This window comes from Terriglobia bacterium (assembly GCA_020072815.1).
Lineage (GTDB): Bacteria > Acidobacteriota > Terriglobia > Terriglobales > Acidobacteriaceae > Angelobacter.
The window spans coordinates 230,237-286,859 of the sequence record JAIQGE010000012.1 but is presented as its reverse complement, the minus strand read 5'-3'; the positions used below and the strand labels follow the sequence as shown (position 1 = coordinate 286,859).

Sequence of the window (56,623 nt, the reverse complement as noted above, 5' to 3'; positions counted from 1 at the left end):
GCTGGAAGGGTCATAAGAGGTGAGTGAACAGGGTGCTATTTCGGCTGGAGTTCGAGCGATTTGGTCAGAGGATAAGTGAATTTGTAGATCTGCGAATTGATCTCTTTGCGGAGGTCTTCCCAGATGGTGTCCGGCATTTCCAGAAAAACGCGGGCAACTTCGGGATCAAACTGGGTGCCGGCGTAGCGCTCCACTTCGTCGCGGGCCACGCTGATGCCCTGGGCGGCACGATACGGGCGGTCAGAGGTGATGGCGTCCAAGGTATCGGCCACGGAGAAGATGCGCGCCCCTACCGGGATTTCATTGCTGTGCAAGCCGCGCGGATAGCCGGTTCCGTCATAACGCTCCTGGTGCGCGTAGACGATTTCCGCAGCCTCGGAGAGAAAGGGGATCTTTTTCAGCATCTGGTAGCCACGGAAGCAATGCTCCCGCATGATTCTGGTTTCTTCCTGAGTCAGGGCGCCGGGTTTGCGCAAAATGGCGTCAGGAATGGCCATTTTTCCAATGTCATGGAGGAAAGCGCCGCGGGCGATGACCCGTATTTTCTCTCCCGACAGCCCCATGGCGCGGGCGATGGCGATGGTGAAGGCGGTGACTCGCTTGGAGTGGCCTTCAGTCTCAGCGTCTTTCAGGTCGAGCGCATCGCCCAGGGCTTCCAGCGTGATGTCGTACGAGCGCTCCAGGTCGGTCATGGCCTGGCGAAGTTGCTCGGTCCGGGCCGCCACCAGAGACTCCAGGTTGGACTGGTAGGCGCGGTTATCCAGCTTCAGGCGGCGGTGCTCCAGGGCCCGGGCCACAATGTTGAGGAGCTGTTCGCGCTCAAACGGCTTCAGCAGGTAGTCGTAAGCGCCGTTGCGGATGGTGGCCAAAGCGATGGAAATATCATGCTGGGCGGTGACCATGATCACCGGCATGTCCGGATACTTTTCTTTGGAGCGGTCCAGCAGGGCGATGCCGTCCATTTCGGCCATCATCAGGTCAGACAGCATCAGCTCAAATTCGCCCGTGCTGTTCAGAATGGCCAAGGCTTCCATGCCCGAGCAGGCCTGCCTGGTTTTGTAACCAGCGGCGCTCAGCATAGACGAGATGATCTCCCGAATGGGCTCTTCGTCGTCCACGACCAGGATTCGCTCTGCATCCATTGGGTAAATCTAACCTTTTTGGGAGGATTTTTAATGTATCCCAGGTTAACCGGAAATACAATGACCAAAGGGTATAAACCCCGATGCCGATAGTAATCTATGATATATAAGTTTCCACTCGATTAAGATAGCCGTTTGAACCGATAAACCATGGATTTGGCGCTGCAATCAGCCATCTTGGCCGAAGCCTCCACCCTGCTGATCTTGCTGGCAGGGGCGATCCTGCTTTATCGCATTTTTCGCGAGAAGTACCTGCTGCCCTGGATTGCCGGCTGGTCGGTCTATGGCATTTGCAAACTGTTCATCGCGCTGAACGCGACGCAAGGAGTTTCCCGGTTTTGGCCGGCGGCGGCAACCGTTTCCTTTCTGGTGGCGGTATTCCTTTTGGCGGCAGCCGTATTCATGTACGTCTCCGAACGGCGGCTGCTATGGCCGGCAGGCGTCATTCTCTCCGGGGCGTTGGTTCTCTCGGTGGTGCGCTCCCTGTGGCTGCCCCAGTCCGGTGTTCTGAGCAGCGCGGTGTACCTGAGCTGGCGAGCGGTCCTGCTGGTGGCCACCGTGCAGATGGTGCGGGCTGCCTGGGGCCGGATAGCGCCAGGACGCTGGCTGCTGGCGGTCATGTTCTTTTTCCTCCATCTTCCCTTGCGGCATAACCCGAATGCCTTCATGCCCCACGACACAATTGTGGACCTGCTGCTGGGCGTGGGCATGCTCATCCTGGTGCTGGACGACTCGCGAGTGCAGATCGAGCGGCTGGACGTGCTCAATAAGCTGACCAACCAAATCTCTGACTCTGCCGATTTTGATCCCGCGGTGGGCACCGCCTTGGAAGAATTGAAGCGGATCTCCCGGGCCCGCGCCGCCTGGTTCCGCGTGCTGGAAGGCGACAAACTGGTGATCGCCGAGCATCGCGGGCTCTCCCGGGCCTTTGTCGCCCAGGCCAAAAGTATTGAAGCCAGCCGCAGCGTCAGCGGCTTTGCTTTGCGTGAGAGCGAAATCTACGTAATGCGCGCGGCAGAAGCGCTTCCGGAAGTCGGCCAGGTGCTCAAGCGCGACGGCATGCACCACATGGTGCTGGTTCCGGTGGAAGGCAAGCACGCGCGTATCGGGATCCTGGTGCTGGGCATGCCGCACTTTCGCGCTTACACCCAAGGCGAAAAGAATTTTCTCAAGGCAGTGGCCAAGCAACTGGGGCTGGGAGCGGAAAATCGCCAATTGGTGGAACAGGTCATCCGGTCGCGCAACGAGTGGGCGCAGACCTTTGACTCCATTCCGGACTGCATTTTGGTCCACGATCCGGAATACCGCATCCTGCGGGCGAACCAGGCCCTGCTTACCCGCCTGGGCCGCGGCCGCGATGAGGTGCTGGAACAACTGTGCGAAGCGGTGATGCCCGGCGCCGGCATCAACTGGCAAGGATGTCCCTACTGCGCCCACGCCGAATGCTCCGGCGAGGAAGACCCCAGCCTGGGCGGCTATTCCGTGGTGTCCACTTCGCCCTACGCCGGAGAAGACGTCTCCCGCGGTGGCACCGTGCACGTGATCAAGGACATCACCGAAGCCCGGGCCGCGGATGAGCGCTATGCATCCTTGTTCAACCACATGCATGAAGGCGTGTTCGCGTCCACTCCGGACGGCAAACTCCTGGACTGCAATGAGGCCTTTGTGCACATGCTGGGATACTCCAGCAAAGAGGAAATCCTCAGGCTGAATGTGGTGGAGTCCATCTACATGAACGTGGAGGACCGCGCAAAATTCCTGCGGGAGATCAGCCAGCACGGCTACGTGAGAAATTTTGAAAATCGTTTGCGGCGCAAGGATGGCAAGGAAATCCACGCCATCGAAAGCAGCTTTGCCACGCGCGACGCCAGCGGCAAAGTGGAACGCTACCAGGGCGTGCTGATGGATGTAACGGAAATGAAGCGCGCTGAGGACGAAATCCGGCGGCGTAATCGCGAACTCTACGTCCTCAACACCATTGCCGTCACCTTCAACCAGTCGTTTGAATTGGACGAGATCCTGCAGCTGATCATGCTGCAGATCGTGGAGTTGCTGGGGACCGACACTTCTTCTGTTTACCTATTTGACGAAGAAACCTCTTCCATGATGAAGAAAGCGGCGTACGGCTACCGCAGCACGTTCATGGACGCCCGAGCGTCTCTCCCGCTGCCCGCTGACTTCGTGGCGGCCCTGCGCGCCAACCACACCGAAATGATTGATCACGACCACCTGCCGCAGTTGCCGGAGATTTTGCATAAGATCGTGGAAGCCGAAGGCCTGAAGTCCTGGATGTGGGTGGTGCTGTGGCGCAAAGAAAAAATGCTTGGCGTGCTGGCCACCAGCAGCCGCACCTTCCGCCAGTTCAACAACTCAGAAGTCAGCGTGATGGTTGCCGTGGGCCGGCAACTAGCCACCACCATTGAAAAGATCCAGCTCTATCAGGAAACCAAGCAGGCGTATGAAGACCTGCGGCGCACGCAGGAACAGCTGCTGCAAAGCGAAAAGATGTCGGCCGTGGGACAGTTGATCTCCGGCGTGGCCCACGAACTGAACAACCCGCTGACGGCCATCCTGGGTTACGCGCAATTGCTGGAGAGTGAAACCCTGGATCCACGGGTACAGGATTTTGTTCTCAAGTTGCACAAGCAGGCGCAGCGGACGCAAAAGATTGTGCAGAACCTGCTGTCGTTTGCGCGGCAGCACAAACCCAAACGCGTCCACGTGGATCTGCGCAGCGTGGCGGAAGATACCATCGCCCTGCGCGACTATGACCTGAAGGTCAACAACATTGAAGTACACCGCGAATTTGATCCGCTCCTGCCCTCGGTGGTGGCGGACCCGCACCAGTTGGAGCAGGTGTACTTGAACATCATCAACAACGCGGCCGACGCCATGATGGAATCTCCCCAGGGCGGCAGGCTGGCCATCAAGATCTTCGCCGAGAACGGGCACGTGGTGAGCGAATTCCACGATTCCGGCCACGGCATCCGCGATCCCAAGCACGTGTTTGATCCTTTCTACACCACCAAAGGCGTGGGCAAGGGCACGGGCCTGGGACTGAGCATCTGCTACGGCATCGTGAAGGAGCACGGCGGAGAAATCTCCGCCCAGAACCATCCCGATGGCGGCGCGCTGGTGCAAGTCCGGCTCCCCGTGGCCGTAGGCGAAAAGCCGGTCACCGAACGCGACCGCATTGTGGCCCGCCGTGAATCCCGCCTGGAAGGCTGCGTGCTGCTGGTGGATGACGAAGAGGCGGTGCTCGACCTGGAAGCCGAAGTGCTCAGCGCCGCGGGCTTGATGGTGGTCACCGCGACCACGGGCAAAGAGGCGGCCGAGAAACTTCGCCGCCAGGAGTTTGACGCCGTCTTCCTGGACAGCAAGATCCCCGGCGAGTGGTCCAGCGAGCGCGTTTTCCGGTTGATCGAAAAGGACCTGCCGGCCCTGGTACCCAAGACCGTGCTGGTGCTTTCCAACGTCTCTGACGCCGGCGTGCGGGCCTTTGTGGACGCCACCCAGATCTTCTGTCTGGTGAAGCCATTTGAAGTCGCCGACTTGCTGGCCGTGGCGCGGCGCGTGATGCGTCGGCAAAAACTGGCGGCGACGCGATAGGCCACGCGCGCCGTATCACCGCATCCGCGCTCTCGTCTTCCTCACAATCAACTTCGCCACCGGGCGCGTCCCCATCAAACTTAGGCCGAGCGATCTGATCCACTTGGGCGCGGAAAGGCCGCGGCGCAGCCACGCTGCATTGCGAAACGCCGGCGTAAAACGCCGGGCGTAAGCGGCGCTGTATTGCGCGCGGGCCTGAGCCAGCGAACATTTTCCCTGCAGGAAAGGAACCAGCGACTCCGCCGCCAGAGTGCCGCTGTGCAAAGCCAGTGAGATGCCGTCGCCGGCGAAGGGATCAATGAATCCGGCGGCGTCGCCCGCGCAGATCATGCCATTGGTTTCGGTGACTGGCGTGCGGAAGTACAGCGGCGAGGTGGTAATCGCGGCGAACAGCGGCTCCCAATTCCGGCTGCGGGCCAGAAGCTCCGGATGCGCGGCAAGAACCCGGTCCAGCGTGGTTGCCGCGTCCGCGCGGACCATGGCGCAGGCATTCACCGAGTCCGGACCCAAAGGCGTTACGCCGCAGTAGCCTCCGGGGAAGAAGTAGAGATCAACGGAAGTTGGCGCCGAGGATTCGCGATAATGCGCCTTCAGGCCGAGCCATTTCGCCTGGCCGCCCGCATCATACTTCGTCAGTTGCGACCAGCGCCCACTGGCGTTGACCACGGCGCGCGCGGTGAAAGTTGTTTCCGAAGTGGCCACGTGAAACAGATCATCGGCGACAGCCGGCATTTGTACGTCGCGCACCGCCACGCCTTCTTCCGCCTGCACGCCGGCCCGCCGTGCCGCCTGCAAAAGGGCCGCGTCCAAATCATAGCGGGGAATGCTCAGCGCCGCGGGCGCAACCGGCAGGCGGACCGTTTTGCCGTCAAGGAAGATACGCGAAGATCCGATTTCCAGGCGTGAACCAAACAGGCTCTCCTGCAGCAAAGACTCCAGCAGTCGCAACGATTCCGCTGACACAAATTCTCCACAAACTTTGTGGCGAGGAAAGCGGTCTTTATCCAGAAGCAACACGCGGGCCCCCGCGCGGGCCGCGGTGATGGCGCACGCAGAGCCGGCCGGGCCTGCGCCGGCAACGATCAGATCGTACGGGGCCGCGGCTACTTCCATGCAATCACTCCCATGCGAAAAAGGAATGAAGTCTTGATTTCGATTTTTGCCGCGCCGGCGGGCTGCAGGATGCCGCGGATTTCGTCCACCGTGTAAGCGCGGCGCACGGAGACCGGCGCGTCGTGCCGGGTGAGGCGGCTGCGATAGATGGGCCGTCCGGCAACGGCCAGAGCAAAGTGCAGCGCGTTGCGGACCAGGTCATCCAGCAGGAAAGCATGTCGAGCCACGCGAAGACCTTCCGCTGCGAATAAAAGCAACTCTTCCGGCTCCAGGTGATGAGCAAAGAGAGAAGAGCCAACCACGTCAAAGCTTGCGTCGCGGAAGGGAAGGGCCAGAGCGTTGCCGCAGACGCTGGGCAATGTTGCGCCAAGGTGGCCGGCTGCGCGGTCCAGGACCACAGGACGAAGTGAAATGCCGAATCTCGCCAGCGACTTCTGCACTTCACTCGCCATATCACCTGTCGCGCCGCCAACGTCCAGCCAGCTTAGCTCTTTGATACCGCGTGCCGCGGCGACTGCTGCCAGCATTCGACTCATTGCCCGCACTCCGCCCAGGCGGCGGTTGATGGTGCACAGATCGGCCAGGTTGGCGGCGATTTCACGCGGCGTGCCGGCGTCGCTGTCCAGGAGTTCGGCCACCACCACGCGTTTCATCGTTAGACCTTTTTCTGGCCAGACTTTTTTCCGGCTAGGTTTATTTCCTGGTTAAACCTGCGCCAGTTCCTCTTCCAGCAGCTGTTTGTTGTAAAGCTCAGTGTAGTAGCCGTTACGCGCCAGCAGCTCTTCATGCGTGCCCAGTTCCACGATGCGTCCCTCATGCAGCACGGCGATGCGGTCCGCGTTGCGCACGGTGGAGACGCGGTGCGAGATAAAGATGGTGGTGCGGTCCTGCATGACTTCGCGCAGGTGATTCAGGATTTTTTCTTCCGTGTAGGTGTCCACGCTGGCCAGCGCGTCGTCCAGCACCAGAATGCGCGGGTCGCGAATGATGGCGCGGGCGATGGCCGTGCGCTGCTTCTGCCCGCCGGAAAGAGTGATGCCGCGTTCGCCCACCATGGTCTGGTACTGGTCAGGGAAGGCTTCAATGTCGGTGGCGATGCTGGCGGCTTCGGCGGCGGCGCGGACCTGCTCGTCGGTGGCGCTCTCCACGCCGAAGGCGATGTTCTCGCGCACTGTGTCACTGAAGAGAAACGTCTCCTGCGGAACAAAACCGATGTTGCGGCGGACCACTTCCAGCGGGTATTCGCGCAGCGGACGGCCATCGAGCAGAAGTTGTCCAGAAGCGGCGGGAGTATAGGCCTCCCCGCCTTTTGCATCGTTGGCCACGTCGAATATTCGCGGGATCAGGCTGACCAGCGTGGTCTTGCCTGCGCCCGTGGGTCCGACGATCGCCAGGCTGCTGCCCGCGGGAACTTCAAGGTTGATGTCCTTCAACACCTGCGTGCCGTTGTAACTGAAATTGAGATGGCGAAATTCCAGCGCGCCGCGGATGGACTTGCCGTGCTTCAAGTCGTCGGCAACGGCCGCGTCATTGATGTCCGGCTGGGCCACCAGGATTTCATTGATGCGTCCCATGGACGCCAGGCCCCGCTGAAAAATATTGATGACCCAGCCCAGAGCGATCACCGGCCAGGTGAGCATGACAATGTAAGTGAGAAAAGCCACGAAGCCGCCGAGCGTAATGTGCTGTTGCAGGACTTCACGCGGACCCAGCCACAGCACCAGGGCGATGGCCAGTCCCAACAGCAGCTCCAGCGCCGGCCACAGCATGCCCATCAGCCGCGCCAGCGGCAGGCTGCGCGCCACATATTCCAGGTTGGAGCGTTCAAACAGCGCGATCTCGGCGTCTTCCTGGGCGTACGCGCGGATGAGGCGCGCTCCGGAAAAGTTTTCCTGGGCGCGCGCGGAGATTTCAGAAAACTGCGCCTGGATTCGCTCAAAGCGCTCGTGGATGCGCCGCCCAAAATACTGGATGATCACGCTGGCCAGCGGCAAAGGCAGGAAGGCGTAAATCGTTAGCTTAGGGCTGGTCCTCCACATGAAAGCCAGCGCGGCCAGGGTGAACACGAGGGTGTTGGCGGTGTACATGATGGCCGGTCCCAGCAGCATGCGCACGGCGTTCAGGTCGTTGGTGGCACGGGCCATGATGTCGCCGGTGCGGTTCTTCTGGAAGTAGGCGTAAGGGAGCCGCTCCAGGTGGGCAAACATGTCATTGCGAAGGTCGTATTCAATCTCGCGCGAGACGCCGATCATCAGCCAGCGAGTGAGGAACTGGAACACGCCCTTGCTCAGCGCGATAGCCAGCAGGAGCAAGGAATAGATGAGAAACTTCTGGCGCGTGGCGGTGTGGTTCAGGTCGTCAATGGCGCGGCGCAGGACCTGCGGAAACAGCACCCAGATGCCGTTGTTGAACAGAACGGTCATCGCTCCCCAGAACAGAGTAAGGCGATACTTTTTCAGGTACGGGAAAAGCGGCTGGAGATTCTTGAACATGAAGACTATTGGATGATTTTAGCAGGGACGAAGGAGCGGAGGGCCCAAAGCGGAGTCGGCGAAAGGAATGAGTGGGAGGTGGTCGTCGAGGTTGCTACAATGGCCTGCGCATGCCGACAGTGCTCCGATCAGGTCCGTATCGCTTCTACTTCTATAGCCACGAACCCAACGAGCCGCCTCACGTGCATGTTGACCGGGACGACCTTTCCGCGAAATTCTGGCTGAATCCGGTTGCTTTGGCCAGCAATTTTGGTTTTAATGCAAGAGAGCTTGGTCTGCTGCAGAAGATTGTAGAGACTAATCGGGAACAGTTGTTGGAGGCTTGGCATGGGTATTTTGGCACTGGGCGCGGATGAGCGCGTCGCCGAAGTGGCATTTAGCGGCGACGCCCTAAGCGTTACGCTGAAAGACGGGCGGACCATTACCGTGCCTCTGACTTGGTATCCGCGCCTGCTCCAGGCCACCGCGGAACAAAGAGACAACTGGAAAGTTTCTGGCGGTGGCTACGGCATCCACTGGCCGGACCTCGACGAAGACTTGAGCACCGAAGGCTTGCTGCGCGGAGCGCCCGCTCCGCGTCCGAAGACGAACTGACTTTCTTCCAATCTCCTTTTTTCTTCATCGTGACTGACCTTCAGGACACTTGACAAGCGTGCGCAGCGTTGAACTAGTTCGCGCTGGATATAGCGAATAAAAGACGGTAAAATGCCCAAAGACGGTAGTTAGTACTTGGTTATTGGTATTTGGCTTTTGAGCCCCAGGCCGCCCAGGTGGCTGGAAAAATGGTCTTTGACAACCGAAAACCGTGTCTTTCGGGAAGGAATCCGATTGGGGTAATTATCCCCTATCATCAAGTATCTGGCGAATGATAGACTTTTCTCAGATTGGGCCGGATCAGCGCCAAACTGACCCGGCCCACAGCCAGTTATTCCACTTGGAGGAACAATGGCCGACAACGATAAAGATCAAGCGCCAACGCCGACAACGCCCGCACCCGTTGAACGCGGCGGTGGGCGCGATGAGGATATTCAACCAAACAAACATCGCAGCGAAGACACAAGTCCTAACGTGGTCAGAAAAACCGATGAAAATAAGGATAAAGAAAAACGCTAAGTCTCGCTGCGATTCCTAGAGCAAGCAACGTGGCTGAGGCAATCAGCCATCTTTCTGCCCGTAGCAAAAACTCAGCTTTTTCTCCGGCGATGTCTGATTGATTTTGTCTAATGTCATGCATAGACCGGACATGAAAGATACGCAGATCATCCGCGTCTTTCAACGCTGATTCGCGGAACCAGTCCTTATCGCTTGGATCGCGCCAGTCGGGCCGCGTCTTTATGACGCGGTAGGCAGATATCACCGCAAAAATCGAAGCGATTATGGCGGGCATTACGACAACCCCCCAAACTTCGGCCTTAATTTGGGTAAACAGGAAAGCCGCAATGCCTGTTGACCATCCGATAACCACCGCTGCCTTGGCTTCTATCTGACTGTTGCGTTCTTTGATGTCAATGAGAAGCGTTGACCCAAATGAGTAGAGTTCTGCGATGACATCATGGTTCGTAATGGGCTTGAGCAATTCTTTAACATCACCCGTGGACAGATCATTCGGTAACCTTGGCTTCCTTTCCGCCGCGACAGCAGACATTTGATTTAACCCTCCTTGTATTTTGATTCTTCGGCTGACAGGGCATCTTTGAGTTGCCGCATCGCTGTTTGATCGAAATGACCTCCAAAAATGGGCAGGCGAGCAAGAACGGAGAATGACTTGCGTTCTGACCGATGTGGCTCGACTTCAGTGCGTCTTAACATCTTGAATGTCTCATAGGCCATGAGATCCGCGCACTGCAAAGGAATAAACTCCCGCCAACTGGAAAACGTAATGCTGTGCAAACGCGTCCCATGCTGCCAACCGCGTTTTGTTTTCATAAAGTGGAACACATCCGCGCCTTTCGACGCGAACCTGGATGAATCCACGATGATTTTGACTTTCTCTGTGGCCGGGAGACGGACGGTTTTTTCTCCAATGATCTCTAGACAATGCTGGAGACACAGTGGATATGCTTCGTCATCTGTTCTTATCCTAAATTCAGCCCGAAAGGCGGGCTGCACAACTCCAGAATATATGCCGTACATTTCCTGTTCTACGATGAATCGAAGTAATCTTTTCATCAGCCCAGTTCGCCGTTTAGCTGTCCATCCACTGAATTCCCCGAATCCACTATTGCAGTCGGCTGCATGAAATCGCTTGATCCGATTTTCTCGCAAAGTTGCTTTCCATCTTTTCTCTAACCGTCGCCAGTCATCCTCATACGAGAAGAAGCCAGCGACGACGAAAATCTCTTTGTCATAGCTTTCATCTAGAAATGCCGTGAGCACAAGAAAATGCCCTTTCGCCTCCGTGCGAAGTGTGCGAGACATTTCGATTGCGGAGATTCCGGATTGACTTTCGCACACCACGGCGGTAACCTCACTTCTGAGGTTCGCCTCGAAGAAGATTTATGCGAAATCACCCTAAGCCTTCCGCCAAGAATGACAAGGGTGACACGCGCAAAAAAGAAGATCGCCCTTTTACGTGGTCTGAATTTGAGGGGCTTGTGCGGCGTGCTGTTCACCCGCCAGCTCACAAACCCGGCCCAAGATCGCCCCAAAAATAAGGTTCCCAGATTCGCGGCGGTTGTACCTGAAAGAATATTCGTTCAAGTAGCTCTGAAGATAATTCTTGCCGACAGAGTGGTACACGCCGCGCAACCCGTTCTTAACCAAACTCCAGAACCCATCAATTGTCTGAGTGTGAATCTGTCCCCTCGACCCGGCCACATAGACCTTGGCAGTGTGCTTCACACGGAAATGCTGATACCCGCGAACATTGATTCCCTTGTATGACGGGTAATCATCTGTGAATACGGTGCTGCCCGGAAGTACGAACTCTTTGATGAACCCGTGCAAAGTGGGCTTGGTGGTATCGGCTTTAACCCGTGCAATGACGCGGCCACTCTTGCGGTGGACAACTCCAACAACCGGGGTCTTAGGCTTTGCGGTAGCACCAAGGCGAACACTTTTCCCGCCGACATACATTTCGTCAACTTCCACCGTTGAACCCTCCAGTCTGATATCCTCCGACATCAGGGTTCGGATTTGACGAAAGATACGCCATGCGGTTTTGTAGGTCACTCCGGTTTCGCGCTGAATCTGCTTTGCGGAGATTCCGCAGCGGGTGGAACCCATGAGGTACATGGCGTAGAACCAAGTTTTCAAAGAGGTGCTGGACTTTTCAAAGATCGTTCCGGCCATCGGAGAGATCATGCTTCCGCAGTAGTCACAGGCGTAAGCTGGACGGCCTGTAACGCGGTGATGCTTGCGTTCAACTCCGCACTTCTCACAATGCGCCAAGCCGCCGGGATAGCGTTGCTCTTTCAGATATTCAAGGCAAGCGTTGTCATCGGGGAATCTCTCTTGAAATTGCTGGATGGTAAACCGGAGTTCTTTTGGGATTGTTTGTCTGCGGTTCATAACAAGAACATTGTGCCATATATTCTACTTGATGTCAAGGGATAATTACCGAGGGTAGGGTACTTTGGGGGTCGCGAAGATCGCTGCCCCCCGGTTCAATCGCGCACAGGCAAGAGTGCCTGTGCCACACGAGCCATGGGGACTCACGACGGCGTCTTCAGTATCAAGTATCCTCCCGCCAGTCCAAAAATAATATCCGGAGACCAGGCGGCCACCAGCGGCGGCAACTGGCTGACGTTGCCCATGGCCTCGAACAGTCCGGACGTCACGTAATACGCCACGGCGATGATCAGCGCCACGGCGATCCCGGTGAGCGCGCCGCGGCGTCCGGCGGAAAGGGCAAAGGGCACGGCCAGCACGGCCATGACCAGGGTAATCAGGGGGAAGGCGATCTTCTTTTGTAACTGCACGCGCAGCCGCACCACGTCAAAGCCGCTTTGCTGCAGGTCGCGGATGTAGTTGCGCAGTTCGTCGTAATTCATCTCCTGCGACTGGCGCACTTCCTTCTTGAAGTAGCTGGGCGGTTCGGTCAGCTCGGGAAAAGTGCTCACGTCGAATTGCTGCAGTTCCTCATGGGGATCGCCGCCGGGAGGGTACGTCCAGGAACGCACCCAGCCTTTTTCGAACACCCATTGCTGCTGCATGTCTGACCACTGGGCGCGCGCGGCGTATATGCGTTTGGCGATCTGGAAGGTGCGGGGGTCCAGTTGAAACGACGAAATGCTGCCGAACTGGTTGCGGTCAGCGTCGTAGAACTCGTAGTAATAAATTTTGCGATTGGGGTCGGCCACGCCGTTCTTGTGTTTGTTTTCGCCAAAGATCCATTTGCGGTCCGGACGCAGATACGTCTGCGCCGGCTTGCCTTTGATCTGGTTCTTGAGGGTTTCCACGCGCTTGTTGGCGTAGGGCAGATAGAACTGATCGAGCAGAAACAGCCCGCCGGCCAGCGCCAGGGCGATGAACAGGATCGGCACCACGGTGCGGTAGATGCTGATGCCCGTGGCCTTCATGGCAGTAATTTCATTCGACTTCTGCATCAGTCCGAACGTGACCAGCACCGCCAGCAGCACGCTCAGCGGCGTGACCAGATAGAGCAGGGAAGGAATCACGTTAAGCAGGTACTCGCCGACCATGGACATGGGAACTTTGTTGCGGACAATGTCAGTGAGCAGTTCAAAGAACGTAAAGATAAGCGTAAGCACCAGGAAGCTGGAGAGGATCAGCAGCAGATGGCCGGTGAAGGTGCGCAGGACGTAGTCATCCAGAATGAGGGGGAAGCGCGGGTTGAACTGCGGGCGGCGCGAGCCGTTAGCGCGGCTTTCGCCGCGGCCCTGGCTGCGGGCCTGGGTCCAGTTCTTGAACCAATTGACCACCGCCTGTCCCATGCCGAGTTCGATGGGCATTTTGTCGGTCCGCCACAGCAGCAGCGCGCCCACAATGCCGAAGACCACGTTGGCCATCCATACGCCCACGGCGGGCGGGACGCGGCCGCTTTTGGCCAGCGACAGGCCGGAGATAAACAGGAAGTAGTAAACAAAAACCAGGACGATGCTCAGAACAAAGCCGGCGCCTTTGCCGCCTTTGCGCGCGGAAAGGCCCAGAGGGATGCCGATCAGCACCAGGACGAGGCACGCAGTGGGCAGGGCGAAGCGGCGGTTGAATTCGATCCAATACCCGCGGGCCACATCTTTGTTCGCCAGGGAAGCTTGCCGCATCAGCTCCGGCGTCTTCATCTGCTGTGCGGGAATGGTTTCCTGCGCGGGCTTGGGCTTTTCCAGAAAAGGCAGCTCGCGGTCCATCTCCTGCAGCAGGTAGGTTTGCACGCTGTTGGGCTTGTTCATCTCCTGCTCTTCAGCGTTGTGCAAGTGCGGGCGGATGCTGTCTTTTTCGCCGCGTCCCACGGTGGCTTCTTTTGCCGTGGTGATTTTCGGGGCGCCGGGCGTGCTGATGTCGGCCAGGAAAACGTTCTTCCACACTGCGGCCCCGTTGGCGGAACTTACGTCTTCCACGTAGAGCACATAGTTTTTGAATTCTTCGTAGAAGACGCGCGGCTGCACTTCAAAAGAGATCTGGGAAGAGATCATGCTCTTCTCCAGTCGGGCCAGCGCGGATGCCGAACGGGGTTCAATCACCACCGTATTGAGCAGGGCCAGCAGCCAGGCAGCGACGCCGAAGATGGAGACGATCTTCAAAAACGTGCGGACGCTGACGCCGGAGGCGCGCATGGCGGTGACTTCACTGTCGGCGGCCATGCGGCTCAACCCGATCAGCACGCCCACCAGCACGCCGATAGGGATGGTGATCTTGAGCGCGCCGGGCAGAAGGAGGAAAACCAGTTCGGCCACGCTGGGGACGGGTGCGCTGTTGCGGACCACCCACTCCAGAAGCCGGCTTACGTCGCGCATGAACACGACGAACGTAAACACTGACGTACCGATCAATGCATACGCCAGCACTTCCTTCAGGATGTAACGAGTGAAAATCCGCACGCGCGTGATTATGAGTCTAGCAGATGCCCGCTTGTGTTATTAATGGATATCTCAGATTATGCCAGCCATTCGCCTGCTGTTTCTTTGGCACATGCACCAGCCCTATTACAAAGACCTGGTGACGGGGGAGTACCGCCTGCCCTGGGTCCGGCTGCATGCGCTCAAGGATTATTACGGCATGGTGAAGCTGCTGGACGAGTTTCCCGGCCTGCACCAAACGTTCAACCTGGTGCCGTGCCTGATCGCGCAGTTGCAGGATTACGTTTCCGGCGCGGCCCGCGACCCCTTTCTGGCTATTGCCTCAAAGCCTGCCCTCGAACTCGACTTTGGCGAGCGGATCTTCGCGCTGCAATATCTGTTCCAAGCCAATGCGGAAACTATGATCGGGCGCTATCCGCGCTACCGCGAGTTGTGGCAGCAGTACCGCGGGCGTCCGGAAGAAGCCGCGCGGCTGGTGCCCCGGCTTTCCAATAACGACTTGACGGACCTGCAAGTCCTCTCCCAATTGGCATGGATGGACGAGTTCTTCCTGGAAGACCCCGATATCCGCGAACTGGTCACGAAGGGCCGCGGTTTTTCTCTGGACGACCAGCAGATGATGGTGCGCAAGCAGAAAGAATTCCTGGCGCAAGTTCTGCCGGCGTACGCCGCGGCGGCTCAGCGCGGCGCGATTGAGATTTCCACGTCGCCGTACTATCATCCGATCCTGCCTCTGGTGTGCGATACCGAAGCTGGCGCCGAATCGCACAACGGCTTGCCGCTGCCGCGCACCCGTTTTCGTCATCCAGAAGATGCGCAGGAGCAGGTGGTGCGCGGCGTGGCGCTGCATACGCAGGTTTTCGGAGTGCGTCCCCGAGGCATGTGGCCGTCAGAAGGCAGCGTATCGAATGACGCGCTGGCCATTGCCCACCGCGCCGGACTCAACTGGGTAGCCAGCGATGAAGGCGTCCTGGGACGCTCCGATGGCACATCCTTTCTGCGCGACGGCAACGGACGGCTGGATGAGGCGGGCGCGGCCAAACTCTACCAGGTATTTCGCTGGGAAAAGGACGACGCCCGCGTGCACATGGTGTTTCGCGACCACTCGCTCTCCGACTTGATCGGATTTGTATATTCCGGCGTTCCCGCAAAAGATGCCGCGGAAGATTTCATTCGCCGCGTGAAGGAGTCGGCGGAACCGGTGCTGAAAAGCGGGAAAGACGCCGTGGTTTCCATCATTCTGGACGGCGAAAATGCCTGGGAAAGTTTTCCCCAATCGGGCCGCGAATTTTTGCGCCGATTGTATGACGGCATTCAGAGGGATCCGGTGTTCCAAGCGCTCACCGTAAGCGAAGCCGTGGACCGCTGTGCCGCGCCGCAGACGCTTGGCTCCATCTTCCCCGGCTCCTGGATCAACGCCAACTTTGACGTGTGGATCGGCGCGCCGGAAGACAACCTGGCCTGGGACCATCTTTCCGCGGCCCGTGACTTCTTCAATGAGCGCGCGGAGAAAGTTCCTGCTCCGCAGAGGAACCTGGCGTATGAAGAGCTGCTGATCGCTGAAGGCAGCGACTGGAATTGGTGGTACGGCCCCGAGCACCACTCAGTCAACGACAACGACTTTGACGATCTCTATCGTAAACACTTGTCGAACGTCTATCACGCGCTGGGCGCCGCGGCGCCGGATGCGTTGTCACAGCCCATCGCTGCCCGGCGCGGCGTGGTGCAATACACGCCACAGACGGCATACATCCATCCCAGGATTGATGGAAAGAGATTTGGATACTTTGACTGGCTGGGCGCTGCGACGCACGTGGCGGACCGGCGCACGTCCGCCATGCACGGCAAACTGTTTCTGCTGGATACCGGTTACGCCGGTGTTGACGAAACCAACCTCTACTGCCGCGTGGACTTCATGGAACCGCCGGCGGACTGGGCGGCGGAGGAAACGCGTCTGGCGGTTACCGTGGAAACCATTCCTCCCGCGGCGGACGCACCTCGCCTGGCGTATCGCCTGGAGGCCGGCATCACCGGCGCCGAACTGGGCGGCTGGACCTTCGGCGAAAGCGGACACGGCGAGAGCTCCGTACCCGGCGTCTATGTACGGATGAAAAACATCTTTGAGTGCCAGATGCCGCTGGCTTCCTTGCACGCGGCCCAGGGCGCCGCGTTGCGCGTTCGCTTCTCCCTGTGGCGCGATCACCTGCCTCTGGACGCGCTGCCCCAGGAAGGCGCGATTGAAGTGCGCGTGGTCCCGGAAACGGAATTGATCGCGGAAGCTTATGCGAAGCCGTAGAGCTTATGGTTGCGCGCTCAGCCCGTAATGCACAGCAAGAAGAAGACGAGAGCGCAGATCACGAATCTTTTCACTTGGAGTCCCCCCTGAGTTCAGGCTGCAGTCCAATAAAACCGGAGAGCAGCCGAAAATTAACTCAGAAAAGACTGTAAAACAGGCAGTAAACCCCGGCAATTGCTGATTGTCCGGGCATCAAGTTAGGTATTAGAAAAAGGGCCCGCCGAAGCGGGCCCTCTAGGGTTCAATTGGTCAGAGGAAGAAGCTAGTTGTGGTCTCCGCGGGTGGCGGTCATGGTGTAGGTGGTGCCGTTGACGAACACCAGTCCACGCACCAGGAGCGTTGCACCGGACGTGGGCGCCGTCTTCAGCGTTGCACCGCTGGGGACAGTCACCGCTACGGACGTCGCGCCACTGAGCTTGCCGAACGCTGACGCCGGATCAATCGTGAGTGTGAAGGCCGAGGCCGTGGGCGCCGGGCTGGAGGCAACTGTGCCCACAATGCCCTGCTCACGCAGCTTCAGCTTGGTGGCCACCAGAGGCGTGGCGTTGGCGCTGGCGTCTGCTTCCACGCGCTGTCCTTTGCCGATGTGAGTCGCATCAAAGGTGCCAGTCACGCTGAGCTTGTCAGAGCGCACGCTGAAAACGGTGCTGGAGTTGATGGTGATGTCCACCGTGGTGGGCGCACCGGCCGCATCGTCAGAATCGTGCTGGTGCACAATGGTGATCGCCGTAGCCGGGCTGCCGGTCACTGCGGAGATAACACCATCAGCTTCCTTGCCGCTGCTGCTGCCCTCGCGTTCAACTTTAGTCGCCAGCTTGGTGCCATCGGACTTGGTGACGCCGTCCACTTCCACGATGTCCCCAACCTTCAGATCAGAAAGTTGCGTGATGCCGTCTTTGAACTTCGTGTTGGAGTCTGTCGCGAAGACGATGCTGGTGCTGCCGGTGTCAATGGTGAAGTTCGGAGCTGTGATGGCGGATACTTTGCCATGGACGTCTTCGATTTCGCCGTTGTTGTCGTCTTCATTGCCTTCGCCACCAGCCGGAGGAGTCGTGGAGGAAGTTACGCTGAACTTCGGACTGACGGTGGCCGCGGTGATGTTGGGTGAGCCAGTCAGGGTGAGCGAACCCGCCAGGTCCAGATCAAAATTGATGAACAGCGGCGTGGTGCCGACAGTGATGTTAGCGAAAGTTACGCTCACATTTGTAGGCGAGACCGGCGCCGGCACCTTGGTCGGCGTGGTGCCGTTGACGACCACCAGTTCAGCGTTGGCGCCGACTGTGATGGTGGCGCCGTTGTAGGTCCCCGGGGGAACGTTGGCCAGGGTAAGCGGCTCCATGGTGCCGGCGGTGTGCACAAATTCAAACTCCGCCGGTCTGGCCAGCAGGTTGCCGGTGGTTGCCGTGGGGCTGACGCCAGTCAGCGTGATTGCCGAAATGGTCATTTCAAACTTGACCACTCTGGAATCCAGAGCATCACCGAATTGAACTGTTGTTGATGTCCCGGTCGCCTGGAACGGAGGTGTGCTGGAGCTGCCGCCGCAGCCGACTACAAGAGCAAACACAATACTTACAAAAGCGATCAAAAGAACCCTTTTCATTGGGCCTCCAAAAGAGATTTTTTTACTAGTAGGTATCCGATCGAGTGGCGACTTGGTTCTATTAGGGTACTACTTGGTTCGTGCATTTGGAGCAGACCGCATCCGCTCTCTCGTACATGCCCGAAGTTGTCCGGCGATAGCGCACTTCCGGACGGAAATTCAACTTTCTAGTTTGGCTGACCGTGCGGCAGGAGAATGGATTCTGGATGGCCGATCTTCAGAGTTCACTTTCTTGCCGCGCCTCCCACAGAGCGGGTCGCGAGCACTCGAAGAACTTAGAGCTTCGGCCTTCCCGGGGGAGCGTGGTTACATAGTGCAGGTTGCGTGCCAGAGCAAGATCCGGTTAAGAGCTTTGTTTTCAGTAGCCAAGGCTTCGAGTCTGGCATCTGAATGGGGAAAAACGACCCAGAAGTGTGTCGCAGGAACACAGTACACACGGGCCAAAGTTTGCCTTTCAGACCGCTGCGATTTTGGTGCAAATGCGGCCCAATGCTGTCGCCAAAACGAATGCGGCGGAGTCCGCATCGAACACCGCCGCATGTTTCCAAACGTATTTAGAGAATGGCCGTCCGTTGGCGCTCAGCTCGTTGCCGGCGGCTTGCCCCCACCGTGCTTGTCGCCTCCGTCGCGATCTCCGCCATCTGAACTCGAACCGGACTTGTCGCCACCACCGCCATCGGAGCCGGATTGCCCGCCTCCGCCGGAACCGGAGCCGCCACTGTCACTTCCGCCGCCGCTGCCAGCGCTGCCGCTGCCGTGGTCGCCGGAGTCGCGATCACGATGCTCGCGGTCACGGGCTTCAAGTTTCTTGATGGGATCGTCATCGCCACCGGAGTCTTTGCCGTGGCCGCCTGGACGGTCCACTTCAGGACGCAGATCGTGCGTTGGGCGGGGAACTTCCGGCGCCGATTCCGCGCCTACCCGGCTGGAGAAGCCGGCGGTGATCAGCACTGAGCCGCCGCGTCCTCCCAGGGCATCCAGTTCCACCACGCCTTCTTCCACGTCCACTTCCGTGATGCCGCGCCGGTCCACTTCCACGTCAAACCGGGTGCCGCGGACGGAGATCACTGCGCTGGGCGTACCGATCTGAAATCCCGGCGAGCCGCCCAGATGCTTCTGCACCTGCGCGCGAATCCGTCCCAGCACCAGTTGCAGGTAGCGCCAGCCGCTGGTCTCCGGCTCCTTGATCACCAGGCGCGTGTGGGCCCGCACCAGCACCTCGCTGCCGTCGGTCAGGCGCAGCAGCATGGTGCCGTCGTTGGTGTTGACCTCTGTTTCCGGCGGCAGGACTTCTCCCCGGGCCGGAGCGGCGAATGCCTGATGGGGAAGCTGGATGCTGACTTTGCCCTTGAAGTCGGCGATGGTCGCGCCGGCGAGCGGCGCCTTGACGGGCTCTTGCGCCAGGGCCACTGCGCAACTGAGCAAAACGCTGAAAATGGTCAAACGGATTGTATGTTTCATGGTGCCACCTCGGTTACTTCCATGGCCCCTCGCGGTAAGGTGAACAGGAACGAGGTGCCTGAAATTTCATGACTGCTGACTTGCACTCTTCCGCCATGTTGCTGGCAGATGCGCCGCACAAAACTCAAGCCCAGTCCCCATCCGGGGATGGACTCGCTGCGTTGCGGACGATAAAAACGCTCAAAAATGTGTTCCAGATCGGCGGCGGGGATGGCCGGCCCGGCGTTGTGCACTTCAAATTCGATGTCGTGTTCGCCGGACGTGACGCGGAGCACCACCGCGGAGTCGCGTGCGCCGTACTTGATCGCATTGCTGACCAGGTTCAAGAGCGCGCCGGAGATCAGCGTTTCATCGCACAGGACAAACTCATCTTCGGAATCCACTTCCACCCGCACCGGCACGTGCGCCGCCGCGGCCAGCGGACGCACAACTTTCTCCACGTGCGCCACCATATCGCGCACGTTGGCCCGGGTGCGGCGCAGAGGCCGCGCGCCGGCGTCCAAGCGCAGCACTTCCAGGTAGGTGTTGATCATCGCCACCAGCCGGTTAGTCTCGCGGAAAATGGTGGCGGGTGCTTCACTGCTGGCCGCCGAATTCGGGTAGCGCATCAGCAGCTCGGAAAATCCCTGGATGGAGACTAGCGGCGTCCGCAGTTCATGGGTCACAAAGCTGAGCGCTTCTGACCGCGCCTGGTCCCTCTGGCGGCGGGCGGTAATGTCTTCGGCCATCACCAGCAAGGCTCCCGCTTCCGCGAAGGAAGTCCAGGGCAGACGCACGGCGCGGAACAGCCAGAGCTCTTCTTCGAGCGAAACTTCATTCTCCGCCCAGGAGCTGCCATCCGGCGCCAGGTTCTGGATTTCCGGCCAGCCGCCGGCCATCTCGGCGACGCCCGCCAGGTTGCCCAAGCGCGTGCGGTGGCGCTCACAGAATTTTTTCCAGGTGCCGTTGCTGAAGAGCAACGCGCCGTCCGCGCCGTACACCGCCAGACCTTCACGCATGGTCTCCAACAACGTCTGGCGGAAGGTGTAGAGCGAAGAGAGGTCCGCCTGCAGATGTTTGAGCGCTTCCAGTTTCCAGTGCAAACCTGCCGGCGCCGCGCCGGCCGCAACTTCGGCTTGCGCCCCGAGTGGACGCGCGTCAGATGCGGGCGCGATCGTCCGGCGCAGTTGCTGCAACCGGGAAGTTACTTCGCGATTCACCAGCAGCAGGTTCTCCAGTTGCGCGATGGGCGCAGCCAGCAAGCCTGCCGCCAGCAACGGACCATAGGAAATCAGAAGATGAAAACGCAGGAACAGGAAATATGCTCCGAAATAGCCGGCAATGATCATGGCGGCCAGAAGCACCAGGCCGCGCACGCCGGGTTCGCGCACCACCAGCCAGATGGCGGTCATGCTTAGCAAGACCAAGGCCAGCAACTGCCACGCAACGCTCACGTGTTGCAGAGACCGGCCGGAGAGCAGCATGTCCAGGACATTGGCGTTGATCTCCACGCCGGGCATGGGGAGCTGGTCGCTCACCGGGGTGAATAGACGGTCGCTTACTTCAATGCTGCCAAAGCCGATCAGCACCGCTTTGCCGCTCAGTTGTCCGGTGTTCTTGCCGGCCAGCAGGTCGCCGGCGGAAACCGTGACGAAAGGCGCCGGATCAGCGCCGGGCTCAAATTGCTGGCGATAGTCAATCAGTTGCGTGCGTGACGAGATTTTTTCCAAGCCGCTGCCGCGCGTATCGAGCGATCGTTCCAGGGCTTTGAGTTGCGGTTTCACCAGGCCCGCCAGCTTCAGTGAAAACGCCGTGCGCAGCCCGTCCGCGCTGGGCTCTTCCAGGGGGACGCTGCGGCACAAGCCGTCAAAGTCGGTGATTGCCTGCACGTGGCCCACGCCCTTGGCGGCCTGGGCAAAGCGCGGCAGAGGATCCATCCACAGCCGCGTATCCGGCGAGCTGGAAATCTTGGAGCCCAACACCAGGTTTGGCGCCGACTGGATAGCCTGCGTAAGCGCCGCGTCATTCGGCTCGTCTTCCGGTTCGGACAGCAAAACGTCCAGGCCGATGGCCTTGGGATTCTGCGCGCTCACCGCGTTGATCAGGCGGGCCAACTGTGTGCGATGCCACGGCCATCGCCCGTAATGGTCCAGCGACGCATCGTCAATCAGCACCAGGGCCACTTGTTGCGACGTTGGTTGCGGCCCGCGCAGTTGGAAGTAGAAATCGTTCAGCTTCAAGCTCAGCGTGGACACCGGGAAGCTCAAGCTCACCAGCAACACCAGTCCCAGCAGCACGCCGTTCAGACGCAGCCAGCGGCCCAATTTGATGGGGCGCGCGTTACTCGGGTTGGGAAGAAACTTCATTCGTTATCCCACCAGCAGGTCAATCCCTAACCGGCGCGCCTTCTGGTACAGCGTCTTACGCTCAATCCCCAGGGCCCGCGCTGCTTTTGATTTGTTGCCGGCATGTTCCTGCAACACCCTGACGATGTGTTGCCGCTCCATGTCTTCCAGGGTGGTGGGGTTCTCCACGGTTGCGCCGTTGCCGTGCACCTGCCGGCGTTCGTTCTCCACGTCCGCCACGCCGATCTCCCCCGACGTGCAGAAGATGGCCAGGCGTTCCACCAGGTTCTCCAGTTCGCGCACGTTGCCCGGCCACGAGGAATTGGACAGGAACTGCGTCGCCGCATCGGTGATCTTTACCGTGCGCCCGTTCTTCAGGTTGGACCGCTTCAAGAAGTGCTGCACCAGCAGAGGAATGTCCGCGCGGCGTTCTTCCAGGTTAGGCAGCGTGATCACCACCACGCTCAGCCGGTAGTAGAGGTCTTCACGAAACTGGTTGGCCGCCATCAGTTTGGTCAACTCGCGATTGCTGGCCGCCAGGATCCTCACGTCCACCGGCGTGTACTTATGCGAACCCACCCGGCGAATCTGGTGCTCCTGTACCGCGCGCAGCAGGTTCACCTGAAAGCTGGGTTTGGTTTCTGAAATCTCGTCTAGAAAGAGCGTGCCGCCGTTGGCCGCTTCAAACAGTCCAGGGCGGGCGTTGTCGGCGCCGGTGTAAGCGCCTTTTTCGTGGCCGAAGAGTTCGCTTTCCAGAATGTTTTCCGGCAGCGCGCCGCAGTTCACGGGAACAAACGGCATCTTGGCGCGTGAACTGTGATCGTGGATGGCCCGGGCCACCAGTTCTTTTCCGGTTCCGCTGGCGCCCTGGATGAGCACACTAACGTCGGTGGGCGCGACGCGGGCAATCGCCCGGTAGACTTCCAGCATCGGCGGAGTGCGCCCGATGATGGACGTTTCCGGCCCTTCGTCGCTGTCGCCGGCCGCTGCGGGCGATGCATTGCGGCTGTCCTGCACCTTACGCACCACGGCCAGCAGATCATCAATCAGCAGCGGCTTGCCCAGATATTCGACCGCGCCCGATCCCAGCGACTTGGCCACGGTTTCCACGCTGGTATGCGCGGTCATTATGGCGCAGGCGCACTGCGGCTGCAGCATTTTGATCAGGTCCAGCACGTTGAGCCCGTTTCCCGTGCCCAAATACAGGTCAACAAATGCCATCTGCACGGCTTGCTGGCGGAGAATCACCTCCGCCGAATCCACGTTGTTGGCGGTGAGGCAGGGATAGCCTTCCGCCGTCAGCACGGACGCCAGCAGGTTGCGCGTGGAGTCGTCGTCATCCACAATCAGGATCCGGAAGCTCTGTTTTGATTTACTGCCCGCCATCCGAATTGCCTTTCTACAGTCGTGTTGACCGTGGTTTAGAACTTGTAGCCGAAGGTTGCGCTTACGGCGTCGGCCCGGAAAGCGCCCGTGGTCTGGATCAGGTGAAAATGGGAGTAGTCGGCGGTGAGTATGAACTGTCCGAATAAAAGATCATTGCGCACCAGGACTTCACCCGCCGGTGAATAGCTTCCAAAGTCCTGCAGCAACTCGCCGCCGCCATAGCCCAGGATTTCTCCGCGATACCATTTGCGCCAGCGGAAACGCACCCCGGCCGCGCCCAGATGGCTACGGTATTCGCCCGGCGCGAAGTAGCCGTGGCTCAGGTCCTTGGCGAAGTGCAGATGGCGGAAGGCGTAGCCACCGCCCAGGCTGACGGTGTTGTCGCGAAAGCCGAACCACTTCATCACTTCACCCCACTCGCGCTCGGCGTGGTTGCCGTCAGAATAGTGGTTGAAAGAAGCGCTCGCGGCCACGGAAAAGCCCTTCATGCGGTACTCCATGCGGGTGTGCCATCCATGCGCCAGCAGGTCAAACTGCGCTGCGTCAAAAGTGGGAGCCACGGGCGCGCGTCCGTAGCCGCCTGAGAGGTACAGGCTCTTGATCGGATAGAGTTCCAGGTCGCCGGAGTACAGCGTGCGGCTGCTGGTGTCATCGAACCTTACCGCGCCTACGCCGGCGCGCACCGCCACATACTTGTTGACACGATACCGGCCTTCGTCCGTGCCGGAGACCATGGCGGCTTTGGCTGAGCCCGTCTTCCACAATTGGGTTTCTTCGAGGCGCGTCCGGCTGGTCAAGTTCTTGTTGAATTGGTAAACGAACCCCTGCGAAGAGCTGACGGATTTGTTTCCCGAGGTATCTGAGAAGAACGTTTCGCCGGCCTGCACGCGATGCATGTACTGCGGCGCGGTTTCCGCCGGTGCGTTTGACGACCGTCGTCCTGAACCTGGATTGCTTGAAGCTGGGTTGCTGGAGGATGGGTTGCCTGAAGCTGGGTTACTCGAGGAAAGATAGTCGCTGTACTGCTCCAGGCCCAAACTGTTGGGGACCTTCTCCAAGGTCTGCTTCGCCAGTTGCTGGGCCTGGTCCCGTTTGCCTTCCAGGATCAGGTTGTGGACCAGACCCAGCGCGGCGGTTTCGTCCTTGGCGTTGGCCGCCAGCAGTTCCTGGTAGATGCGGTCAGACTGACGGTAGTCCTCGCGATAACCGTAGATTTGCGCCAGCAGCAGCTTGGCGTTGCGGCTACCGGGATTGGCCAATAGCACTGCGTGCAACAGCGAGATCGCTTGCTTGTCCTGCTTCTGATAGACGTGTATGCGCGCGCGCTGGACCTGCAACGCTTCATGATTGGGGAAGCGGCCCAGCCCTTCTTCGACCAGTGCAGTGGCTTTCTTGGCATCGTGCTGGTCCAGGGCCTGCTGGCTTTGCACCACGATCTGCTCGACTTCAGAGGCCGGGCTTTGTACAGCCGGCACGTGCGAACCTTGTTGGCTTTGCGAACCGATCGCCGCGGACCGCGGAGGCGGGGGAATCTCCTGAGCACACGACCACGCTGCCGCAGCCAGCAACAGCACAGCCGTAATCGCTTTGGAGACAACTCTCATCATAAGAATCTCTCAGGATGGTCAGAGGGTTACCAGCTAAGGCAGGCAATCGATGAGCCAAAAGCGATAGATGCCGAACAACAAAGCACTTGGAGCCCTCTTAGACACCAAAAATGAGTATAAATTACCTAGTGGGTGTATCAAATTTAACCACATTTTAGGCTGCTGGACAAAGAAGAACCTTGGGAAAAGAAAGCTGAAAGTGCATGTACCTGGTCCGCGACAGGACGAGAGGGGGCCCGGCAGGTTGGATCGCGACCTTCGACTACCGATGCCGCGGCTAAGGGCGCGGAAGTGCCCCTGCCGGCCGGCGGTTTGTCAATGATGGGGCAGTGCGAGAAGAGTGCCGGCCGGCGGTTTGTCATGATTAAGGGCGAGGCCGGGGCCCCCACGCACGCGCTTCGCGTCGTGGGGTGGGACGCCTACTTGCGCGCCGAGCCCGCTGTTTCAGGCGCATCGTTGCGCTTTGCGATTGCCATGCGCGCCAGCGGTTGTCGCGAATAATGGTGCGAAAGGGGGGACTCGAACCCCCACGGTTTTACCCGCCAGATCCTAAGTTGAGCCGATATGCGGGCGTCTGAGCCCGCAGGCGAAATCCTGAGCGACACTGAGGCTTGCCGAAGGGGAGTCGAAGGATCCCAAAAGAGGATGGTGCGAAAGGGGGGACTCGAACCCCCACGGTTTTACCCGCCAGATCCTAAGTCTGGTGCGTCTGCCAATTCCGCCACTTTCGCAGAAGTGTCGTCAATGAAATGATAGCAAGGGTTGATGGGCTGGTGCGACTCAGTGGGAACTCGCGCCACGGGAAGAAACTTGGCGTCATGGACGCCTGACGTCCCCAAGGCTCGCCCGATTGACGCAAGTTGCCCCAAAGCTCGTCTGGGCAAAACCGGCCTGAGGTTTACCGGGTCAGGTGGGTGTAAAAGTAAGTGCCCGCGATCACCACAATCAGCAACGCCGAACACGTGCCCAAGATACGCACCCAGGGATTGATCTTATTCACTTTGGCGATCAGCTCTTGCTGTTCTTTCTGCATGTGGTCTTCAGCACTGTCCAGGAAAAGCTGGTCGTCTTCATGCATGGTGAGCGTGCCGCGGTAAATCAGCAGAACCACCAGAATCGCCGTCAAACCGCCCCACACGATAAGCAGTCCTAGCATCATCTGACTCATCTGACACCACCTGAGACTCAGTTTGGAAGCAGTCCCGCCTGGCCCCGCGCCGTCACGGTCCCAGCAGAGGAGGGTAAGGTGGAACCTTCAATCGCATTATAGACCTGCTTTTCCCCGGTCAAGGCAGGGATTTTTTTCGTTCCCGAAACCAGCCCGCGGCATGCCGGCGACGCGGGCGCCAAAAATGTATCAACTTAAGGCCAATGGAATCAGCGACCGAATCTGTACTATAATGGTCTTGTATTATTACAGAACGTATTTCCAAGGAGACATCAATGGCCACCACATCCACACCCAACGTTGAGACCACTACCCCCAACGTGCCGGTCAACTTGACGCCGACGGCGATTTCCAAAGTCAAGGAGATCATGACGCAGCAGAGTCCAGTACCTGAAGGGCTGCGCATCGGCGTGGTGGGCGGCGGCTGCTCCGGCTTCTCTTATTCCATGTCGTTTGAGCACGCGCCCGGAATGATGGACAAGACCTACACTTTTGACGGGCTGAAGGTTTTTGTGGACGCAACGTCCGCCATGTACCTGAACGGCTGCACCGTGGACTACGTTGAGACCCTGGAAGCCGCCGGCTTCAAGTTTGAGAATCCCAACGTGAAGAGCACCTGCGGTTGCGGTTCTTCGTTCAACGTCTAAACCCTGAGATCAGTTTTTGTGAATGGAAGCCTCGCCGGATTGGCGGGGCTTTTCTGTTGATGGTCTTATCGCGGCGCAGGCGGCTGGGTCACTCCAGGCGCAGTTCCCAGGCTGCCCGGCGGTAAAGCTCCGGCTCCGCTGGGTTCGGCCACGGTGATCCCATCGCCGCCGGCCTGTTCCAGGCGCGGGTCGTAAACAATCAGCCACTCGTTGTAATGGGTCTTCTCGTTAAAGGCCTTGATACCTTCGCCCTTGCTGTTGCTGGCCACGCCGATGATGGGCGCTCCGCCCAGTGATTGTCCGCTGCCGATGTTGCTGGTCTTCAGCGTTCCCATCTGGCCCGGTGTGCCGCCGCCTAACTGGGCCGGCGTCCCCGCCGCTTGTCCGCCGGAAGTCGCGGGTACGATTGATCCCGTGCCTGGAGCGTTGGCCTGTCCGGGGAGCGGGCTCGGAGTCAAGGTGTTCGGCATATTGGGATTGGGGGCCGGGATTTTGACTTGTGCTTCACCCAGACGCACCAGATGCCATTCCTCCTCGCCGGTGATGGGGTCTTTGTATTTCTTGCGCAAGAAACGCAGGTTGTTGGTGTTCAACAGCTGGTCCACTGAACTCGGATAGACTCCCTGCTTGTGGTAGAAGCGCTTGACGGCCCGGGCGTAATCCTTGCCGCGATAGACCAGCTCTTCTTCTCGATCGCGCTTGATTTGCTGGACGATGCTGTTGATCTGCATGCTCATGGCGATGATCATCACCGTGATCAGCAGCATCACGGAGACCAGCACGTAGCCTTTTTCGCCGGCTTGAGACTTCCTGACTTTCATTCGGCAACTTCCTGCGCGCAGCGCGCCCGCCTTGCCCTGGATTTACCGGGGCGTCAGCTGGATTTGCTGCTTGTTGTTGGTCAATAGATCTTCGATGACCACGTAGGTATTGGCAATCTGGACCACCTTGTAACGGCGGTCAACAATGTCACCCTGTTTGGCGACGAAGACCGTGGCCGCCGCGCCATCGCCTTCCGAGAGGAACACTCTCCGGGGCTCGCCCGGCTTGTTCTCCGAGCCAAAGAACTTGAGCGGAATCGGCGGGATGGGCGTTGGCGTTGGGACGAACGGCGTGGGGGGCGCGGTGACGACAACCGGCGCAATTGGAGGCTGAATCACCTCCGCTTCCATGATGAAAATGTTGCGGCCCCCGGCTTCGTACTTTACCTTGCGGCTGTTTTCTAAAACGTCCAGGCGCAACGTGGGATCCAGATCGCTCTGGGCCATGGTCTGCGTGCCGGATTTGGCCTGCGGGCGCGCGCCTTGCGCCGCTGCCGGCTCCGCCGCGCTGGCCCCGCTCCCCGAGTAGCGATAAACGGTGTAGACGACCAGCGGAACGGCCACGGCCAGCAAGCAGGCCATGATGACCATTTCCTTCTTGTTTTCGGCTCCAATCTTCACTCGTTAGTTCCTCTGTTAAGCGCGCGAGATCCCTACGCCGTTTCTTTCAAAAAAGTTTCAAACTTGATAGACAAGGAAACCCCGCCGCCTTCTTTGCCCACGCTGCTCAGGGAGATCTGGTCAATGATAAACAACAGCTCGCTCTGTTCCAGGGCATTGATAAAGCGCGCGACCTTGGCGTAGTCGCCCACCACGATGGTCTCAATGCTGATCCGCTGCACCTCAGCCAAATCGCCTTTTTCCGGCTTGAGTGTAGAGTAGCGGATGGACTGCGTGGAGACCCCGGTTTCCCGCGTGAGCTTCTCCAACTGCACCGAAATCTGCGACGAATGGCGCGGGACCTTTTGCTCGGACAGGGCCTTGAGGTTGGTCCGGGTCTGGTCCAGCTTTACGTCTATGTGTTCCAGGGGCGCCACTTCTTTCTTCAAGACGCTGATCTGGTCCTGCAGGCTGGCCCGCTGGTTTTCCAGGGCCGATGCGCTGGACCCCGGCCAGAGCAGGTAGGCCAGAAGCGCGACGTCCACCACTGCCATGATGGCCAGGGCGATGATGAACCGCTGCCTGGTGCGCGGCATGTTCCTCATTTACAGGCCCTCCTTGGCAGGGGTTTTGGCCTGCGCGCCACTGCGCGGCGTGTAGAAAGCTTCAATGCCGAACCGGATGATAGGCAAACCGCCTGGACGTTGCTCTTTCTGCGTATTTTCATCGATGATGTGCGCCTGGCTGAAGCGTTCCGAGCTTTCCAGTTTCTGCACCAGTTGGACAGCGTCAGCGTGCTTTTCACCTTCAATCACCAGCGTCAGCTTCATGCGGCGGTCAAGCGTGATTTCAGGATGGACGGTGGATACGTAGGCCCGCCGCGGCATGATCTTCTGCAGATCGTTCAAAAGCTGCGTCCAGGAGAACTGCCGGCGCATGAGCTGGCTGTTCCAGAAGTTCTTCTGCCGCGTGACGTCAATGTTCGCGGGCAGGTTCTCAATGCGTTCTGCGTCCGACTCCTCTTTTTGCAGTCTGGCGATTTCCCGTTTCTGGCCGGCGATCTGGGTGGACAGATTGGCGGACTTGGAATGGTTGTGCCAGGCCAAAATGACCAGCAGAAGCGTCAAGATGCCGGCCACGCCCAGGGCCGTGCCCCAGCGCACAAAAAATTGCCGGACATCCTCATACTTTTGCGAAGCGAGATTGATGTTTACATGCATTATCCGAGCAGAGCCCCCACTATGCCGGCCATGAGGGATGGCTGCACCGTCTCACCACTGATGTTCTGTTCGGACGAAAGCTGCGGCGCAAGTGCATGCACCTTGGCGCGCGTTTGCTGCTCCAGCAGCGGCCCGATTTCGGAAACAGGAACAATGCCGCCCACGTAAATCTCTTCCACGTGAGCGGCGAAGGTATCTTCAAAAAACACGATGGAGGGCAGCGCGGCTTCCGCCAGTTCGGCCGCGGTCACGGCGGCGCCGTGGGGGTTTTCCAGCGTGCGCACCAGGCGAAGCTCCTGGCGCTCCGCCGCGAGAATGGTGATGTTCAAGGGGTCCACCTTGAGCACCAGGGTGGGCTTGTCGCCCGGCACCAGTCCCAGGGCCGCGAGCGAAGACGGCACCACCACGCCCGGAGTATATCCGGCGTCGCGAAAGGCGGCCTCGTACTCATCCATGATGCTGCGCGGAGAGACCGCCGCCACCGCGTGGACGCTTCCGTTGCTGCGCCGCACTTCGTAGGAAAGCGCGGCTTGGTCCACGTCAAACGGCAAAGATTTTTTCATGCGAAAACGGATGACCGGATCGGTTTCCTGTTTGCCGGAAGGCAGAGAATCGAAATCCAGCAGGAGCACGCGCACCGCGGCGTCCGGCAGAATCACGATCAGGTCGCGCGACTTGCCGGCCACCGAGGCCAAGCCGCTGCTGATGGCTGCGCGCAACGCATCGCCATCCAGCACATTGGGGCCGTTGAGTCCCGGCGCCACAACACCGGGATTCAGCTTGCGCGAGGTAAACGCGTCCAGGCGCTGCATGTGGTCTGAGGCGCGCGCGGCGATCACCCTGTCCAGGGTAATCTCACAGGCCAAGCGCGGGCGCTTTGCGGTTTGGTTCAGGATTGACATGCTTAACGAGTGGTCTCAATAAACGTGACCTTGTTGATCTCCTTAAAACTGGTTATGCCCGCCTTGACCTTTGCCAGGGCCGATTCGCGGAGGAAACGCATGCCCTCGTCGTGCGCCGCCCGGCGAATTTCCGATGACGGACGCTTCTCCAGAATCAGTTCGCGCACGCGGTCTGACAAGTCCAGCAGTTCATGGATGGCGGTGCGTCCGTGGTAGCCGGTCCCCGCGCATTCAATGCATCCGGTCCCTTCGTAGAACTGAACGTCGCGCCATTCTTTCGGATTCAGCCCGTTGTTGTCTAGTTCCTGATCAGAGTACCGCGCCGGGGCCTTGCAATGCGGGCAGATGATGCGCACCAGGCGCTGCGCCAGAACGCAGTTCAGGGCGGAAACAAAGTTGTAGGGTTCCACGCCCATGTTCAGGAAGCGGCCCAGCACGTCCACCACGTTGTTGGCGTGGACGGTGGTGAAGACCAGGTGGCCAGTCAAGGCGGACTGGATGGCGATCTGCGCAGTTTCAGCGTCGCGGATTTCGCCCACCATGATCTTGTCCGGGTCATGGCGCAGAATGGAACGCAGCCCGCGGGCGAAGGTCAGCCCCTTCTTTTCGTTCACCGGAATCTGGGTGATGCCGTGAATCTGATACTCCACCGGGTCTTCAATAGTGATGATCTTGTCTTCGTCGGTCTTAATCTCATTCAGGGCGGCATAGAGCGTAGTCGTCTTGCCGCTGCCCGTGGGGCCGGTCACCAGCACCATGCCGTAGGGTTCCAGAATGTAGTGGCGGAACTTGCGCAGGTCGTCTTCATCGAACCCCACCACGTCCAGCACCAGGTTGCGGAATTTTTCGCTCATGGACTCTTTGTCCAGGACGCGCAGCACGGCGTTCTCGCCGTGAATGGTGGGCATGATGGAGACGCGGAAATCAATGAGCCGGCCGTTGTACTTGACCCGGAAGCGGCCGTCCTGGGGCACGCGCTTTTCCGCGATGTCCAGCTCGCTCATGACCTTGACGCGGGTGATGATGGTGGAGTGGTGGGCTTTGGCCATGGGCTGCATGGCCGGCTGCAGCACGCCGTCAATGCGGTACTTCACCACCACCGAATCGCTCTCGGTCTCAATGTGGATGTCACTGGCGCGCTTTTGCAGCGCGGTGAAAATGGTGGTGTCCACCAGGCGGATGATAGGGCTGACGTCGGCTTCCGCGGTCCCGGTAATCTTGTCAATGGTGATGTTTTCATCACCCGACCCCTCGTCGTCGCGCACCACGTCTAAAACGAAGCCTTCACTGGCCTCTTCCAGAACGCGCTGCGACTGCTCGGTCTTTTTCAGGATTTCATTGATCTGGACAAGGGTAGCGACCTTGGTCTTGATGCGGCGGTTGAGCAGCAGGCCGATTTCGTCAATCATCATCAGCTTGCTGGGATCGGCAATGGCGATGGACAACGTCCCCTCGGTGCTTTCCAGCGGGACAAAGTTGTAGCGGAACATCAGGTCCACCGGGACGGTCTTGAACAACTCGGCATCCAGGTGGTAGTCGCGCAGGTCAACAAACTCGCAGCGGTAGCGTGCCGCCAGGTCGCGGGCGCGTTGCTCCGGATTCACCGGTTGCTCGATGCCCGGTGCGCCGTCTTCCATGGTAATACTGGTGTTTTTCTGTTCCATACCTTCAACTTCCTAGTGTTGTATCTGTGCGCCGAGAGAAAAAATGGGCAGATAAAGTGACAACAAGACCAGAGCCACGGTGACGCCCATGAAAATCAGAATGACCGGCTCAATCAACTGCATGGCCGCGGTCAGGGAATTCTGCACGTCTTCTTCATAAAACTCCGCCACCGAGTTCAGCATGGTCGGCAGCGCGCCGGTGGACTCGCCCACTTCCACCATTTCAATGGCCAGGTCGGGGAAAAACTTGGTTTCTTCCAGGCTGTAGGCCAGGGCCTGGCCTTCACGGACGCGCTTGGAAGCGTGTTCCACGTTGCTGGCAATCTGGTAGCTGTTGATGGACTGGCTGGCCGTTTCCAGTGACGGCACCAGGGGCAGGCCGCCGGCCAGCAGCGTGGACAGCGTGCGGCTGAACATGGCCACCTGGTACTTCATCCAGATGGGCCCCAGGACGGGCAGGCGATAGCGCAGGGCGTCCAGCGCCCTGGACCCGCGTTCTGACCGCACCCACAGCAAGGTCCCAACTACGATGATCGCCAGCACCGCCAGGATCACATAATAACGGTGCTGGATGGCCTCTCCGATGCTGAGCATGAACAGCGTCAATCTCGGAAGGTCAGCGTTAAGGCTCTTGTACAGGTCGGCAAACTGCGGCACCACGTACCCCATCAGGAACGTAAGCATGACCGTGAGCGCGGAAATCAGCAGCCCGGGATACCAGAGCGAGGCCAGCAGTTTTTTCCGAAACGTGACCGTGATCTTCTGGAACGTGATGTAGCGGGCCAAGACCTCTTCCAGATTGCCGCTGCGCTCGCCGGCCAGCAGGGTGGTGGTGTAGATCTTGGACACCGAGCCGCCCTGGGCGGCGAAGGCATCCGAGAGCAGTTCACCGCTCTTTACCCGCTCCTGGACGTTGAGCAGCATGTTCTGGAAATTGGGGTTCTTTTGCCGTTTGGTCAGCAGGTTCAAGGAACGCAAGATCGGCAGCCCGGCCTTGATCAAGGTGAGGAACTGCTGGTTAAAAATGAGGAAAGCGCTGGTCTTCAGCCGCTTTTTGCGCTCACCGAACAGGGCCCGTAACAGCAGGCCTTTGTTCCCCTTCACCGAGTAGACCATGAAGCCTTGCTGGGCAAAGCGGTCGCGGACCTCCTGTTCGGAGGCGCCGTTCTCCACCTGTTCGAGCACATGGCCGCGCTCGTCAGCCATTTTGACCATGAATTCTGCCATGGGATTCTGCGCCTAAGGGAAGCCTTGCTCCTGCTTCAAGTCTAGCATTTCGCGGACCTGGGCCGCACTTTCTAGAATGGGGGAAGTTCTATATTATTGCGCGAATTTCCCATTAATTTCCCTAATTCTTCTGTAATCGGAGGTAACGTTAAGACTTCACTACTGGGTCACCTGTTCGTCTTGAATTGTCTCCACTCCAGGGGGAGGAATGAAGCGGAAAAGGCCGTCCTGCACGGAAACATTTTCTTGGATTGCGGCAAAGCGGAACTCCGTGGTGGCGCCGTCCGCCCCCTGAATCACAATGCGCACCAGTTGCGCCGCAGGGGAGACTTCCAGCAGCACGGCTGAAATTCGGTCCTGCATCCCCTTGGGTATGCCTCGCAGCACCACGTTGCCGGCTTGCAGAGGCGGCACGTCCGGCGCCAGAGAAAGCCCTTCCAGCTCTTTTTCCAATTTGGTCTTGCCCAGCAGGAAGCGCATGGGTGAGCGAATGTCATCCAGTTTCTTTACCGATGTCTTTCTGGCTTGCGCTTCCCCCAGAACGTAAAAGTACGCGTTCTGCGAATCCATGACGAAGAGCTTCTGCTTGGGATTCGAGTACTCCCAGCGCATGCGTCCCGGCTTTTTGAGCCACACCGTACCGCTTTCCGTCCGCGAAATCCCCGGCGCCTGATAGATCTCGGTAAAGGCCGCCTTGAAACTCTTCAGGGAGTTGTAGTGTTCGTCCACCGCGCGCGCAGTGGCGGTGACGTCTGTGGCCAGGCCCGGCAGACTGAGCATCATCGCCAGGCCGGCAAGGCCGTACGCGCGTAAAAAGAAAATTCGCATGCAAAATGGCTTTCGGAAAGATTAGATTCCAACGCGTGGTCTGGAGATACCTTACTTTGTCGTCCGGCCTTGACCCAAATACGGAAACTGCTTTGGATCTTCCACTCCCACGGCGCCGTCCGGCTGCAGCTTGTAAAGATGTCCCGTGGGGTCTTGCGGTATTCCTGGAAGCAGCCCGCGGCGGACCATGTCCAGCCAGTTCGCCGGCAATGATCCGGTGCGGTCGCGATACGCCTGAACCCGCCGGCCCAGTTGTTCGATGTCCGATTCCGCCTGGAGAGAAAGCAGATGTTTGAGGGCGGTTTCACGAATCATCTTGTCCCTGGAGTTTTCGTAAATCCCCCTCCACAGAAGCATTGCTGTGCTGGTATCTTCAGCATGCTCCGCCATCCTTGCGGCCATGACTTTCATCCAGGGAAGCGCGCCGGGAACCTCTGATCCCGCCTGAAAGGCCTTTTCCGCGGCTTTATAGTCATGGCGTTCCAGGTAGTGCACAAAGCCCATGGTGAAATACATACGCCAGTAAGTGGGATTGGCCCGGACTCCTTTTTCCAGCAGCGCAATGGCTTTGTCCGGGTCCCCAGCCCCGTCCGGCGGGCGCTGGCAAAGGAAAATGGAGCCCGTCTGATACGCCACCACCAGCTGCGGATCCAGGTCCGTGGTGATATCCAGAAGGGGATAGAGGAGGTCGTAATGTTCGGAGTGCTTCAGGTGCTTATTGCCGAAGTACTGGACGGCGCGCGTCCAGTAGATGTCCGCCAGCAGACCGGAATATCCCAGGCTCATGTGCTTGAGCGTTTTTCCTGAAGGCAGATAGAGAATTTCTTCCAGCGTGGCTTCTTGACGGTAGCTGTCCACTTTCTGCACCGACAGCACCGCCCCGGCGAACAGCACCACCAGGAGCGCCGCGGCAATGATTGTGGTATGCCGGTGATGGTTCATTTCAGGTTGCGCCGTTCAAAGATCAACACCGCTGCCGAGGTGACCGCCGCAGAATAGAACAGCGCGTAGAGCGTGTTGTAGAGAATAAGGCTGCCGCTGACCGGCTGGTCGTGGGCCACCTGGGCGATAACGTTCAACGACGCCAGATGCGGCACCAGGTAAGCGGCGATCGTCCCAAATATTTTGGTGATTCCCTGAGCTGCCGCGGCAAAACTGCTCAAGTCGTCAGAATAAGTCCCGATAGCAAACAGCGCGAAGGTGAAAATGGCGGAGAAAATAGGCGTCGAGAACGACGAAAATAGTAGCGTGATGGCGGTGACGATCAAGAACTGCAGCACGGTGAAATAGACCGCCACCAGGAGCTGGGCATCATGCGCCGCGAGCCCGCGCGAGGTGATGGCCAGCGCCAGGTAGAATCCCGCGGTCATCAGCGCGGCGTTGACCACCAGAGTCATCATCAGACCGCAATATTTGCCCGCGATGAATTCCCAGCGCCGTACCGGGCGGCTCAGGATGGTGTACAACGTCCGCTTCTCAATCTCCTTGGACACCAGGCCTATGCCGATGAAGATGGCGATGATGACCCCGAACAGCGAAATGGAACTTAAGCCCACGTTGACCAGGACCAGCCGCTCCACGTCAATGGAGATGGCGCCGAACAGCGGTGCGCTGGCCACCAGCAGCAGAACAAACACAATCAGGTTGTAAAGCACGCGGTCGCGAACAGCTTCGCGGAAAGTGTTCAGCGTGATGGCGGCAAGACGGGAGGTCATACCGTGACGTCCTCCGTCTCTTTGGTCTCCTCCGCGGTCTTGGACAGAAAGTATTCCTCCAGCGTTCCGTGCAAGGGAGTGACGGAAATCAGCGTGACGTGTTGCTGGCGCAGCTTGTCCAGAAGCGAATCCAGGTTTTCCCGGGTCACCGTGGCACGCACAAGGTTGCCCGCAACATGAGATTCAGCCAGCAACCCGGCCACCGCGGGCAGGGCCGCTGTGCCCTCCCAGATCACTTCACTCTTGCCGCCGGCAGAGGACCGCAGATCGTTCACCACGCCAACGCCGCGCAGTTCGCCCTTGTGAATCACCGCGACCCGGTCGCACAAGGCTTCCGCGTCGGAAAGAATATGGGTGGAAAAAAATATCGTCTTGCCCTGGTCCTTCAAACCCTGAATCAGTTCGCGGACTTCATGCCGCCCCAGCGGGTCCAGGCCGGACATGGGCTCGTCCAGGAAAATGACTTCAGGATCGTGGACGATGGCTTGCGCAATGCCGACGCGCTGCAGCATGCCCTTGGAGAACTTCCGCAGCTGTTTGCTGCCTACGTCACCCAGGCCTACCCGCTCCAGCAGGGAGGAGATGCGCTGCTTTCTGACCGTTTGCGAGACGCCGGACAGCCGCGCGTAATAGTCCAGCAGTTCGGGTGCGCTGAGGTAGTCGTAGAAATATGGCTGCTCGGGAAGGAAGCCGGTCTTCTTCTTGATCTCGGGATCGCGGAAGCTCTTGCCGAGAATAGTGGCGGAGCCGGAGCTGGGGAAGATGATCCCCATCAGCAGTTTCAGTGTGGTGGTTTTGCCCGCGCCATTCGGCCCGAGAAACCCGAAGGTCTCGCCGGATGCCACCGTCAGGCTCAGTGACTTCAATGCCGGACGCAGCTGTTTCTTCCAGAATCCGACAGCGTAGTTTTTAGAAAGGCCCTGAATCTCGATGGCGTGCATAGTCAGTGGTTGGCTACCCAAGCCATTCATTTTACCTGCCCTGGCGGCACATTCAAACCGCGCGGGCTATTGCACCACGGTGAATTGCGTAGCATCGGAACACGTCGCCCTGCTTACCGGAGCAATGGAGGCGACCGGGTTCAATTGCTGGCGGATAATTCCGTCATCCGGAACGCAGTAATTGTTCCGCCCCGAACTTCCTAGGGCGAGGGGCGTAGCGGTTGCGGCAAAGTCGAGATAGGGCGCTGCTGCGGTCTCAGACTTTAGGGAAAATGTATATCCGCTCTTGGGGCAAGGCTCCGTTTTGCAGCCGATGAGCTCATCCACCAGGCAGGCGCCATTCTGGTCGCAGGGACTTCCCGGTCCCAGTTTGGCCAGCGTGTTGGCATAGCCCGCGGTGGCGTAAGCCGTAACGTAGGTGGCCTCAGAATTACGGATGTTGCGCATTGCTGCCACCGCGGCAGTCTCGTTGGCCAGCATGCGGGCGCGCAGCAAGCTGGGGACGCCGATCGCGGCAATGATCAAAATGATCGCAACTACAATCAACAGCTCGATAAGCGAGAAGCCCCTGGCCTTTACTAACCTGTTGTTGTTCATCGGTTTCACGGATGTGCCCTTCAAAGTTCAAACAACCCCTCTATAAAGGCATCTTTAGGGCCATTTTCGCCACACCTTAGTACCTATGGCAAGATCATTGATAAATAACTTTATTTTCATACATATCGGGAGGTGGATTGGCTTAAGAAAATGCAGAACTTGAGGTCCCGCGTGACGCGGAAGTGACAAAAAATGTTATCTGAATGAACGGCAATTTCACATGATCCTATAAAAGTAAGAGGACATGGCTTTCACCATGTCCTCCGTTTTGGCTCATACCCTCCCCCAGGTACTTGCCGAAAAACTCCGAGTTGAAGCAGGCTTACTGAGTAGCCTGGTAAGTGGCGCCAGCGCAGACCGTGGTAGATGCCGCGGCAGAGATCTGGACCGGTGTGACCAGGCGGCGCACTACGCCGTCGGTGATGGAGCAGAACGCGGTGTTGCCGGAGGTGCCCCAGTTGGTGGCGGCTGCGGTGACCGCGTAGTCGGGCAGCGGACCCGGATTGGCAGGCGCGTTGCCGGTGATGTAATACGAGTAGCCGGATTTCGGACACGGACCGGCGTCGCTGCAGCCCACAATGGCGTCAATCAGGCAGGCGCTGTCCTGCGTAACGTTGGCGGGAACGGTGCAATCCACCTTCGCGGTGCCAGGCCCAAGTTTGGCCAATGGTGAGGTAAGCAACCTCAGAAGTGTTGACGGTGCGGACGGTGCTGGCGGCAGCGGAATCGTTGGCTGCCATACGCGACCGGAGCAAGCTGGGAATTGCAATTGCGGCGATGATCAAAATGATCGCTACCACAATCAGCAGCTCGATCAATGAAAAGCCTTTCTGTTTACGCATGGAGATCTCCTCTACAAATTCTAGGCCGTGGCTTTATGAAAACTCCGCTGTGCGCGAGACGACCACTTGTGCCTTCGAGCCTGGATAGTGCACTTTACGGGCCACCGCCGGGGGAGTCGGTGCCTTTTCTGGTTCAAGTCCAGCCAAAAAAAAGACTTACTCGCAGCCAGGTCAGTACTATGCATTAGGGGACTTTCAGTGAGTTTGGGCGATTTTAATGACAAATAATGTCATACGTTTGACATATTCTCGCAAACAAAGAGGACATGGCTTTCACCATGTCCTCCGTTTTGGCTCATACCCTCCCCCAGGTACTTGCCGAAAAACTCCGAGTTGAAGCAGGCTTACTGAGTAGCCTGGTAAGTGGCGCCAGCGCAAACCGTGGTCGATGCCGCGGCAGAGATCTGGACCGGTGTGACCAGGCGGCGCACTACGCCGTCCGTGATGGAGCAGAACGTGGTGTTACCGGAGGTTCCCCAGTTGGTGGCGGCTGCGGTGATCGCGTAGTCGGGCAGCGGACCCGGATTGGCGGGCGCGTTGCCGGTGATGTAATACGAGTAGCCGGATTTCGGACACGGACCGGCGTCGCTGCAGCCCACAATGGCGTCAATCAGGCAGGCGCTGTTCGCGCCGACGTTGGCGGGAACGGTGCAATCCACCTTCGCGGTGCCAGGTGAGGTAAGCAACCTCAGAAGTGTTGACGGTGCGGACGGTGCTGGCGGCAGCGGAATCGTTGGCTGCCATACGCGACCGGAGCAAGCTGGGAATTGCAATTGCGGCGATGATCAAAATGATCGCTACCACAATCAGCAACTCGATCAATGAAAAGCCTTTCTGTTTGCGCATGGATAAAATCTCCCTCTTTGGAATCCTCGGAATCCTCAAACTCTTTGAGTACTGACGTACTTGACTGAACTTGAGAGAACTCAACGTTCCTTTACATTTTGCAATCCGAATACCTTTCGACTGAGACCCTGCAGCAAGGCCCAGATTGGTCCATCTAAATAATTGATTTGAAGCGAGATATCGAATCAATCGTATTGGAGAACGCTGGGGTTGACTCTTCCTGATTTTAACCGCAAAGTGACATAAAATGTCAATCTGGGCGCAAGAAGTGACAAAGGGAAGCCAGACCCGCCAAGGGAGCGTCCGCGCAGGGCTGCAGGAAGGCACTTGCGCGCTCTCTCGGGTCGCAGCCTTGCTCGGGTTTGCGCTCTTGGCCGCGCGGATTGCCGCGCTAAAAGGGAATATCTTCGTCAGTGATTTCCGCCGAATGCGCTACCTCATCAGTGTGTTGTGTCCGCTGGTCCATGGAACTTGCCCCGGCGCTGGACGCACCGCCACCCGCATGCGAGGCCCCGCCGCTGCGCGAGAACTTTCCTTCGCCGCCTTCGCTGTCGCCCCGACCGCTGAGCAGAACCAACTCCTGGGCCACAATCTCAGTACGGTACTTCTTCTCTCCGCTCTGCTTGTCTTCCCAACTGGAGGTTTGCAGCTTGCCTTCCAGATAGACTTTGGAGCCTTTCTTCACGTACTCGCCCACAATCTCCGCCAGTCGCTGCCAGGCCACAATGTTGTGCCACTCAGTGCGCTCCTGCCACTCGCCGCTCTTGTCTTTGAACTTTTCGTTGGTGGCGATGCTGAACTTGGCAACCGGGACGCCGTTGGGCGTGTACTTTACTTCAGGGTCTTTGCCCAGGTTCCCGACGAGAATCACTTTGTTTACGCTGCGTGCCATGAGAGTTTCGTTCCCTTCAAGAATTTTCCGTCAATATATCAGGCCGCGAAGATTTGTCAAAAGTCCCTAAGCCGCCGCGCGGCCTCGCTGCGCGCGCGAAGTGCGTGGCACGCGGCGTCTCAGCATCTTAGCTTCTTATGCATGCGCGCCGTAAATGCGGTACAGCATTATATAGACCACCACGCCGGTCACCGACACGTAAAGCCAGATGGGGTACGTCCAGCGGGCGATCTTGCGATGGCGGTCAAATTTTTCGCGCAGGGCAAAAGTGAGGGTCGTCAGCGCCAGCGGGGGGACAGCAGCCGCCAGCACCGTGTGCGAGATCAGGATCGCAAAATAAACCGGACGCACCCAGCCTTGTCCGGGAAAACGCACGGAACCGACGTGGGCATGGTAGTAGAGATAGCAAACCAGGAAAATGCCCGACGTGATGACCGCGGCAATCATGCATGCGCGGTGGCGTGCGACTTGCTTGCGGGCAATGAAGGCCCGTCCGGTGAGTATCAGCACGGCGCTGGCGCCGTTGAGCGTGGCGTTGATGGCCGGGAAAATGGTTAAATCGGCCATTTAAGCCGCGGGGACCGTGCTGCGGCGGCTGGCGATCACAAACCCGGCAGCGAATACCAACACAGCGAACGCGGCCAGCACAGCGATGGATCCCCAAAGAGGCAGCGTAGTCGCCGGAGCAGTTGCGGGAAACATAGTGACCAGCAGCGCGTCCATGCCATACTTCAGCGGGTTGACGAGCATCAGCATCTTGATCCAGCCGGTGGCGCCGCTCATGGGGAACAGGGCCCCGGAAAGCAGCCACAGGGGGATCAGGAACAGATTGATGATGGCATGAAACCCCTGGGATGATTCCATCCGCCAGGCGATGGCAAAGCCCAGCGCGGTGAGCGCGAACGAAACCAGAAACGTGACCAGCGCGGTGATCAGGACCTGCTCCAGGCCCAGTCGAATGCCGATGAACGGCGCGACCACCAGAAACAGCAGTCCTTGAATGGCGGAGAGCGTGGTGCCGCCCAGCACTTTTCCCAGCACGATCCCCGAGCGGTGAACGGGGGCCACCATCACGGAAAGAAGAAAGCCCTCATTGCGATCTTCAATGACTGACATCATGGTGAAGATGGAAGTGAAGAGGACGATCATCATCAGCGCGCCGGGAAAGAAATAGAGCAGGTAGTTGCCGGTGCCGATGGCGCCCGACTGCAATGACTTTCCAAAGCCCGCGCCGATGACCACCCAGAAGATGAGCGGTGAAGCAATCACGCCCACCACCCGCGCCGGCTGCCGGTAGAAGCGCACCACTTCGCGCCACCACAAGGTGAACGCGGGCAAGAACGGGTTCACGCGGGGTGCAACCGCCGCGGCGGGGGTGATGGCTGCCTGGACCATTTAGTGTTTCTCCTGTTGCGTCGCAGCTTCTTGCGCATCTTCCGTCCAGAAGCGATGGCCGGTGCGGGCAATGAACACGTCTTCCAAAGTCGGCTTGCTCACGGAGATGGACTGCACTTCACCGGGGAAGGCCTCCACCAGGTCAGGGACGAAGCGGTGGCCGTCCTTGCGCTCCATGCGGACTTTGTTCTCCAGCACCGTGGCGGCAACCTGGAATTTCTGCTTGATGCGCGCCGCCAGTGACGCCGGGTCGCCAGTTTCGAGGACGATCACGTCGCCGCCAATTTCGCTGCGCAATTCCAGCGGCGTTCCCAAGGCGACCACTTGGCCTTCGCTCAAGATGGCCAGGCGATCGCAACGCTCGGCTTCTTCCATAAGATGCGTGGTCACGATGACCGAAACGCGCTCCTGCGTACGCAATTCATGCAGGTATTGCCACAAATCGCGACGCGCGCCGGGATCAAGCCCTGTTGTAGGTTCGTCCAGCAACAGTACGCTGGGATGATGCATGAGTCCTTTGGCCAGTTCCACGCGCCGCCGCATGCCGCCGGAGAAGGTTTCCACGCGATCGCCAGCGCGGTCGGCCAGTCCCACGCGGGCCAGCATTTCCTGTATCCGCGACTTGAGTTCGCTCCCATGCAGCCCGTAAAGATGGCCCTGATGCCAGAGATTTTCCGCCGCGCTCAACTTGATGTCCACGCTCTGCGACTGAAAGACGACTCCGATGCGGCGGCGCACATCGTCAGGTTGCGTGGCGGCATCGCAGCCGCCGACCAGGGCGCGTCCGCTGGTGGGCAGCATCAGCGTGGAGAGTATGCGGAACAGCGTGGTCTTGCCGCTGCCGTTGGGTCCGAGTAGAGCAAAGATTTCCCCAGCGCGGACGTCAAACGAAACTCCATTTAGCGCTACACGATCGCCGTAACTGTGGCGAAGCTCTTCCACCTGGATTACAGGGGAACCATCGCGGGCGGAAGGAGTTGAAGTCACATTGTCCAAGACAGTGGCCATTACGAGCGCACCACGTTGAGCATCATCAGCGCAAACAGGAGCGGCAGATAGATGATGGACGCCTGCAGCAGTTGCCGCGCCAGGCGCTGTGATTCGGGCGACGTGGTGGGCAGGTTGGTCCGCGCCAGCCGCAGAACAAACCACAAGAAACCCAGCCCCAGCAGCAACGCCCCGGCCAGATAGACCCTGCCGGACATGCGGAACAACACCGGCATCAAGCTCACCGGGATGAGCGCCGAGCCGTAGGAAATCATCTGCCGGACCACGCTGCGTCCGGCTTTGTCGACCACGGGAAGCATTTTGATTCCCGCGGCGGCGTAGTCGTCGCGATACATCCAGGCAATGGCCTGAAAGTGGGGGAACTGCCACAGAAAGACAATCAGGAACAGGAACACCGCTTCGGGGTCCACGCGGCCGCGGACCGCGGTCCAGCCCAGGAGCGGCGGCATGGCTCCGGGAAAAGCGCCGACAAAGGTGGAAATTGGCGACACGGTTTTCAGCGGCGTGTAGAAGACCAGGTAGGCGACGGCGGTTGAAAGCGTTAGGACACCGGTCAGCAGGTTGGTGGTGATCGCCAGGGAAATGGACCCGATCAACACGGCAGCGACGCCGGCAATCCATCCGGTAGCGGCGTCCATCCGGCCGGCCGGCAGCGGGCGGTCCTTGGTGCGCTTCATCAGCGCGTCCAAGCGGCGCTCCAGCACTTCATTCAGGGCCGCGGCGCCGGCGGACGTCAAACCAATTCCCCACAGCGCGTTCAGCAGGTTCCAAGTAAGCCAGGGCTCGTTGCTTTTGGCCGCGCCCATGTAGTAGCCGGCCCAGGCAGTCATCACCAGCAGGGAAGTCACGCGAACTTTGAAGAGCTGAGCGTAGTCGCCGAGCAGAGAATGTTTTTTTCTCGCCACCGGCGCCACGCTGACGGCGGCCACCGCTTCCTGCTCCACGAGTTGCTGCGCGGTGCTCATGCGTTGGCCTTCTTTCTGCGGCTGTCAATGGGAAGGACTTGCCCCGAGTCGCTGGTATGGCGGTAGGTTTGGATGGTCAGCACAAAAGCAAACGCCAGTATCAGCGCACCCACTCCCAGATGGGCCACCGTGATCCCCACCAGGGCCAGCGTGGGCTGCGCTTCATCCACGCCCAAAACCACGCGGACCACGTAAGCGCTGATGCCCAGCATCATCTGCACAATCATGAGCAACAGGAGCCAAAGCGCCGGGCGTTTCAGGTGAGCGATGTTTTGATGTTTGCTGAGGACCCGCAGGCTCACATACACAATCAGGCCGGCGACCAGCAGCGAATTCAAAATGTGTGGATAAAGGAACATGTGCACGATCTTTTTCGCCGGCCACTGTGCGGAACCTACCGGGCCCCACTTGGTCCACACGTGGCGGAACGCCGCGCCCAGAACCAGTTGCAGGTAAAGGAAGCCGATCAGCATCCAGCTATGGCGGATGAGCGGAGCCGCGTCCTGTTTGGTGATGCTTGCCGCGGGTTCTTCCAGCCAGCTCCGGCCGGTAAAGACGGCGATGGCCGCCAGCACGCAGAACATGGTCTGGCCGACGACGCCGTGCGCGGTGGAGATGGCTGGAGGAAGAAAATTCAGCACGGTCAGACCACCCAGCACGCCCTGAAATACCACGCCCAACACGGCGCCCACGGTCAGCGTGCGCATCCAGCGGCGCTGGTCCACCATCCATGTCCAGACGGCGGCAATAATGGTCAGCAGGCCCACGATCTCGGCGAACACGCGGTGGCCGTGCTCAAACTTCACGCCGCCGATCATGCGCGGCATCTTGTACAGCGAGCCAAAGCTGGTGGGCCAGTCGGGGACGGCCAGACCTGCGTTGTTGCTGGTAACCAGCCCGCCGGCAATCAGCAGCAGAAAGGCCGCAATCGCGACGAACAGAGTAAACCAGTGATGGGCCGGTTTGTAGGGGGACAACTCCAGAACTTCTCCTTGGGAAACCTCTCATTTTAGCATCTGGATTCAGTTCGGCCCGAACCGGACGGAGAGATTCTACGGCCGTGGCGTAAAAGTGAACGCGGCCTTCGCGCTCTCTTTGGCCGCCACCTTCACCTGCACGGTCTGCTCGCCGAACTTTTCATGAACGGCGAGTAACGTATAGTCGCCCGGTGGCAGATCCTTGATCTGGAAGCTGCCGTCTTCGCCGCTGACCGCAAAGTAAGGATGGGTCATCACGTTCACCGACGCGCGCATCCACGGGTGTTGGTTGCACTGCAGCACCATATTCATTTCCGGCTTGGCGAAGGTTTTGATGATGGGCGGGTCAGTCGGCATCTGGCTCTCATTCCACTCCGGGTTGGCGCCCGGCATGTTGTGGATGTTGTGGTCCGCGGTGTCGGTGTTGGTGACCTTAAACGGCTGTCCGGTCATGACGCCCATCACCCGCGGGACGTAGCGGCAGCCCTTTTGCGTCAAAACAACCGGTTCCGGCGGAATGGCGAACGATCCTGCGGGCAGCCCGGCTTTTACGTACACAAATACATTGGCCAGTTTGCCGTTCTTGACCACCACGGTTTCCGCAGGCTGCGGCTTGGGCGGACAGCCGGGGTCGGCGCTCATGTCCAGCGTCGCCAACTTGGGGACAACGCCTTTGAAACTGACAACACCGCTGATGCTGCCGGCGGTAGTGGGATCAACCACGATGACGTTGGCTTTGGCGGGCGTCGCAGAAACAGGTTGCGGCGCGGTTTCAGACTTGTTGCAGCCGGCGAACAGCAAAGCCAGAAGCGTGACCGGGAGTACGATTCGCATAGGTTGATTATTCTAAATCGGAGACGGCTGGTCTAGCTGGTAACAGGGACGGCCGCCATGTTGGCGATGACCGCGTCAGCAAATTCTGTGGTGCCGGAAGTCCCGCCTACGTCGCGCGTGATGTGCAGCTTCTCCTTGTAGGTCTTTTCCAGCGCGGTATAGATGGCGTCGGCGGCTTCCACTTCATGCAGATGACGCAGCATCAGAATGGCTGACTGCAACAGCGCGGTGGGGTTGGCCAGGTCCTTGCCGGCGATGTCCGGCGCGGAGCCGTGTACGGCCTCAAAGATGGCGCAGCCATCGCCCAGGTTGGCGCCCGGAACCAGGCCCAGCCCGCCCACAAATGCCGCGCAGAGGTCGGAAATAATGTCGCCGTAGAGGTTCTCCATCACCAGCGTGTCGTACTGGTAAGGGTTCATCACCAGCTGCATGCAAGTGTTGTCAATGATGTGCTCGGCGTAGGGAATCTCGGGATATTCGCGGGCGATGTCGCGGCAGCAACGCAGAAAAAGGCCGTCACTCATCTTCATGATGTTGGCTTTGTGGATGGCGTGGATTTTCTTGCGTTTTTCCCGCCGCGCGTACTCAAAGGCGAAGCGCGCAATGCGCGTGGAAGCTTTCTCCGTGATGATCTTCAGCGCTTCCACCACGCCGGGCACAACTTCATGCTCAATGCCGGAGTACTCGCCCTCAGTGTTTTCGCGGACAATGACCAGGTCCACGTTGGGAAAGCGCGTGGGCAGGGAAGGCAGGCTGCGGACCGGACGAAAATTAGCGTAAAGCTCAAATCGTCTGCGCAGGGCCACGTTGATGCTGGCAAAACCTTCGCCGATGGGCGTGGTGATGGGCCCTTTCAGCCCCAGGCCGGTGCGCTCGATGGATTCAATCAGCTCTTGGGGAATGTGCTGGCCGGATTTTTCGTAGGCCTTGCCCCCGGCGTCCACGGTTTCCCAGTCAATCTTGACTCCGGCCGCTTCCAGAATGCGGACCGTCGCGCGCGTTACTTCCGGGCCAATGCCGTCGCCCGGAATCAATGTCACCTTATGGGCCATGAGTCCTTGATTATTTCACGCCGGGTTTGGGTTTAGCTGCCGACTTGGGCTTTTCCGGATTAGCGCCGAGCCGTTCCAGTTCGCTGTGAAACTCGCTCACGTCCTGGAAGTCGCGGTACACGGACGCAAAGCGGATGTATGCGACTTTGTCAATTTGCTTGAGGCGGTCCATGATCTGCTCGCCGATGGCCGTGGAAGTCTGCTCCCGCTCCGGCGAATCCACCACAAACTGCTCCACCTCATTGACGATCTGCTCCAGCTTGCCCATGGAGACCGGCCGTTTCTCGCAGGCCCGGAGCAGCCCGTTGAGGACTTTCTTGCGCTCGAATTTCTCGCGGCGGCCGTCTTTCTTCACCACCATGTAGGGAATTTCGTCAATGCGCTCGTAGGTGGTAAAGCGCTTCTCGCACTTCATGCACTCGCGGCGGCGGCGGATGGATTCGCCTTCCTTGCTCTCGCGCGAGTCCACTACCTTGTCGTTCTCAAACCCGCAAAATGGACATTTCATGGATGCTTAAACGCAACTTCGGCTTGCAGATACGATAACTTTCAATTGTAGCAGGGAGCCCGCAACGCGCGGCTCCGCATGTCTTACCCCTCGGTGTGTGCGTCGGCCAAAGCTTTTTCTTCTTCGGCTTTGCTTTCCACTTCCAGCTTGGTGAAAGAGACGCGCTCAAAGTGCGCCAGCACCAACCCCGCCGGGATCACTGACATGAAAGTCACCAGCCAGAGCATCATGCCGCAGCTGATGGAAAGCTCCTTTGAGAACTGGAATATGCCCACCAGGATGCCGATGGTGGCCAACTGGGACCCGCCGCCCACAACCGGCAATTGCAGAACTCCGCCGGCCACGCTCGCGCCGGTCAACAGCAAAGCTTCAGAGATGGTCATCGCACTGATGCTGTCGTAGGCGCGCATCACGCAAACATAAGTGGCGCCGATGGTGATCCACAACAAGAGCGACAGCCCGAAGGCCTGGACGAAAGACTTCGCATCCTGAATCGTGTTGAGCCCTTCGCCAAAGGTATGAACGCGATGACCAACAGCGTGCGCCAGCTTGGGCGAAACGGGCTTGAGCAGGCGTTCGGTAAGTCCGGCCACCCGCTCCGGATTTCTTCGTACGCGAAATGCAAAGAACGATGCCGCCAATACTCCGATCAGTAACGTCCAACTGAAACCCTGAAATAGATTGAATGCCGAAACGTGGACGCCGAAGAATCTTCGTCCCGCTCCGCCGGCAAAACCCGGCAGGTCTTTCAATCCGGGTGAGACCAGAATGTTCACGGCCATGATGATGGCGAAAGCGCCCACATCAAACAGCCGCTCCACTACCCAAACGGCCAGTTGTGAAGACATTGTCAGCTTTACTTTGCGGGCAATCAGAAATGGCCGAATGAACTCGCCTGGGCGTCCCAGCAGCGCCATTCCCGTGAAACCGATCATCGTGGGGGCCAGCAGGCTTATCGCCTTGGCGTCGCACACCGGCCGCAGCAGGATCTTCCAGCGCAGCGCGCGCAGGAAGTAGTCGAAGTGGATGATCGCCACGCCCAGCGCGATCAACCCGATGTTCACGTCTTCCGTCTGCTCCCGGAAAGACTGCCAGTCAAACTTGCGCCAGGTCTTGAACTGCAAATAGATCAGTGCCGCCAGCGCCAGCAGGACCACAGTGATCAGGATTTTTTTCTTCATTGAGGGTCAGAGTTCCCGGGCCTATGCATCAGTCCGCGCGCGGGTTTTGCCCGCAACGCAAACACTGCTCTCATTCTAAATGGGAATTCTTCAGGCCGGCTTGCTGGACTTGGGAACGCTGGCTTGCTGCTTGCGCGGCGCCGCGGTCTTCTTCTGTGCCGCGTTGGGCTGCGCTGCGGTCTTGGCCGTAGCGTTCTTCGCCTGAGTCTTGGCGGCGTCGTTTTTCATCTGCGCACGTTTCTTGGCGTTGAAGTCACGGACAATCTTCGACACGTAGGCTCGTGTTTCGCGATATGGCGGAACGCCGTGGTACTGCTCCACGCGATGCGCGCCGGCGTTGTAGGCGGCCAGGGCTTTCACGGGATCGTTGCCGTACATGCTCAGCAGCGCTTTCAAATGGGCGGTGCCGGCCTCAATGTTGGCTTTGGGATCAAACGGGTCCGTCACCCCGAGCTTGGACGCGGTCTGCGGCATCAGTTGCATCAGTCCCTGCGCGCCTTTGTTGGACACCGCGCGCGGATGGAAGTTGCTCTCCGCTTTGATCACGCTGTTGACGAAGTCAGGATCCAACTGATGACGGCTGCTGGCTTCGCGCACTGCCTGGTCAATATCAGCCGACGTAAGCGCAGCGGCCACAGGAACAGGTTGGGCCACAGGTGGCGCCGGTGCTGATGTCGAAGCCAACGCGTCTGGCGGAACACTCATCGAAGGACCAGAGGGCGGCGCGACTGGTGAAGTCGCAAGCGCCGCAGGAGCCGGCGTTTCGTCTTTTTCATACGACGCAATGTCCGCCGTGGGCACGTCAATATAACCGCTGGCTGTAAACAGCCGGGTCATGCTGCCGGACTGTTGTTTGCGAACAAAAGAGATGGAAAAGCCGTTGCGCAGCACCGCCATCTCCGCCGCCGAAGCGGAGAGTTGTGCGGCCAGCAGCACCAGCGCAATTCCTATTGGTTTCGCAAAAGACATACTTCGCCCAAGTTAGCTATTGTGACCGAGATAGCCCTAGAAAGCCAGCCCTAAAATCTCTTCCAGGGCCTGGGCCACGCCGTTTTCCTCGTTAGTGGCCGTCACCGGCCATCCGAGTTGCCTCAGGGCCTCCGGCGCGTTCCCCATAACCACTGGAAGTCCTGCAAATTGAAGCATTTCCATGTCGTTATAGTTGTCGCCAATAGCCATGATCTGGCCCCGCGGGACGCCCTGCTTCTCCGCCCAGCGGCGCAGCGCATGGCCCTTGGAGCAACCCTGGTTCAGGATGTCCAGAATGGACAAATCGCGATGGTCATACTGCGTCCGCAGCATGGTGAACTCATCCACAAAAGGCGCTTCCGCCAAGCGATGCTGGGCTTCTTCCATGCGGGCCACACGTCCGCAGTACATGGCCTGGATGGGGTCTTCGCCATCCAGCGCGTCTTCCAGGCGAGCCACGCGATGAATGTGCGGCTCATTCACTTCCAGCCAGCGGGAGACGCTCTTGGTCAGCTCGTCCGTGCGCTCCAGCACCAGCGAGTCATGCCCGGAGCGGTCAAAGGTCAGCACGGCATGCCCGCGAAATCCGTCCATGTGGGCAACCAGCTTTCTGGCGATTCTGGCCGGCAAGCGGTTGGCGTAGAAAGTCTCGCCTTCCATGGAGCGAATCAGCGCCCCGTTGGAACTAGTCAAGCAGACCGGCACTCCCAGTTCTTTGGCCAGCGGCAGAGCGTAGTCATGCCGGCGGCCGGTCGCCAGCATGATCTGCACGCCGGCTGCGTGCACCGCCTGCAACGCGGCAAGATTGCGTGCCGGGACTTTGAAGCGGGAGTCAGTCAGGGTGCCGTCAATGTCCACGGCCAATAGGCGGATGCGTGTCTTCACTACATAGGATTGTAAGCTATGCCTGCCTGTGAGTTGTGGGGTCGAAAGGCGGCAGCATCGAAAAACCTGCGCGTCACCGCTGAAGATGCTACCGCCTCCTGCTGATGGCCGGGACTGAATCCGATCGTCTCATCCCCAGATGCCGAACGTGGGATCGTATTCCTTTTCCTTCTGGTCGTTGGTCTTCGCCGGCTTGGCCTGCTTCTTGGACTTCTTGGTGTTCTGTTTCACTTCTTTCTGGGTCATGGTGGTTGAGTTGTTGTCGCCGCACTTGTCGGCGGGTTGAGCAAAGCTGGTCACCGACGTGGCCAGAAGCGCGATAACAAAAGTGCGAAGCAAAGTTTTCATGATCATCTCCGTTAGTTTCTTGATTTGGATTCAGGCTTCTTCTTAGTTGCCTTGCGCGGAATGGGATTACGGAGTTGCGCGGAAGCTGCAAGCTTTTTTGCGCGGGGCGCCGGTTAGCGACTCCCGGAAATCGCTCGCTCATCACGAACTCTCCATCCGTCACTTTCCTAAACTGAACTGCGGCGCGCTTATTCCCGCAACTCAGAGAAAAAGTCCGAGCATGGGCTACACTTGCTGCTGGAGCCGAGATGGGCTGGAGAGACGATGGCAAAATTTGATTTGGGAAAAACCCAGCAAGTCCTGGACTTATTCAAGGTAGATCGCGACGACCGCGACCAAGCGTGGAGAGAAAAATTCTACGCGGTAATCCCGGACGCCAGCATGGCCACGCCCGCTGACCAGGTGCTGCAGGGCCCCGACGGCTTTCCTTACTTTGTCCTGAACCTGCCTCCGGCGGAGCAGGCATTTGAGACGTTTTGTCTCTCGCACATTTTAGAAACCTGTCTCGCGGAAGGGTTCGGCGTGGTGATCCAGCCAGATCCGCAGCCGCCTGAGTGGGTCTTTCCTTACGGCCTGCTGTGGAGTCTGAAAGAGTTTGGGACGTTTGAAGTCGCCGAGCCTGGCGCCGGTGACGAAGCCGAGGCACCGGATGGCGACGCGTCATCTTCAACGCAAAGCATTCTGGTCACCCAGCCCAGCGAAGCTTTTTTCCCGCCCTACGCGCGCAAGGTGATCCGGCAATTTTTGGAAAAGAAAACCGGCAGCGCGGACTTGAAAGTCCTGCTGCTGAACGATCCCGGCAAAACTCCGGCACAGTCTCTGGTCTTCTCAGTGTTTGCCGAAGACTTTGATAACCAGGAACAATTTGGCAGCATCATGTACCGGCTGACCTGGTTCCTGCCGCCGCACTATGGATTGATCTCCATCAGCAAGGATTCGGAGTTTGTGAAGAGTCTGCAGCCGCTGTGAATGGCGCGGATGAACGCTACAGCCCCAGATACGCCGCCCTCACCATTTCATTCTTGAGGAGATTGGCGGAGGTATCTTCCAGCAGCACCGAGCCGGTCTGGATCACATAGCCGCGGTCGGCGATGCTGAGCCCGCTGACCACGTTCTGTTCCACAATCATCATGGTGATTCCGGTGCGGCGCACTGCCTGGATTTTGTCGAAGACCTCGTCCACTACTTTCGGCGCCAGGCCGAGCGAAGGTTCGTCCAGCAAAAGAAGTTTTGGTTTGGCCATGAGGCCACGGGCGATGGCCACCATCTGCTGTTCGCCGCCGGAAAGCGTGCCGGCCATTTGGTTCATTCGCTCACCCAGGCGGGGAAAGAGCGCGAGCTGTTCTTCCATGGCTTGCTTCATGGTGGCGCGAGCGCGCGGCGTGTAGGCGCCGAGCGAAAGATTTTCCCGCACTGTGAGGAAAGGGAAGACCTGGCGGCCTTCCGGCACGTGGCTTACTCCCATCGCTACCATTTTGTGAGCAGGGACGCGCGAAACGTCTTGTCCTTCAAAACGCACCGTCCCGGAAGCGGCAGGCTTCAGGCCGGAGATCACCCGCAGCAGCGTGGTCTTGCCCGCGCCGTTCGAGCCGATGAGCGTCACGATTTCTCCGGCGGCAACTTTCAGCGTCACGCCGAACAAGGCCTGCAAGTCGCGGTAGTAGGCCGTGACGTTGCTGAGTTCCAGCAGCGGCGTGGTCGGCGCTGCGCCGGACGAGTTCGCCGGATTCGTCGCCGCGCTCAATGCACCATCTCCTTGTATTTGGCGCCCAGGTAGGCAACGATGACCGCCGGGTCTTTCACCACGTCGGCGGGCTTGCCCTCAGCGATTTTCGCGCCGTAATCCAGCACCACCACGCGATCAGAGATCTTCATCACCACTTGCATCACGTGTTCCACGCCGCCCACCACGCTCACGCCCCACTCCGGCAGACGCTTGATCAGGTCGGCCAGGGCCAGGGCTTCGCTGGTGGTCAGACCGGAGACCACTTCGTCCAGCAGGATGAGTTTGGGCTTGGTGGCCAGGGCGCGGGCGATCTCCAGGCGCTTCAGCGCAGCCAGCGGCAGCCCGCGCGCCGGGAAGTTTTTGATGTGCGACATTTGCAGAAAGTCCAGGATCTTGGCCGCCTCGTCTTCCGCCTGATGCAGATGACCGGTGTGCATGAACGCTCCCAGCATCACATTTTCCAGGACGGTGAGACTGGGCAGCGGCTTCACGATCTGGAAGGTGCGGCCCACGCCCAGCCGGGCGGACACATGCGGCTTGGCGCGCGTGATGTCGTGACCATGAAAAAGGATGGTCCCTTCTTCCGGGTGGAAGAAGCCGCTGATCAGGTTGAAGACCGTGGTCTTGCCCGCGCCGTTGGGACCGATGACGAACAGGATCTCGCCTTCGCCCATATGAAACGACACGTCTTTTACGGCGCGCAGCCCGCCAAAGCGCTTGGAGACGTTGCGGAGTTCAAGAATGGTGTCCACGTCAGTCGCCTCCCTGGGCCGGAGCCGTGGCCGGCGCGGCGCTGGCCGGGGGCTTGGCTTTGCGTTGCAGCAACTGTTGCAGGCCGCCCACAATGCCTTCCGGCAGGAACAGCACCACCACTACGATCAATACGCCGTAAATAAGAAGATGGCTTTCCTGAAACTTGTTTTTGAACAACTCTGACGCCGAGAGCAGAAGCACCGCTCCCACCACCGGTCCCAGGAGCGTGCCTGCGCCGCCCAGCATGGTGATGATGGCGATCTGCACCGAAATCTCCACGGTAAGAACGCTGTCCGGGACAATAAACTGGAAAGCGCTGCCGTAGAGCGCTCCGCCCAGCGCGGTCAAGAAAGCGCTGACCATGAGCGCGCGCAATTTGTAGTTCGCGGTATCAATGCCCACGGCGCTGGCCGTCTCTTCATCTTCGCGGATGGCCATCAGGTAGTAGCCGAAGCGCGAGTGCGACGTCCAGGCATTCACCAGAAAACTGACAAAAGCCAGCGCCACGGCGGAAAGATAAAACATCTTCCAGAAAGATTTTGGCTGGAACAGCGCCGGCGTGCTTAGCCCGATGGCCCCTCCGGTGGAGACAAGGTTCGTCGCCGTCAAGCGCAGCACTTCGCCAAAGGCGATGGTCGAAAGCGTGAAGTACGGGCCGCGCAGACGAAACACCACCGATCCAATGAGCGCGGCAAAACCGGTGGCCACGCCAGCGGCGAGCAGTACGGAAAGCCAGACGGGAACGTGGTGGGCATAAAACATGGCCATGCCGTAGGCGCCCACGCCAAAGAAGGCCACATGGCCCAACGAGAGCTGACCGGCGTAGCCGCCGACCAGGTTCCAGGCCAGTCCCAGCGCGGCGAACAACATGATGCGGAAGACCACCTGCAACACGTAGTCGTTGGGGACCAGCAGCGGGACCGCGGCGCAGGCCAGCGTCACGCCCAGCAGAGCGAAGATTTTCCATCCGCGAAGCGCGCTCATGCGTGTTGTCTCCCCAGCGTGCTCATGCGCGCTGCCTTCCAAAGATTCCGCTGGGTTTGAGCGACAGCACCAGCAGGAACAGCACAAAGTCCACGGCCAGCGCCCACTGCTGGCCCAGGTAAGCGCTAGTCAGGCTTTCCGCTACGCCCAGCGCCAGCCCGCCAATGGCCGCGCCTTCAATCGAACCCATGCCGCCCAGCACTACGATCACAAAGGCCTTCAGCGTATAGTCTTCGCCCACACTGGGAAACAGATAGAGCGCGGGAAGCAGAAGTCCGCCGGCGAGTCCGGCCATGGCAATGCCCAGAGCAAAGCTGAAGCCTTGAATCAGCGTGACGTTGATGCCCATCAGCGGCGCGACTTCGCGGTTCTGCGCGATCGCGCGCAACGCCTGCCCCGTCCGGCTGCGCACCACAAACTGCTGCAAGCCGACGATGAACACTCCGGCGATGGCAAACGACATCAGCGCGGCGCGGTTCAGGGTGAACGGGCCAAAGCCGAACGGCGGGCGGTTGGTGAGATCAATGATGGTCTGGTGGTAGTCGGCGCCAAATTTGAGTTGAATGCTATCCACCAGGATCAGGGCAATCCCGGTAGTCATGAGGATCTGCATGAAGTCTGAGCGGTCGCGGATGGGCTGGATGAGCAGCTTGTACACCACCCATCCGAACGCGAACAGAAAAGCTCCCGACGCCAGAAACCCGATGTAAGGATTGAGCTGCAGCCGGTCAAACAGCACCCAACTGACGTACATGCCGACCATAAGAAACGCGCCGTGAGCGAAGTTCACGATGCGCATGACGCCGAAGATCAGCGCCAGGCCCATGCCGATCAGCGCGTAGAGCGCGCCGGTCAGCAGGCCGTCCATGCCGGCTTGCAGGAAATCAGTCAGGAACCGGGGCAAGCTGGGCTGCCCTCCTTATTTGCGCTGCGTCCACTTGGGCGCGGGAATAATCGGTTTAGCCTGGGCGATGTCCGGAGGATAGACCACCTTGTACTGTCCGCCTTGCACCTGAGTGATCAGTACCGGGTGCTGGTTCTGCCCCGTGGCGTCAAACTTGATGGGCCCAAACGCGCTGGTCTTGAGGTTCAGGTTCTTGATGGCATCGCGAATCTTGGCGGCGTCCGTTGACTTGGCTTTGTTGATGGCCTCCACCGCGGTGTGCAGCGACTGGTAAGCCTGCATGGCGTGATACTGCGGATGGGAGTTGTAGCGCTTGAAGTACTCGGCGTCAAATTCCTTCGATCCCGGCCAGGGAGCTTCCGGCAGCCACTGGGACACTGACAGCGTGAACTCGGCGTTGCGGCCCGCGCCCTTGGCGGTAGGAAATTCTGCGGCGGAGAAGCCGGTGCCGGCGGCGGTGTAGTACTTGGGATTCAGGTCCACTTCCATGGATTGCCGCATCAGCGTGGTGGCGTCCAATAGGTATGAGCAGAAGTAAATCACGTCAGGATTCTTGTCTTTAACGCGACGCAGCACAGCTTTGTAGTCCGGGGCTTTGGCCTCATATTCTTCCGTGGCCAGCACCTTGATGCCGGCGGCCGTGGCGGCATCTCTCATGGCCTGCATGTTGGCCTGTCCGAAATTGGTCTTCTCGTACACAATGACCATGGTCTTGGGATCGCCGTTCTTCTTGAGAAACGCAATCCATTCCTTGGCGTAGGCGGTGGCTCCGGCGCAGATGCGGAACACCCAGGGCGACTTGGAATCCATCACGTTGTCAGCGGTGGCGGTGGGGATCAGCAGCGGGATCTGGTGCGTGGTTACCGGACCAATAATGGCCTTGGTGTTTTCGCTGGAATACGCGCCCAGCAGCATGGCCACGTGGTCCTGGTCCACCAGCTTGGAGACGCCTTGCACCGCCTGGTCCGGCTTGCTCTGGTCGTCATACCAATCGAGTTCGATTTTCTTGCCCAGCACGCCGCCCTTGGCGTTGATTTCATCCAGCGCGATGGAGTAGCCGTTCTTGTGGGCTTCGCCAAAAGCCGCCTGGCTGCCGGTGAGCGACGTGATCACGCCAATCTTGATGGTGCCTTGGGCCTGCAAAGGGGGCACAGATCCCAGAACCAAGCTGAAGCCTATAAGAATTGTTGCAGCCGCTGTAGAGCGCAAACCAGCACGCATGGAGCTCCTCCCGGGGAGAAATCTAACTCGCGTCGCGCATTATACATTCTTGCGAGCCAGTAATTCTGTACAGAGAGGGACGAAAGGAATGTGATGGGAGTCACGGACGAGGGAGGAAAGAAGGCCTACTCGTCCGCTCTCCGGCTGGAAAGCGCGTAAAGCACACGAATCTCTGAAGGAAACTCTCAGCATTGGCGAGTGCCAACTGCAGACAGATTATTGCGAGGAAATGGATGAGATACTTGAAAAGTTGACGGCGAATGAGCGCCGTAGGCGCGTTATAACGGTAGCCCAGGCCGTAAGGCCTGGGCTTAGGTTCGCAGAGGGGCGAGCCCCGTAGGCGGCGGCACTAACCGAAGACGTGTTTGGGATCGAAGTCGATCCCGTGCTTTCTGAGCAATACGAGAAGCTCGTCCTCAAAGCTCATCTTGCGATGATGAATTTCCTGATTCAAAACGTATTTCTTCACTGCCGGAACGTTCGACGCGCTTACAGCGAACGAACTGAAGCCTTCCTGCCAGGCAAATTTGATCCCCTGCTGGTTCATCCACCGTGAGGAGTTCGATTTCAGCAGATTGACCGCTTTTGATACGGACATGCTCGGCGGCAGCTCTACCAGGGCATGAACGTGGTCTTCCATTCCGCCGATGGCAAGTCCCACGATGTTCACGTTCCGGCAAATGCCCATTGTGTAACTCCAGAGTTGCGCCTGGAGTCCTTTTGCGATCAGTTTTCTGCGTCCCTTGGTGCTGAATACGATGTGAAAATGGTTCTTGCTGTAGGTATGTGACAAGTGTCGCCCCTCCGGGGCTTCAGATTCTACATCCGTTTTCCCAGGCCTTACGGCCTGGGCTACCGTTATGGCGCGCCTGCGGCGCTTTATTTCCTGGTAACAAATTCAAAAAGCCAGGGCGATAAGACGAATAATGAAGAAATTCGGCAATGTCTCTAAGACCGTGTTGATGAGCTGCTGCAGGCGGCGTAGCCTATAAATA

At 59.0% G+C, this 56,623-nt stretch carries 56 protein-coding genes and 1 tRNA gene; 7 read left to right on the top strand and 50 right to left on the bottom strand.

Annotated elements, in window-relative coordinates; all coding sequences use genetic code 11:
* Nucleotides 1–35: 35 nt before the first annotated feature.
* Complete coding sequence (locus tag LAO20_16515) at nt 36–1,142, bottom strand: response regulator (protein MBZ5533034.1); 1,107 nt, start codon at nt 1,140–1,142, stop codon at nt 36–38.
* 150 nt (nt 1,143–1,292) lie between these two features.
* Between LAO20_16515 and LAO20_16510 the strand changes: the two genes are divergently transcribed.
* Entirely contained in the window at nt 1,293–4,751 is a 3,459-nt protein-coding gene (locus LAO20_16510; protein ID MBZ5533033.1) for a PAS domain S-box protein, read from the top strand.
* 15 nt (nt 4,752–4,766) lie between these two features.
* Here the strand turns inward: LAO20_16510 and LAO20_16505 are convergent, their stop codons facing one another.
* Genes LAO20_16505 through LAO20_16495 form a run of 3 tightly spaced genes read right to left on the bottom strand, consistent with a single transcriptional unit; the run spans nt 4,767 to nt 8,356 of the window.
* A complete protein-coding gene (locus LAO20_16505; protein MBZ5533032.1) occupies nt 4,767–5,864 on the bottom strand; it encodes an FAD-dependent oxidoreductase in 1,098 nt (365 codons plus the stop codon).
* Complete coding sequence (locus LAO20_16500) at nt 5,855–6,517, bottom strand: methyltransferase domain-containing protein (protein ID MBZ5533031.1); 663 nt, start codon at nt 6,515–6,517, stop codon at nt 5,855–5,857. Before LAO20_16500 ends, LAO20_16505 begins: the two co-directional genes overlap by 10 nt.
* Nucleotides 6,518–6,568: 51 nt before the next feature.
* Nucleotides 6,569–8,356, bottom strand: a complete 1,788-nt coding sequence (locus LAO20_16495; GenBank protein MBZ5533030.1) for an ABC transporter ATP-binding protein/permease — start codon at nt 8,354–8,356, stop codon at nt 6,569–6,571.
* Nucleotides 8,357–8,466: 110 nt separating this feature from the next.
* Between LAO20_16495 and LAO20_16490 the strand changes: the two genes are divergently transcribed.
* The 3 genes from LAO20_16490 (at nt 8,467) to LAO20_16480 (ending at nt 9,469) form a co-directional block, all read left to right on the top strand.
* On the top strand, nt 8,467–8,712 hold the full coding sequence (locus LAO20_16490) for a DUF4160 domain-containing protein (GenBank protein MBZ5533029.1): 246 nt from the start codon (nt 8,467–8,469) through the stop codon (nt 8,710–8,712).
* Nucleotides 8,684–8,950 (top strand): DUF2442 domain-containing protein, encoded by a 267-nt coding sequence (locus LAO20_16485; protein ID MBZ5533028.1) that lies wholly within the window; start codon nt 8,684–8,686, stop codon nt 8,948–8,950. Before LAO20_16490 ends, LAO20_16485 begins: the two co-directional genes overlap by 29 nt.
* Nucleotides 8,951–9,301: 351 nt before the next feature.
* Nucleotides 9,302–9,469 carry a hypothetical protein gene (locus LAO20_16480; protein ID MBZ5533027.1) on the top strand — a complete coding sequence of 56 codons (168 nt, stop codon included), beginning with the start codon at nt 9,302–9,304 and terminating at the stop codon, nt 9,467–9,469.
* Here the strand turns inward: LAO20_16480 and LAO20_16475 are convergent.
* The 4 genes from LAO20_16475 to LAO20_16460 form a co-directional block, all read right to left on the bottom strand.
* A complete protein-coding gene (locus LAO20_16475) occupies nt 9,429–10,001 on the bottom strand; it encodes a plasmid SOS inhibition protein A (GenBank protein ID MBZ5533026.1) in 573 nt (190 codons plus the stop codon). The two genes, LAO20_16480 and LAO20_16475, sit on opposite strands and share 41 nt — an antisense overlap.
* A 5-nt stretch (nt 10,002–10,006) precedes the next feature.
* Nucleotides 10,007–10,774: a DUF3800 domain-containing protein gene (locus tag LAO20_16470; protein ID MBZ5533025.1), complete on the bottom strand. Its 768-nt coding sequence runs from the start codon at nt 10,772–10,774 to the stop codon at nt 10,007–10,009.
* 150 nt (nt 10,775–10,924) lie between these two features.
* Nucleotides 10,925–11,866, bottom strand: coding sequence for an IS1595 family transposase (locus tag LAO20_16465; GenBank protein ID MBZ5533024.1), 942 nt, complete (start codon nt 11,864–11,866; stop codon nt 10,925–10,927).
* A 143-nt stretch (nt 11,867–12,009) separates the two neighbouring features.
* On the bottom strand, nt 12,010–14,355 hold the full coding sequence (locus LAO20_16460) for an LptF/LptG family permease (protein ID MBZ5533023.1): 2,346 nt from the start codon (nt 14,353–14,355) through the stop codon (nt 12,010–12,012).
* Nucleotides 14,356–14,413: 58 nt separating this feature from the next.
* Between LAO20_16460 and LAO20_16455 the strand changes: the two genes are divergently transcribed.
* Entirely contained in the window at nt 14,414–16,630 is a 2,217-nt protein-coding gene (locus tag LAO20_16455; GenBank protein ID MBZ5533022.1) for a glycoside hydrolase, read from the top strand.
* A gap of 262 nt (nt 16,631–16,892) precedes the next feature.
* On the opposite strand, the gene LAO20_16450 is transcribed toward LAO20_16455, so the two are convergent.
* The 7 genes from LAO20_16450 to LAO20_16420 form a co-directional block, all read right to left on the bottom strand.
* Nucleotides 16,893–18,230 (bottom strand): DUF5666 domain-containing protein, encoded by a 1,338-nt coding sequence (locus LAO20_16450; protein ID MBZ5533021.1) that lies wholly within the window; start codon nt 18,228–18,230, stop codon nt 16,893–16,895.
* A gap of 579 nt (nt 18,231–18,809) precedes the next feature.
* The gene (locus tag LAO20_16445; GenBank protein ID MBZ5533020.1) at nt 18,810–19,691 is read right to left on the bottom strand and encodes a FecR family protein; all 882 of its coding nucleotides are present in this window, start codon (nt 19,689–19,691) and stop codon (nt 18,810–18,812) included.
* Nucleotides 19,688–22,036, bottom strand: a complete 2,349-nt coding sequence (locus tag LAO20_16440; protein MBZ5533019.1) for a CHASE2 domain-containing protein — start codon at nt 22,034–22,036, stop codon at nt 19,688–19,690. The genes LAO20_16445 and LAO20_16440 overlap by 4 nt, the downstream gene beginning before the upstream one ends.
* A 3-nt stretch (nt 22,037–22,039) precedes the next feature.
* Nucleotides 22,040–23,401, bottom strand: a complete 1,362-nt coding sequence (locus LAO20_16435; GenBank protein ID MBZ5533018.1) for a sigma-54 dependent transcriptional regulator — start codon at nt 23,399–23,401, stop codon at nt 22,040–22,042.
* A gap of 35 nt (nt 23,402–23,436) precedes the next feature.
* On the bottom strand, nt 23,437–25,008 hold the full coding sequence (locus tag LAO20_16430) for a tetratricopeptide repeat protein (GenBank protein ID MBZ5533017.1): 1,572 nt from the start codon (nt 25,006–25,008) through the stop codon (nt 23,437–23,439).
* Between the two features lie 646 nt (nt 25,009–25,654).
* Nucleotides 25,655–25,739, bottom strand: a tRNA-Leu gene (locus LAO20_16425).
* Nucleotides 25,740–25,906: 167 nt separating this feature from the next.
* The gene (locus LAO20_16420; GenBank protein ID MBZ5533016.1) at nt 25,907–26,176 is read right to left on the bottom strand and encodes a hypothetical protein; all 270 of its coding nucleotides are present in this window, start codon (nt 26,174–26,176) and stop codon (nt 25,907–25,909) included.
* A 275-nt stretch (nt 26,177–26,451) separates the two neighbouring features.
* Between LAO20_16420 and LAO20_16415 the strand changes: the two genes are divergently transcribed.
* Complete coding sequence (locus LAO20_16415) at nt 26,452–26,823, top strand: iron-sulfur cluster assembly accessory protein (GenBank protein MBZ5533015.1); 372 nt, start codon at nt 26,452–26,454, stop codon at nt 26,821–26,823.
* A gap of 65 nt (nt 26,824–26,888) precedes the next feature.
* Here the strand turns inward: LAO20_16415 and LAO20_16410 are convergent, their stop codons facing one another.
* From LAO20_16410 to LAO20_16270, 29 genes are all read right to left on the bottom strand, one after another.
* The gene (locus LAO20_16410) at nt 26,889–27,644 is read right to left on the bottom strand and encodes a hypothetical protein (protein ID MBZ5533014.1); all 756 of its coding nucleotides are present in this window, start codon (nt 27,642–27,644) and stop codon (nt 26,889–26,891) included.
* Between the two features lie 42 nt (nt 27,645–27,686).
* Entirely contained in the window at nt 27,687–28,265 is a 579-nt protein-coding gene (locus LAO20_16405; protein ID MBZ5533013.1) for a hypothetical protein, read from the bottom strand.
* Between the two features lie 32 nt (nt 28,266–28,297).
* The gene (gene pilO / locus LAO20_16400) at nt 28,298–28,849 is read right to left on the bottom strand and encodes a type 4a pilus biogenesis protein PilO (GenBank protein MBZ5533012.1); all 552 of its coding nucleotides are present in this window, start codon (nt 28,847–28,849) and stop codon (nt 28,298–28,300) included.
* On the bottom strand, nt 28,850–29,464 hold the full coding sequence (locus tag LAO20_16395) for a hypothetical protein (GenBank protein MBZ5533011.1): 615 nt from the start codon (nt 29,462–29,464) through the stop codon (nt 28,850–28,852).
* Nucleotides 29,464–30,366, bottom strand: coding sequence for a hypothetical protein (locus LAO20_16390; GenBank protein MBZ5533010.1), 903 nt, complete (start codon nt 30,364–30,366; stop codon nt 29,464–29,466). The genes LAO20_16395 and LAO20_16390 overlap by 1 nt, the downstream gene beginning before the upstream one ends.
* A gap of 2 nt (nt 30,367–30,368) precedes the next feature.
* Nucleotides 30,369–32,003, bottom strand: coding sequence for a GspE/PulE family protein (locus LAO20_16385; protein MBZ5533009.1), 1,635 nt, complete (start codon nt 32,001–32,003; stop codon nt 30,369–30,371).
* A gap of 39 nt (nt 32,004–32,042) precedes the next feature.
* Nucleotides 32,043–33,257 carry a type II secretion system F family protein gene (locus LAO20_16380; protein ID MBZ5533008.1) on the bottom strand — a complete coding sequence of 405 codons (1,215 nt, stop codon included), beginning with the start codon at nt 33,255–33,257 and terminating at the stop codon, nt 32,043–32,045.
* Between the two features lie 159 nt (nt 33,258–33,416).
* Nucleotides 33,417–34,040, bottom strand: coding sequence for an outer membrane lipoprotein carrier protein LolA (locus tag LAO20_16375; protein ID MBZ5533007.1), 624 nt, complete (start codon nt 34,038–34,040; stop codon nt 33,417–33,419).
* A gap of 96 nt (nt 34,041–34,136) precedes the next feature.
* Nucleotides 34,137–35,027 (bottom strand): hypothetical protein, encoded by an 891-nt coding sequence (locus LAO20_16370; protein MBZ5533006.1) that lies wholly within the window; start codon nt 35,025–35,027, stop codon nt 34,137–34,139.
* The gene (locus LAO20_16365) at nt 35,024–35,800 is read right to left on the bottom strand and encodes an ABC transporter permease (GenBank protein MBZ5533005.1); all 777 of its coding nucleotides are present in this window, start codon (nt 35,798–35,800) and stop codon (nt 35,024–35,026) included. Before LAO20_16365 ends, LAO20_16370 begins: the two co-directional genes overlap by 4 nt.
* Nucleotides 35,797–36,762: an ABC transporter ATP-binding protein gene (locus tag LAO20_16360; GenBank protein MBZ5533004.1), complete on the bottom strand. Its 966-nt coding sequence runs from the start codon at nt 36,760–36,762 to the stop codon at nt 35,797–35,799. The genes LAO20_16365 and LAO20_16360 overlap by 4 nt, the downstream gene beginning before the upstream one ends.
* Nucleotides 36,763–36,807: 45 nt before the next feature.
* Nucleotides 36,808–37,347, bottom strand: a complete 540-nt coding sequence (locus LAO20_16355) for a prepilin-type N-terminal cleavage/methylation domain-containing protein (protein ID MBZ5533003.1) — start codon at nt 37,345–37,347, stop codon at nt 36,808–36,810.
* A gap of 313 nt (nt 37,348–37,660) precedes the next feature.
* On the bottom strand, nt 37,661–37,975 hold the full coding sequence (locus LAO20_16350) for a hypothetical protein (protein MBZ5533002.1): 315 nt from the start codon (nt 37,973–37,975) through the stop codon (nt 37,661–37,663).
* Nucleotides 37,923–38,180, bottom strand: a complete 258-nt coding sequence (locus LAO20_16345; protein MBZ5533001.1) for a prepilin-type N-terminal cleavage/methylation domain-containing protein — start codon at nt 38,178–38,180, stop codon at nt 37,923–37,925. Before LAO20_16345 ends, LAO20_16350 begins: the two co-directional genes overlap by 53 nt.
* A 344-nt stretch (nt 38,181–38,524) precedes the next feature.
* Nucleotides 38,525–38,839: a hypothetical protein gene (locus tag LAO20_16340; protein MBZ5533000.1), complete on the bottom strand. Its 315-nt coding sequence runs from the start codon at nt 38,837–38,839 to the stop codon at nt 38,525–38,527.
* Nucleotides 38,787–39,026: a prepilin-type N-terminal cleavage/methylation domain-containing protein gene (locus LAO20_16335; GenBank protein MBZ5532999.1), complete on the bottom strand. Its 240-nt coding sequence runs from the start codon at nt 39,024–39,026 to the stop codon at nt 38,787–38,789. Before LAO20_16335 ends, LAO20_16340 begins: the two co-directional genes overlap by 53 nt.
* A gap of 391 nt (nt 39,027–39,417) precedes the next feature.
* Nucleotides 39,418–39,918: a single-stranded DNA-binding protein gene (locus LAO20_16330; protein MBZ5532998.1), complete on the bottom strand. Its 501-nt coding sequence runs from the start codon at nt 39,916–39,918 to the stop codon at nt 39,418–39,420.
* Nucleotides 39,919–40,053: 135 nt separating this feature from the next.
* A complete protein-coding gene (locus LAO20_16325; GenBank protein MBZ5532997.1) occupies nt 40,054–40,485 on the bottom strand; it encodes a DUF420 domain-containing protein in 432 nt (143 codons plus the stop codon).
* Nucleotides 40,486–41,313: an ABC transporter permease gene (locus LAO20_16320; GenBank protein MBZ5532996.1), complete on the bottom strand. Its 828-nt coding sequence runs from the start codon at nt 41,311–41,313 to the stop codon at nt 40,486–40,488.
* Entirely contained in the window at nt 41,314–42,321 is a 1,008-nt protein-coding gene (locus LAO20_16315) for an ABC transporter ATP-binding protein (protein ID MBZ5532995.1), read from the bottom strand.
* On the bottom strand, nt 42,321–43,286 hold the full coding sequence (cyoE, locus tag LAO20_16310) for a heme o synthase (GenBank protein MBZ5532994.1): 966 nt from the start codon (nt 43,284–43,286) through the stop codon (nt 42,321–42,323). The genes LAO20_16315 and cyoE overlap by 1 nt, the downstream gene beginning before the upstream one ends.
* Entirely contained in the window at nt 43,283–44,263 is a 981-nt protein-coding gene (locus LAO20_16305; GenBank protein ID MBZ5532993.1) for a COX15/CtaA family protein, read from the bottom strand. Before LAO20_16305 ends, cyoE begins: the two co-directional genes overlap by 4 nt.
* Before the next feature lie 75 nt (nt 44,264–44,338).
* The gene (locus LAO20_16300; protein ID MBZ5532992.1) at nt 44,339–45,097 is read right to left on the bottom strand and encodes a DUF2012 domain-containing protein; all 759 of its coding nucleotides are present in this window, start codon (nt 45,095–45,097) and stop codon (nt 44,339–44,341) included.
* A gap of 32 nt (nt 45,098–45,129) precedes the next feature.
* Nucleotides 45,130–46,149, bottom strand: a complete 1,020-nt coding sequence (locus LAO20_16295; protein ID MBZ5532991.1) for an isocitrate dehydrogenase (NAD(+)) — start codon at nt 46,147–46,149, stop codon at nt 45,130–45,132.
* Between the two features lie 10 nt (nt 46,150–46,159).
* The gene (gene nrdR / locus LAO20_16290; protein ID MBZ5532990.1) at nt 46,160–46,657 is read right to left on the bottom strand and encodes a transcriptional regulator NrdR; all 498 of its coding nucleotides are present in this window, start codon (nt 46,655–46,657) and stop codon (nt 46,160–46,162) included.
* 83 nt (nt 46,658–46,740) lie between these two features.
* Nucleotides 46,741–47,838 (bottom strand): flippase-like domain-containing protein, encoded by a 1,098-nt coding sequence (locus LAO20_16285; protein MBZ5532989.1) that lies wholly within the window; start codon nt 47,836–47,838, stop codon nt 46,741–46,743.
* A gap of 90 nt (nt 47,839–47,928) precedes the next feature.
* On the bottom strand, nt 47,929–48,735 hold the full coding sequence (locus LAO20_16280) for a lytic transglycosylase domain-containing protein (protein ID MBZ5532988.1): 807 nt from the start codon (nt 48,733–48,735) through the stop codon (nt 47,929–47,931).
* Between the two features lie 108 nt (nt 48,736–48,843).
* On the bottom strand, nt 48,844–49,692 hold the full coding sequence (locus LAO20_16275) for a Cof-type HAD-IIB family hydrolase (GenBank protein ID MBZ5532987.1): 849 nt from the start codon (nt 49,690–49,692) through the stop codon (nt 48,844–48,846).
* 129 nt (nt 49,693–49,821) lie between these two features.
* Nucleotides 49,822–50,040 (bottom strand): hypothetical protein, encoded by a 219-nt coding sequence (locus LAO20_16270; GenBank protein MBZ5532986.1) that lies wholly within the window; start codon nt 50,038–50,040, stop codon nt 49,822–49,824.
* A gap of 264 nt (nt 50,041–50,304) precedes the next feature.
* On the opposite strand from LAO20_16270, the gene LAO20_16265 reads away from it, so the two are divergent.
* A complete protein-coding gene (locus tag LAO20_16265; protein ID MBZ5532985.1) occupies nt 50,305–51,009 on the top strand; it encodes a hypothetical protein in 705 nt (234 codons plus the stop codon).
* Nucleotides 51,010–51,025: 16 nt separating this feature from the next.
* On the opposite strand, the gene LAO20_16260 is transcribed toward LAO20_16265, so the two are convergent.
* The 6 genes from LAO20_16260 to tnpA form a co-directional block, all read right to left on the bottom strand.
* Entirely contained in the window at nt 51,026–51,730 is a 705-nt protein-coding gene (locus LAO20_16260; GenBank protein ID MBZ5532984.1) for an ABC transporter ATP-binding protein, read from the bottom strand.
* A gap of 50 nt (nt 51,731–51,780) precedes the next feature.
* Nucleotides 51,781–52,518, bottom strand: a complete 738-nt coding sequence (locus LAO20_16255; GenBank protein MBZ5532983.1) for an ABC transporter ATP-binding protein — start codon at nt 52,516–52,518, stop codon at nt 51,781–51,783.
* 1 nt (nt 52,519) lies between these two features.
* A complete protein-coding gene (locus LAO20_16250) occupies nt 52,520–53,503 on the bottom strand; it encodes a branched-chain amino acid ABC transporter permease (GenBank protein ID MBZ5532982.1) in 984 nt (327 codons plus the stop codon).
* A gap of 22 nt (nt 53,504–53,525) precedes the next feature.
* Nucleotides 53,526–54,407, bottom strand: a complete 882-nt coding sequence (locus LAO20_16245) for a branched-chain amino acid ABC transporter permease (protein MBZ5532981.1) — start codon at nt 54,405–54,407, stop codon at nt 53,526–53,528.
* 15 nt (nt 54,408–54,422) lie between these two features.
* Nucleotides 54,423–55,559, bottom strand: a complete 1,137-nt coding sequence (locus LAO20_16240) for an ABC transporter substrate-binding protein (protein ID MBZ5532980.1) — start codon at nt 55,557–55,559, stop codon at nt 54,423–54,425.
* Nucleotides 55,560–55,977: 418 nt separating this feature from the next.
* Nucleotides 55,978–56,421, bottom strand: coding sequence for an IS200/IS605 family transposase (tnpA, locus tag LAO20_16235; GenBank protein MBZ5532979.1), 444 nt, complete (start codon nt 56,419–56,421; stop codon nt 55,978–55,980).
* Nucleotides 56,422–56,623: the final 202 nt, after the last annotated feature.

What these genes read in the sequence shown, in the direction of transcription:
- LAO20_16515 (MBZ5533034.1), bottom strand. Translation starts at nt 1,142, where the DNA reads ATGGATGCAGAGCGAATCCTGGTCGTGGACGACGAAGAGCCCATTCGG.
- LAO20_16510 (MBZ5533033.1), top strand. Translation starts at nt 1,293, where the DNA reads ATGGATTTGGCGCTGCAATCAGCCATCTTGGCCGAAGCCTCCACCCTG.
- LAO20_16505 (MBZ5533032.1), bottom strand. Translation starts at nt 5,864, where the DNA reads ATGGAAGTAGCCGCGGCCCCGTACGATCTGATCGTTGCCGGCGCAGGC.
- LAO20_16500 (MBZ5533031.1), bottom strand. Translation starts at nt 6,517, where the DNA reads ATGAAACGCGTGGTGGTGGCCGAACTCCTGGACAGCGACGCCGGCACG.
- LAO20_16495 (MBZ5533030.1), bottom strand. Translation starts at nt 8,356, where the DNA reads ATGTTCAAGAATCTCCAGCCGCTTTTCCCGTACCTGAAAAAGTATCGC.
- LAO20_16490 (MBZ5533029.1), top strand. Translation starts at nt 8,467, where the DNA reads ATGCCGACAGTGCTCCGATCAGGTCCGTATCGCTTCTACTTCTATAGC.
- LAO20_16485 (MBZ5533028.1), top strand. Translation starts at nt 8,684, where the DNA reads ATGGGTATTTTGGCACTGGGCGCGGATGAGCGCGTCGCCGAAGTGGCA.
- LAO20_16480 (MBZ5533027.1), top strand. Translation starts at nt 9,302, where the DNA reads ATGGCCGACAACGATAAAGATCAAGCGCCAACGCCGACAACGCCCGCA.
- LAO20_16475 (MBZ5533026.1), bottom strand. Translation starts at nt 10,001, where the DNA reads ATGTCTGCTGTCGCGGCGGAAAGGAAGCCAAGGTTACCGAATGATCTG.
- LAO20_16470 (MBZ5533025.1), bottom strand. Translation starts at nt 10,774, where the DNA reads ATGTCTCGCACACTTCGCACGGAGGCGAAAGGGCATTTTCTTGTGCTC.
- LAO20_16465 (MBZ5533024.1), bottom strand. Translation starts at nt 11,866, where the DNA reads ATGAACCGCAGACAAACAATCCCAAAAGAACTCCGGTTTACCATCCAG.
- LAO20_16455 (MBZ5533022.1), top strand. Translation starts at nt 14,414, where the DNA reads ATGCCAGCCATTCGCCTGCTGTTTCTTTGGCACATGCACCAGCCCTAT.
- LAO20_16450 (MBZ5533021.1), bottom strand. Translation starts at nt 18,230, where the DNA reads ATGAAAAGGGTTCTTTTGATCGCTTTTGTAAGTATTGTGTTTGCTCTT.
- LAO20_16445 (MBZ5533020.1), bottom strand. Translation starts at nt 19,691, where the DNA reads ATGAAACATACAATCCGTTTGACCATTTTCAGCGTTTTGCTCAGTTGC.
- LAO20_16440 (MBZ5533019.1), bottom strand. Translation starts at nt 22,036, where the DNA reads ATGAAGTTTCTTCCCAACCCGAGTAACGCGCGCCCCATCAAATTGGGC.
- LAO20_16435 (MBZ5533018.1), bottom strand. Translation starts at nt 23,401, where the DNA reads ATGGCGGGCAGTAAATCAAAACAGAGCTTCCGGATCCTGATTGTGGAT.
- LAO20_16430 (MBZ5533017.1), bottom strand. Translation starts at nt 25,008, where the DNA reads ATGATGAGAGTTGTCTCCAAAGCGATTACGGCTGTGCTGTTGCTGGCT.
- LAO20_16420 (MBZ5533016.1), bottom strand. Translation starts at nt 26,176, where the DNA reads ATGAGTCAGATGATGCTAGGACTGCTTATCGTGTGGGGCGGTTTGACG.
- LAO20_16415 (MBZ5533015.1), top strand. Translation starts at nt 26,452, where the DNA reads ATGGCCACCACATCCACACCCAACGTTGAGACCACTACCCCCAACGTG.
- LAO20_16410 (MBZ5533014.1), bottom strand. Translation starts at nt 27,644, where the DNA reads ATGAAAGTCAGGAAGTCTCAAGCCGGCGAAAAAGGCTACGTGCTGGTC.
- pilO (MBZ5533012.1), bottom strand. Translation starts at nt 28,849, where the DNA reads ATGAGGAACATGCCGCGCACCAGGCAGCGGTTCATCATCGCCCTGGCC.
- LAO20_16395 (MBZ5533011.1), bottom strand. Translation starts at nt 29,464, where the DNA reads ATGCATGTAAACATCAATCTCGCTTCGCAAAAGTATGAGGATGTCCGG.
- LAO20_16390 (MBZ5533010.1), bottom strand. Translation starts at nt 30,366, where the DNA reads ATGTCAATCCTGAACCAAACCGCAAAGCGCCCGCGCTTGGCCTGTGAG.
- LAO20_16385 (MBZ5533009.1), bottom strand. Translation starts at nt 32,003, where the DNA reads ATGGAAGACGGCGCACCGGGCATCGAGCAACCGGTGAATCCGGAGCAA.
- LAO20_16380 (MBZ5533008.1), bottom strand. Translation starts at nt 33,257, where the DNA reads ATGGCAGAATTCATGGTCAAAATGGCTGACGAGCGCGGCCATGTGCTC.
- LAO20_16375 (MBZ5533007.1), bottom strand. Translation starts at nt 34,040, where the DNA reads ATGATGCTCAGTCTGCCGGGCCTGGCCACAGACGTCACCGCCACTGCG.
- LAO20_16370 (MBZ5533006.1), bottom strand. Translation starts at nt 35,027, where the DNA reads ATGAACCATCACCGGCATACCACAATCATTGCCGCGGCGCTCCTGGTG.
- LAO20_16365 (MBZ5533005.1), bottom strand. Translation starts at nt 35,800, where the DNA reads ATGACCTCCCGTCTTGCCGCCATCACGCTGAACACTTTCCGCGAAGCT.
- LAO20_16345 (MBZ5533001.1), bottom strand. Translation starts at nt 38,180, where the DNA reads ATGCGTAAACAGAAAGGCTTTTCATTGATCGAGCTGCTGATTGTGGTA.
- LAO20_16335 (MBZ5532999.1), bottom strand. Translation starts at nt 39,026, where the DNA reads ATGCGCAAACAGAAAGGCTTTTCATTGATCGAGTTGCTGATTGTGGTA.
- LAO20_16330 (MBZ5532998.1), bottom strand. Translation starts at nt 39,918, where the DNA reads ATGGCACGCAGCGTAAACAAAGTGATTCTCGTCGGGAACCTGGGCAAA.
- LAO20_16325 (MBZ5532997.1), bottom strand. Translation starts at nt 40,485, where the DNA reads ATGGCCGATTTAACCATTTTCCCGGCCATCAACGCCACGCTCAACGGC.
- LAO20_16320 (MBZ5532996.1), bottom strand. Translation starts at nt 41,313, where the DNA reads ATGGTCCAGGCAGCCATCACCCCCGCCGCGGCGGTTGCACCCCGCGTG.
- LAO20_16315 (MBZ5532995.1), bottom strand. Translation starts at nt 42,321, where the DNA reads ATGGCCACTGTCTTGGACAATGTGACTTCAACTCCTTCCGCCCGCGAT.
- cyoE (MBZ5532994.1), bottom strand. Translation starts at nt 43,286, where the DNA reads ATGAGCACCGCGCAGCAACTCGTGGAGCAGGAAGCGGTGGCCGCCGTC.
- LAO20_16300 (MBZ5532992.1), bottom strand. Translation starts at nt 45,097, where the DNA reads ATGCGAATCGTACTCCCGGTCACGCTTCTGGCTTTGCTGTTCGCCGGC.
- LAO20_16295 (MBZ5532991.1), bottom strand. Translation starts at nt 46,149, where the DNA reads ATGGCCCATAAGGTGACATTGATTCCGGGCGACGGCATTGGCCCGGAA.
- nrdR (MBZ5532990.1), bottom strand. Translation starts at nt 46,657, where the DNA reads ATGAAATGTCCATTTTGCGGGTTTGAGAACGACAAGGTAGTGGACTCG.
- LAO20_16285 (MBZ5532989.1), bottom strand. Translation starts at nt 47,838, where the DNA reads ATGAAGAAAAAAATCCTGATCACTGTGGTCCTGCTGGCGCTGGCGGCA.
- LAO20_16280 (MBZ5532988.1), bottom strand. Translation starts at nt 48,735, where the DNA reads ATGGCGGTGCTGCGCAACGGCTTTTCCATCTCTTTTGTTCGCAAACAA.
- LAO20_16270 (MBZ5532986.1), bottom strand. Translation starts at nt 50,040, where the DNA reads ATGAAAACTTTGCTTCGCACTTTTGTTATCGCGCTTCTGGCCACGTCG.
- LAO20_16265 (MBZ5532985.1), top strand. Translation starts at nt 50,305, where the DNA reads ATGGCAAAATTTGATTTGGGAAAAACCCAGCAAGTCCTGGACTTATTC.
- LAO20_16250 (MBZ5532982.1), bottom strand. Translation starts at nt 53,503, where the DNA reads ATGAGCGCGCTTCGCGGATGGAAAATCTTCGCTCTGCTGGGCGTGACG.